We start from the raw sequence: 53,976 nt of genomic DNA, 5'->3' as shown, positions 1-53,976 counted from the left end.
ACAGACCGGCTTGCAGCGCCAGATAAGCCCAGGACGAACCGGCGTCGAACGAATGATAGGGGGCAGGGTGCGTGTTGGCACTGCCGGGCGGCGTGAAGGTGGTTTTCGACAGCACGATCACCAGCGCCGATGCGCCTTCGGCCCAGCTGCGGTTGAAATCGTTGAGCAAGCCCAGCAAATTGTTCCAGTGCGGCGTGCCGCGGCGAGCGAACACAAAACGCCACGGTTGCGAGTTGTAGGACGACGGCGCCCAGCGGGCGGCTTCCAGGATCGTCAGCAACTCCGCTTCGGAAATCTGGTCGCTGGCAAAAGCGCGCGGCGACCAGCGCTGGATGAATTGCGGGGCTATGGGGTGATCGGCGGTACGTGCTGCGAAATTGGTCATTGCTATTCCTGTGAACGGGGTAGAGCGGATATGAAAAATGATACAAACGGGCAAAACCGTTGCATCTTAGCAGCAGTTTTTGTCGCTTGCATTGCGTTACAAATGCGCTATTGCCCGCCGCCACGCAAGCTCAGATTGATGCGCCAAGTCGGTATAATCCAGACTGCTTAGATTTTCCGCATAACCCCGTACGGCTTCCGTACCACTGAAACCACTCTTATGCTTGCACAACAAAAACAACAGATCATCGACCTTTTCAACACCGCCTTGCAGCCGATCGTGGCCGGCACCGGGTTGCAACCAAGCGTGACGCTGGAGCGTCCGCGCGATCCGTCGCACGGCGACGTCGCCTGCAACATCGCGATGCAGCTGGCTAAACCGCTCAAGAAAAATCCGCGTGAACTGGCGCAAACGCTGGTGGCGGCGGTGCTGGCCAGCACCGAGCACGGTGATCTGATCGCGTCGGCCGAGATCGCCGGCCCCGGCTTTATCAATCTGCGCCTGACCGCAGCGGCCAAGCAGCAAGTGGTGCGGGCGGTATTGCAAGAGGCGGCAGCCTACGGCAAGAGCCAGCTCGGCGCCGGCAAAAAGGTCCTGGTGGAATTTGTTTCGGCCAATCCGACCGGACCTTTGCATGTCGGCCACGGCCGTCAGGGCGCGCTCGGCGACGCACTGTCGGCGCTGTTCCAGGCGCAGGGTTTCGATGTCACCCGCGAGTTCTATTACAACGATGCCGGGGTCCAGATCGCGACCCTCGCGACTTCGGTCCAGGCGCGCGCCAAGGGCTTCAAGCCGGGCGATGCAGAGTGGCCGGAGAGCGCCTATAACGGCGACTATATCGCCGAGATCGCCCAGGATTTCCTGGCCAAAAAGACGGTCGCCGCCAGCGATGGCGAACCGGCCACCGCCAGCGGCGATATCGAGGATATCGAATCGATCCGCAAGTTTGCCGTGACTTATCTGCGCCGCGAGCAGGATCTGGACTTGTTGGCGTTCGGCGTCAAATTCGACAACTATTACCTGGAGTCGTCTCTATATAAAGACGGCAAGGTGGCCGCCGCCGTGGACGCCCTGGTCGCCGCCGGCGTCACCTACGAGCAGGACGGCGCGCTGTGGTTGCGCACCACCGACTACGGCGACGACAAAGACCGCGTGATGAAAAAGACCGACGGCACCTACACCTACTTCGTGCCCGACGTTGCCTATCACATCACCAAATGGCAGCGCGGCTTCGGCCAGGTCATCAATATCCAGGGCAGCGACCACCACGGCACCATCGCCCGCGTCCGCGCCGGTTTGCAAGCCGTCAACATGGGGATTCCGCAAGGCTATCCGGATTACGTGTTGCACAAGATGGTGACGGTAATGAAGAACGGCGAGGAAGTGAAGATTTCCAAGCGCGCCGGTTCCTACGTCACCGTGCGCGACCTGATTGAATGGTCGACCGGCAATGACAGCGCAGCGCAGGCCGGCGACGAAGCCCCACGCGACCTGACCCGCGGCCGCGACGCGGTGCGCTTCTTCCTGATTTCGCGCAAGGCCGATACCGAGTTCGTGTTCGACGTCGATCTGGCGCTGGCCAAGTCAGATGAAAACCCGGTCTATTACGTGCAATACGCGCATGCCCGCATTTGCTCGGTACTGGCGCAATGGAACGGCGACGAGGCTGGCTTGAACGCGGTCGACCTGAGCCCGCTGACCGCGCCGCGCGAGGCCACTTTGCTGGCCAAGCTGGCCGAATATCCGGAAATGCTGCAACGCGCGCTGGAAGAGCTAGGCCCGCATCAAGTCGCCTTTTATCTGCGCGATTTGGCGGGCGAGTTGCACAGCTACTACAATGCAGAGCGCGTATTGGTCGACGATCAAGCCGTCAAAATGGCGCGTCTGGCCTTGTTGTGCGCCACCCGTCAAGTGTTGCAGAATGGTTTGGCGCTGATCGGCGTATCGGCGCCGACCCGGATGTGATTTGAATGTAACCAGGATAAGCATGAGCAAATTGAACAATAAGCAAGCTGGCGGTACTTTACTGGGATTTATTTTCGGCCTGATTATCGGCCTGGCGATAGCGGTGGTGGTGGCGATCATGATTACCAAAACGCCTACACCTTTTACCAACAAATCATCGAAGGCGGAACGGGCGTCTGAGCCGATCACCGCCGCGCCGGCAGCGACGCCGGCGCAGCTGCCCGATCCGAACAAGTCCTTGTACGGCAACAAGGAGCCGTCAAGGGAGGCCGCCAAAGCCTTTGCGCCTGCCGTGCCTGAGACCAACCACGGCGGCGAGAAAACCCCGCCCGCAGCGAAATCGCAGGACAAGTCGACCCCGGCGGCGGACAAGTCAAGCACCGACAAGGCCAAGCAAACCGCCGGCGAAATAGCCGAAGCCAAGAGCAAGCCGGAAGGCCCCAACGACGACTGGATTTACTACCTGCAGGTCGGGGCTTTCCGCGAGCAGACAGAAGCCGAGAGCGCCAGGGCCAGACTGGCATTAAACGGGTTTGAGGCGCGCATCAGTGAGCACCAGACCGACAATGGCACCTTGTTCCGGGTGCGGATCGGACCGTTTTCCCAGTTGGAAACAATGAACCGGATGCGTAGCAAGCTGTCAGATAACGGCGTCAATGCAGCCGTTGTCCGGACTGCGAAATAAGGGCAAGGTGTTGAAAAACTACTGCGCGTGCCGATTTTCGGTCTGTGGTGCTCGGCGTACTACTCGTACGGCTCCGCTCCTCGACCAAAACTCGACCCGCTCGCTACGTTTTTCAACACCCTGCTAGAAGGCTGATTTTGCTGCACCGTTAACCTGTGTAACTTCAACTCGATAGGAATTATTTTTATGCGTTTTATCCAAAAAACATTGGCCCTGGTCGGCCTTACCCTGAGTCTCGGCCTGGTCGCCGCCAGCGCCAGCGCATCGCCTGCCAACCCTGCTGCCGGTGCCGAATACACGGTGCTCGACAATCCGCAACCGACCGAGCCCGGCAAAAAGGTCGAAGTCATTGAATTCTTCGGGTATTTCTGCCCACATTGCAACGCGCTGGAACCGACGCTGGAAAGCTGGGTAGCCAAGCAAGGCGACAAGATCACTTTCAAGCGCGTACCGGTCGCTTTCGATCCGCGTTCCATACCGGAACAAAAGCTGTATTACACGCTGGAGGCAATGGGCCAGTTGGGCAAGATGCACCAGAAGGTATTCAACGCAATCCATATTCAACGGCAGCGCTTCGATAAAGACGACGCCATCATCGACTTCGCCGTCAAGCAAGGTCTGGATAAAGCCAAATTTGTCGATACCTATGGATCGTTCGGTGTGCAGACCAAGGTGACGCAAGTGGCGAAGCTGCAAGAGTATTACAAGATCGACGGCGTACCGACCATCGTGATCGACGGTCGCTTTGTGACATCGCCATCTATCGTTGGCAAGACCGCCGGTGCCGGCAAAACGGAACCTGAACTGTTCAAGTCGACCATGCAAGTGATGGACAGCCTGGTGACCAAGGTGGCGGCCGAGAAGGCTAAAACAGCAGTGGCGCCGGTCGCCAAGAAATAAGCGAACCGATCAGCATCGTCAGTCCTGAGTTTTGAAAAGTCCGTCACTCGCAAGAGGACGGACTTTTTTATTGATGCCGGCCGGTAAAGCTTTACCATGCCAACTTCGTTAACGATTGATCGATTCCATGAAACGCATATTCATCACCGGCGCCTCCAGCGGCATCGGCGCCGCGCTGGCGCAACAGTATGCCGAGCAGGGCGCGCAGCTCGGGCTGGTGGCGCGGCGCCAGCCGCAGCTGCAACAGCTGCTCGCCAGCCTGCCGCATCCCGAGCGGCATCGCCTGTACGCGCTGGATGTCACCGATCATGCCGCATTGACGGCTGCCGCCGAAGATTTCATCGCTGCCGGCGATGGCGTCGATGTGGTGATTGCCAATGCTGGGATCTCACACGGCACGCTGACCGAGCATGCCGAAGACCAGCAGGTATTCGAACAAGTGTTTGCCACCAATGTCATGGCGGCGGTCGCCACTTTCACCCCTTTTATCGCGAGCATGAAGCGGCAGGCGCAAGCCGGTCGAGATTGCCGGCTGGTCGGGATCGGCAGCGTGGCCGGCATCCGCGGCCTGCCTGGCGGCGGCGCTTACAGCGGCTCGAAAGCGGCGCTGATCAGCTATTGCGAATCGCTACGGGTTGAGTTGCGTGCCAGCGGCGTCAAGGTGGTCACCATCGTTCCCGGTTATATCGACACCCCGATGACGCAAGTGAATCGCTATAAAATGCCGTTCCTGATGCCGGTCCGGCAATTCGCGGGCAAAGCCGTCGCGGCGATCGACGCCGGCAGCAGCTATCGGGTGATACCGTGGCAAATGGGCGTGGTCGCCAAACTGTTGCGGCTGTTGCCGAACTGGCTGTACGACATGGTGTTTGCCAAGGCTCCGCATAAGGCACGCAAGCACCAAGGACACCCCTAAAAGCCTACTGCGCAGCCCAATCTCGGGGCTGCGATGCTCGCCGTACCTCCGTACGACTCCGCTTCTCGCCCCGACTTTGGGCCGCTCGCTACGGCTTTTAGAGGTGTCCTGAACTGAGTAGTTATTCCGCCGTCTTGCCGCCTTTGGCATTCGCCAGCACCGTGAAGATATCCATCGGCATCGGAAACACGATGGTGCTACTTTTGTCGCCGGCGATGTTGGTCAGCGTTTGCAGATAGCGCAACTGCATCGCTTGCGGCTGTTGCGACAGCATCTGCGCTGCTTCCAGCAGTTTGGCCGAGGCTTGCAACTCGCCCTCGGCATGAATGATTTTGGCGCGTCGTTCGCGTTCGGCCTCTGCTTGGCGGGCGATAGCGCGGATCATGGTCTCGTTGATGTCGACGTGTTTTATTTCAACGGTGGAGACCTTGATGCCCCAGGCATCGGTTTGGGTGTCGAGCACTTTCTGGATGTCGAGATTGAGCCGTTCGCGCTCGGACAGCAGTTCATCCAGCTCGTGCTTGCCGAGTACCGCTCGCAGCGTGGTCTGCGCCAGCTGGCTGGTGGCATCGAAGTACTTGACCACCTGGATCACCGATTTTTCCGGATCGACGATACGAAAATAAACCACCGCATTGACCTTGACCGAGACGTTGTCGCGCGTGATCACATCCTGCGGCGGCACATCGAACACCACCGTGCGCAAATCCACCTTCACCATTTGCTGCACCACCGGAATCAGGAAAATCAGTCCCGGTCCTTTCACTTTCCAGAAACGGCCCAGCATGAAGACCACGCCGCGTTCGTATTCGCGCAGAATGCGGAACGCCGAAATCGCCAGCAGCGCGATCACCAGCAATACCACGCCGCTGAAGCTGAATGTGAGTCCCATCGCTACTCTCCCGGTTCGACCTCATTGATCGGCGTCACGCTCAACGTCAGGCCGCTGCGCGCTGTCACTCGCACCCGCTGGCCCTTCCGCAGCGGCACCGTGCTTTGCACCCGCCATTGTTCGCTATGGACGCGGGCCCAGCCTTCGCCTGCCTGCAGGTCGTACAGCATGATGCCGGCACTGCCCAGCAAGGCTTCCTGGCCGCTGACCACCGGCCGCCGGCGGGCTTTCAGCACCAGGCTGGAAATGAAGAAAATGAACAGCGCGGTGAACGCCGCCAGAGTCACAATCAGCGACAGCGGGATGCCGAAGCCGGGCAAATCGGTATCGATCAATATCAGCGCACCGAGCGCGAAGGCGATGATGCCGCCGACGCCGATGATGCCGAAAGTGGGCAAAAACACTTCCGCCGTCAGCAATCCCATGCCCAGCAGAATCAGCGCCAGGCCGGCATAGTTGACCGGCAGCATTTGCAATGCAAACAAGCCGAGCAACAGGCAGATCGCGCCGACCACCCCCGGCAGTACGAAACCCGGGTTGGAGAATTCGAAAATCAAGCCGTAAATTCCGATCATCATCAGGATCAGGGCCATGCTCGGATTGGTGATGACCGCCAGGAACCGGTTTCTCCAATCCGGCTCTATCGTCACGATAGTCGCGCCGGCAGTCTGCAGCACGTGTTCGCCGTTGGCGGTGCTGACTTTGCGGCCGTTCAGCTTGAGCAGCAGCTCAGGCACATCGCGGGCCGAGAGGTCGATCACTTTCTGCGCCAGCGCTTCGTCCACCGACAGGCTGACCGCCTCCCGCACCGCGCGCTCGGCCCATTCGACGTTGCGTCCGCGCATCTGCGCCAGGCCGCGGATGTAGGCCGCCGCATCGTGCACCTGCTTTTTTGTCATCGCGTCTTGGGTATCGGGTTCCGCGGCCGGGGCGGATGCGGCTTTGTCGTTCTTGTCCGCGGGATTTTTGGGCGGTTCCGGCTTCATTGGATTGCCGATGCCGATCTGCACCGGGGTGGCCGCGCCCAGATTGGTGCCGGGCGCCATGGCCGCGATGTGGCTGGCGTACAGGATATAAGTGCCGGCGCTGGCGGCGCGGGCGCCGCCCGGTGCGACATAGCTGGCGACCGGCACCGGCGAGGCCAGGATGGCCTGGATAATCTGGCGCATCGAACTATCCAGCCCGCCCGGCGTATCCATCCGCAGCACCACCAGCTGCGCCCCTTCGGTTTTTGCCCGCAGGATGCCGCGCGTGACAAAATCGGCGCTGGCCGGGCCGATCGCGCCGACCAGCGGGATCACCACGACGGGCGCGGCATGGCCCGCGCTCAGGGTGAGCCAGAAGCACACCAATGCCAGGGTTTTCAGACACTTCAGCATGATTGCTCGAAGCAGCGAAATTGAAGGGGGGAACTCGTTTAATTATTGCAGAAATCCAAATAAACGAAAGTTTTGTTTAGTTGGCTGGTAAGGGAACGGGGCGGCGAGCGTCGCCCCGATGTGTTTGCGGAAAAGATAGCAGGACAGCTTTAAAAACTGCGTATCTGATCCTGGACGATCCTGATCCCGTTGTCGCCGGCAAGCCGCTCGACCAGTTGTCTTTGCGCTCTTTGCCACAGTTGATTGCTGTCTTCCAGATAGCCATCGGTCCTGGTCCGGTATCTGCCGCTGTCCGGGACGTTGCCGTAATAGCTGGTGGTGGTGCGGCGGCTTTCCGCGACTTCGTTGAGCTGGGTGTTCAGATTGGCATTTCTGGCGAAGCTCAGATCCAGCGTGGCCTGGCAGGCGGTTTCTTCGACCGTGACCCTGCGGTTGAATCGATAGGTCCGGACCGCCTTGCTGCCGTCCGGATTTTTGACTTCGACATTTTCGCTCACGGCCTCGACGTACTCCCTGAAACTCGGCGGATAGTAGCGGTACGTGCTGTTGATATACACCGCCAGATCGGCGTTTTCGCCCGGCCGGGACTGGAACCTGGTGAAGCCGAGATCCAGCAGGCCCATCACTGTTCTGGTGAGCTCGCCGTCCTGGTCGTTGCTGTTCATCTGCACCACGACGATGCCCAGCGCCTTGTATTTGTCGGCCAGCGGCTGCGCATCCTTGTAGCTGCCGTGCGCCCGATACACCTCGTAGGCTTGCTGGAACGCCAGCCCGGCGTCCCGGTAGCGGCTCTTGCTGCGCTGCGGATTATTGCCGGCAAGTTCCACACCTTGCTTGTAATACCGGTCCGCATCCAGATTGTCGGCCGCAAACAGGTATTTCTCGGACTGCTTTTTTGCGTCCTTGTAGTCGCCGTATTTTTGATAGGTATCGACCGCGGCGGCAAAGCTGATCGCCGCCAGCCTGTCGTTCTTGAAAGCGGCGGCGGTTTTGGCCTTGGCATAGTATTCGCCAGCCAGTTTTTCCCGCAGCGAGGCGTCGGAATACTTGCTCGCCAGATCGGTATACCTGGCTGCGTAGTTCCGGCTTGCCAGCAAAGTCCTGATCTCTAGCAGATCGCTATAGGCGTTTATTTTCTTGTCATATTCATGCTCGTTGGTGTTGCGGATGATGTTGTCGTAATTGGCCTCCATCAGGCGGAAGCGTTCGCTGACGCCTATCCTGTCTTGGGCGTCGTCGTAATCGCCTTTCTGGTATTTCTTGTCCAGATAGGCGACGGTCGATTTCACGCTGGCGACATAGTCGCCGCCTTCGAATTGCGAGATGGCGGTCGAGAGCGAGGCGCACGCCGACAAGATCAATGCCAGCACGCAGAGCAAGCAGGTGTTTATTGCTGTTTTCATATTTGGTTTCCTTCCACTTTTTGGGGATGGTAGCTGCATATCCGTATTTGATATAGAGCAACATGCTGCCGTCTCTGGATATTTGATCTAGCATTGCCATCATTGCTAGCAAATGGAGCTTATGTGGCTACTCTGACGATTCGAAATTTCGACGATGATCTGAAAGCCCGTTTGCGTATCGAGGCGGCCTTGCATCAGCGCTCGATGGAAGAGGAAGTGCGGGTGATTCTGCGGCGCGCATTGACCAAGCCGAACGAACAGGGCGGCATCGGCAGCCGCATCCATCAGCGCTTTGCAGTCTTGGGCGGGGCCGAACTCGACCTGCCTGAACGCCAGGAAAAGCCGTGCCCGGCGGACCTGCCCGAATGATGGTGCTCGATACCAACGTCTTGTCTGAACTGATGCGTCGACAGGTTGAATGGAGAACGCAATGGAGAACGCAACGCCGCCGCTATCCCGGTTTCTACCCAGGCGCAAGGCACTGCATACCGTGCTGCCGATATGCTGGCTAGCGCTAAGCTCAGTAGTCCATAGCGAAACGCTGCAGAATTGGTATCACGATCCATTTATCCAGGTGCGCAACGCGGTGGCCGATTGCCCGCTGCCGCTCGGTCCGTTTTCCACCGAGGCCGAAGCCAAAAAAGAATCGCACTCGCGGGTCGAGCGCGGCAACAGTTGCTGGCTCGCCGGCAAGTGCAGCAAGCCGAATTCATATCTTTACGATGCGGCGATTGCGCAATCGGTGCAGGCGCATTTTGCCCGCGATCCCGCCTTTGCCCGCAGCAGCTTGTGGCTGACGTTTCAGCGTCGCTTTGTGTGGGTCGAAGGCTGTAGCGCCGACCCGGCCATCGATGCTGCGGCGCTGGAAGCTTTCGTCCGCGCCGAGCCCGACATAGAACGGGTGATCGTCAATCTCAGGCCGGTGGGCAGCCGGCAGGTGCCGTATCCGGTGGCGCCGCAACGTTGAGGTGGCTTCAATTGCGCCGCGGCTGAGATAATATGCTTGTTTTTCAGCAAAATTGAAAAGTGGGCACTCGCCCGCGAACGCGGTACATCAACTCCCGAGGAAAATACATGCAGATCAAAGCCACTATGATGTCGTTGACGATAACCATCGCCTTTGCATGCGCCGGCGCGGCCCATGCGCAGGAACAAGTGGTCAAAATTGCCCATGTCGGCCCGATTACCGGCCCGGTCGCGCACGTCGGCAAGGACAATGAAAACGGCGCGCGGATGGCGGTCGAGGACTTGAACGCCAAGGGCGTCACGATCGGCGGCAAGCAGATCAAATTTGTATTGCAGGCGGAAGACGATGCCAGCGATCCCAAGCAAGCCGCCACGGTCGCGCAAAAACTGGTTGATGCCAATGTGGCGGCGGTGATCGGCCATCTGCAATCGGGCACGTCGATCCCGGCTTCGAAGATTTATTTCGATGCCGGCATTCCGCAGATTTCGCCCTCGGCCACCAGCGCCAAATACACACAACAGGGCTTCAACACCACCTTCCGCGTGGTCGCCAACGATATCCAGCTGGGCGCCACCTTGGGCCGCTATGCGGCGCAAACCCTGCACGCAAAAAATATCGCCGTGATCGATGACCGCACCGCTTACGGTCAGGGCCTGGCCGAAGAGTTCATCAAAAACGCCAAAACCAACGGCGTCAATATCGTTGCGACCCAATATACCAATGACCGGGCCACCGATTTCACCGCGATCCTGACCGCGATCAAGGCCAAGCAGCCGGACCTGGTTTTCTTCGGCGGCATCGACGCCAGCGCCGGCACCATGCTGCGCCAGATGCGACAGCTCGGGATCAGCGCCAAATTCATGGGCGGCGACGCGATCTGCACCTCGGCCTTGCCGCGTCTGGCTGGCGAAGGCTTGATCGACGGCCGGGTATTCTGCGCGATTGCCGGCGGCGTCGAAGCCTCCGGTCAGAAAAAGATGGACGCGTTCAAGAGCGCATACAAGAAGCGCTATAACGCCGACATCGTGCAATACGCGCCGTATTCGTACGATGCGGTGATGACCATCGCCGACGCCATGCAAAAAGCCGGTTCGACCGATCCGAAAACCTTCCTGCCGGCATTGAGCAAAATCAAGCACGAGGGTGTCACCGGCACCATCGCCTTCGATGACAAGGGCGATATCAAGAACGGTACGCTGTCGATCTACACCTATAAGAATCGCGAGCAAACATTACTGTCGGTGATCAAATAAGCGGCATTCCGAATTGAACGGCAAGTAAAAAAGGAGGCGCAAAATTTGCGCCTCTTTTTTTAACCATTCATAGTTGACCGCAGACTACTGACAGAAACTGTCAGTAGCGTGGCCTAAGATGGCGCTGTCAACATTCACAGGAGATAGTTAGCATGCGCCTTTACCACAGTCCGCTGTCATCCAACGCCCGCCGTGCCGTCATGACCGCGGTTCACCTGAACCAGCCGGTCGAGCTGGTCAGCATCGACTTGTCCAGCACGGAGCAGCGCAAGCAACTGCTCGCGGTCAATCCGAACGAGAAGATCCCGGTCCTGGTGGATGGCGATTTCATCCTCTGGGAATCATGCGCGATCATGCAATACCTGGCGGAAAAGACGCCGGGGCAAACGATTTATCCGACCGACCTGCATGCCAGGGCCGACGTCAACCGCTGGCTGTTTTGGACGGCACAACATTTTTCCCCGGCGATCGAGATTCTGAATTGGGAAAATTGGATTAAAGCGATGATCGGCGCCGGCGCTCCCGACGCGGCCGCAATCAGGCACGGCGAAGAACAGCTGGCGATATTTGCGAGCACGCTGGATGCCCACTTGGCCGGCCGCGAATGGGTTGTCGGCTCCGGTTTGACGCTCGCCGATTTTGCCATCGCGGCGCCATTGATGTCGACCGTTATGGCCAAGCTTCCGGTGCGCCAGTACCGCAACTTGCAAGCGTGGTTTGAACGGGTGCAGGCGCTTGACGCCTGGCAGAAGACGGCTCCGTAAAACAACGGTGCGCGCTCAACTCATACGTGAGTTGAGCGCGTCACGGGTTCGGCGGTGACAAATTTTTACTCGCCGTTTACAAGCTGCTGCCATTTTTTTAGGGAATCTTTATTTTTGAACTGCTAGCCTGTAACCATGTTCACAACCTAAGCAGGTTCACTATGCGTCGCGCCCTTTTAAGATTGGTGCAATCCGATATCCATCGCCAGCATGATGGGTCCCGACTCTCCGCAACAACCATCGCATCCCCCGGCCGCTACCCATCAGCGGCAAGCAATGCAGCGGCAATCCAGACCTCCGTGCCGCCAGCAATTTCCGCCAGCATTAGTTCCATTTCCTCCGCCCCGTCACGCAGCATGCAGCGCACCGTTGCGCCCGCCGGCGCAGCACATCGCGGCTTCATGATGGATATCACGGTGGAAGCAGATTGTGCCGGTCAGTTGCGGCATCTGTTGACCGGTACTTGCGGCGACCTGGTGTCGTTCATGCAAACCCAGACCATCGATCACGCCAGGAAGATCAAGCTGTGTTTCTGCGTCAGCGCCCCGGCGTGGAATTTGATCATGAGCGCCATCATGCAGGCGCTGCCCAGTGCCGAATTCGGCCGCATCACACGCCATTAAGCCGCTCCTTGATGCGCTTGCCGCACATGGTCTTACTCGACTATCGTGCCGAAAACATAAAGCGCGCCGGCAATTTTTCTCCATTCATTTTTTTCAAATCATCCAAAAAACATGCTCCCCTTCGATGGCATCTGGGTTCCGCTGGTCACCCCTTTTCACAACGGCCGCATAGATTTTCTTTCGACCCAACGCCTGGTCGAAAATCTGCTGCAAGCCGGGATTCACGGCCTGGTCGCATGCGGCACCACAGGCGAAGCGGCGACCCTGAGCGACGATGAACAAACAGCGCTGTTGGCCGCGGTGCTGGAGGCCGCCGATGGCCGCTGTCCGGTGCTGATGGGCCTCGGCGGCAGCGATACCAGGGCGGTGGCGGCAAGGGCGGCCGGCTTGCGCGATGCGGCGCTTGCCGGGTTCCTGATTTCTGCGCCGTCCTACGTCAAGCCATCGCAACAGGGGATACGTCTGCACTTCCAGACGATTGCTGCAGCCACCGATCGGCCCATCGTTCTTTACAATATTCCCGGCCGCACCGGCGTCAACATCGAGCCGGCAACGATGCGTGCGCTGGCAGCCGATCCGCATTTTGTCGCGGTCAAGGAATCCGGCGGCAGCGTGTCGCAACTGACGGCATTGATCAATCAGACGCCGCTGAAGGTACTGAGCGGCGACGATAGCCTGTTGTTGACCACACTTTGCCTCGGCGGTCACGGCGCGATTTCTGCCGCGGCACACATTCGCCCCGATCTGTATGTCCAAATGTTCGACCTGGTGCGTGCCGGGCAGCTGGCGCACGCGCGCGCGATTTTCAACGCGCTGCTGCCATTGATCGAGCTGCTGTTTTCCGAACCCAACCCGGGTCCGGTGAAGACGGCGCTGGCAATTCAGGGGAAAATCCATGAAGAATTGCGCTTGCCGATGACGCCGATGTCCAGCGCCGGCAAGGAAAAAATGGCCCGTGCCCTGGAGCAGTTGGCGGCAATCCCGAACGCGACTATGGCGGCCCGGCAGACGCGGATCGACGCCGATGGGGACCATGCTTTCAACGGCCTCTCTCAGACCGAGAGCGGCATTCACTAGTGAAGGACGCATGATCATCACAACGGTGAACGAAGGGAATGACGCGGAAAGCGCCGTTCTCGCAAATAACCTGGCGGTGCTCAGGGGGCTGGCCGGCCGCAATGTATTGTTGATTTCGGCTGACGCCCAGGAGCCGATGGACGCTGCGCTGACGGCAGTCGACATCAAACCGAGAGCCTCGGCACGCACCATATGCCAGCAGGATTTTCCGGCGGAACTTGAACGCCTGCTGCCGAGTTACAACGATGTCGTGATCGACACCGCCGACGGCGATTCTGCGGCAAGCAGATCGGCATTGACGACAGCCCGGGTCGCGCTGATCCCACTCCAAGCCGGCAGCATCAATTCGAATGCCCACCGAAAAATTATCGAGCGCATCGAAACCGGCCGCCTGTCCAATCCGAACTTGCGGGTACTCGCCGTGATCATCGGAGCGGTCAATGACTTTGCCGATGACACAGCCGATAAGATCCAGGCGTTGCTGGACAGGATTCCTGCCGCGAAGTCGGTTAACACAGCGATCCACGGCAGGCTGGATGTGTTCGAAACGCTGGAAGCCGGCCTGTCGACGGGCCGACAAAAACCTGCCGACGCCCGCACCATCGCGGATATGTCGGCGCTATACAGAGGAATATTCAGCGCCTGAGCGTGCTCGCTTGGTGCCTGCTGCGCGTCTATCCATCATTCCGATTTCGATTCGAAACGATCACAGCGTCAAGGCCTTGCCGACATCCTGGGCCTGACGGCGTGCCAGGGCCAGGTTGGATTTGGCGTGGTCCAGCGCATAGTAAAGAAACAAACCCGGCTTCTGCGGCAGCAAGCGGAGAATATGGTACTGCTTGCCCAGGGTAATCAGGATGTCCTCGATTTCGTCAATTACGCCGAGTGCCTTATTGGTTTTCATGATGGCGCGCACCACTTCGGTGTTGCCTGCCGCGGCGATTTCAAGATCGCCCCCGCTACCGGCCGAACCGAGCATCATGCCGCTGCTGGCGTCAACCACCGCGCAGCCTAATGCGCCGTCCAGATCGAGCAAGTTGTTCAAGGATTCTTTGATGTTTGACATTACGGCTTTCCTTTCTGAAGATAAATGCGTGGTCTGATTACCACGCACGATACAAATCCGGCCACCTCTAAAAATCTACTGCAAGGTTTGGCAAACTCGCCAATCTTGGTGCTGCAGAGGTGACATATTCGTCGCTGTACCTCCGTACAGCTGCGCTTCTCCCCCCGACCTTGGGCCGCTCGCTACGGTTTTTCGAGGCGCCCATCAGGTGCTGGCGGTTTTCTCGGAAAACCCCCGGGCAGTGACATTCAGTGCGCCGAGGGTCGCGGCAGCCTTGCCCAGTTGGACCAAAAGCAGCTCAATCCCGGCCAGCTTAAACAACGTGATCACGATTTTTCCGGACTGCGCATCGACCAGCAGCGCCTTGTAGCCATCCATTTGAGATTCCGCCTGCAACGCTGCGGCGATCCCGAACAGTGAACTGCTCATCGCGCAGATGTGATCGGGATTAATCGACGCCGGCAATCTCACGACGATCCCGAGCCCGTCGGTGGTGCATATTGCGGCGCCGTCCAGGTATTGCGATTGCTCGACAATCTGCTCCAGTTCCTGTTCGCACCATTGAATGTGTTGTGGCGTCAAATGCATGTTTTCAGGCTTCCACTGGCGAGACGGTTTGCAATAGCCGCAGCAGGGATGCAATGACTGCGCGACTGCCGGCGAGTTGGGTGGCGTTCAGGGCGATCACCTGATTCATTTCGAGCTCAAAATAGGCGGCCACATCTTCTGTTTGCCACGCGTCTTCCAGCTCCGACTTGGTGACGCCGATCACAAACGGCAGCGGCTTGCGGCTGGTAATGAATTCAAGAATGCGGCGCGCATGAGGAAAATCCTGCGGCCGGTTGGCGGCCACCATCAGCACCAGGCCAAGCGTGCCCTGGCACAGGATGTCCCACATGAAATCAAAACGCGCCTGCCCCGGCGTCCCGCATAAATGGATGGTTTGCCCGCCTATCTGGAGCACGCCGAAATCGAGGCCGACGGTGGTGTGCGTTTTACCGATTTGTTCGCTGCTCCTGGCTTCGGTACTGATGCAGTAGGCGTCGGTCAGGGTCGTTATCAAACTGGTTTTTCCTGCGCCGACGGGGCCGGAGATAACAATTTTCAGGGCTTGTTTGGTCATCATTCAAATAGCGATATCAGACGCTGCACGAGGGTAGGGCGTAAACGTGCGGCATCGTTGTGCCGATCTGCGCTGGTGGCGGCATTGCGAAAGGCCCGCATCGGGACAATCACGTCGGCTTCCCTCAGGCGATAAAGGTAAAAGCGGACCTTTTCAAGGTCTTCGCCCAACAAGCGCGCCAGTTCGGCGGCACTGGCGCCCAGCGTCAGCTCAAACGAACTTTGCTTCACGAAATGCTGCAGCACCTCATTGTTCAGCGGCAGATTCCTGCCGCTTAAAATAAATCGCGTATCGGCATGGGGCAGCAGCTTCTGGATGCTGGAATGATGGAACACTGAAGACTTTTCCTGTGCATAAGAGGCGCCATCGACCGCAGACGGGTTATTTGCCACGGCCGCCAGTTCTTGCAGATCAAGATGGAAATTCTTGCGCAGCGGCGAGGTATCTTCGGGCAGATACCGAAAGGTGCCGGTAGTCGCCGACAGCAGGCGGGCCAGCACGGTCCTGGCTTGATCCAGGCGGCCGTAATCGGTGCTGTTCATCTGTAGCGCGGTCAAGCCCTTGGCCGATACATGCACGTAATACTGGTTGCCATCGCAAATATCGACGTGGATCACGCCTGGCCGTCTACGTGCCAGACGGGTCAGGACCAAATGCAAGGAAAAATCCGAAAGCCGACCCCATATCGCCATTTCCACTCCAATCATGAAAAAGACCCAGGGCGCAGTACGCTCTGGAAAATATTTAATTAGGGCACCTCGAAAAACCTACTGCGCGGCCCAATCTCGGGGCTGCGATGCTCACCCACTCCGTACGGCTGCAGGTGTCGCAACATCGTCGCCCCGACCTTGGGCCGCTCGCTACGGTTTTTCGAGGTGCCCATTACTTCCACTTGAAGCCGTAGCCGGCCTGGACTCCTACTTCCTTGCCTGTGGTGCTGATACCGGCACCCCAGGAACTGCTGCCGCTTGCGCTGACCGCCTTGAATTGCAAGGCCAGCGCGGTGTAACCCCGGTAAGCACCGATGCCGGCGCCGAGGCCTTTTTCACCGCGATCCAGCGGCGGCATCACCGCGCCCGACATCGCCATGCCCATCGCCACGCCGGAGTAGGCGATCCGCGCAACGTTGCCCACTTGATCGGAAACTTCGCGCAACTGCGACAGGTTCACCGCATCGGTCGAATTGATGCCGGCGGCGACATTGGTCAAGCGGCGCTCAGTGCCGGCGGCGCCGACCGACACCGTGTTGGCTTGATCGGCGACCGAATACGCCCCCAGCGCCACCGAACGATTCCCGGTTGCCTGCGCCCCCGCGCCCAAGGCCACCGCATCGTTGCCCGACGCCAGCGAGCTGTCGCCCACCGCTACTGTCGGATCGCCGGTGGCTCGGGCGTTATGGCCGATCGCGACCGCGCCGGCGCTGGATGCAACCGAACGGAAGCCAATGGCGGTGGTATTGGTATCGGTCGCTTGCGCATTGGAGCCGATGGCGGTTGCGCCATCTTTGGTCGCCTGCGCGCACAAGCCGGAGCCGGTGGCATCGATGCCGTCGACTTTGGTGCAAGCGGACGGCAGGACGTTGGTCACCTCGTTGCCACTGGGACCCCGGGTCGGCACCGGGTCAGCGTTATTGCTGCCGGTGTGTATATCGCTCAAGCTTGACGACAATGAAGCGATATTGCTGTTGTTGGTGCTCAAGCCGGTCGACAGGGAAGTGACGTTGCTGCCGAGGCTGCTGACACTGGTCGACAAGGACCCGAGACCGGATGAAATCGAGCTCGACAGCGACGACAATTGGCTGACATTGACCGCATCGGTATTGGCCGTGCCGGGCGCCACATTGATGATCTGCCGCTCGCGGCCGATGCTGCCCACCGACACCACATTGCTGCGGCCGCCGTTGCTCGAACTGGCGCCGATAGCGGCAGAGTTGCTGCCCGTCGTCACCGACGCATCATCCGAGCCGTCTTTCTTGCCGTCGGCCTTGAAATAGTTCAGCGCGCCGCTGCCGTACACGCTGGACAGGCCGGTCGATAGCGAAGTCACATTGCTGTTGGTGCTGCTGAGGCCGGTCGATAGCGAGGTCACATTGCTGTTGGTGCTGCTGAGGCCGGTCGACAGCGAGGTCACGTTGCTGTTGGTGCTGCTGAGGCCGGTCGATAGCGAGGTCACGTTGCTGTTGGTGGTGCTGAGGCCGGTCGACAGCGAAGTCACGTTACTGTTGGTGCTGCTAAGGCCCGTCGAGGCGGAGGTCGACAACGATGTCAACTGACTGAAGTTGGTCGCATCGGTAGCTGCTGTGCCAGCTGCGATATTCGTGATTTTCTTGGCGCTCATGTCGATATCCGACTTGAATGTCGTCGCCCCGATGATCGTTATGCCGGTATCCCCCCTGAGCTGAAGCCCACCAGCGGTCAGGTTGATCTCCGACCTGAATACCTTTTTCGAATCGGCGCCTGTCACTGCTGACCCGATGATGTTTACGCCCACATCTCCTTTAAGCTCAAGGACGCCATTGGCGTAGCCGGTGATGCCTGCCGTCTCGACGGGGGCGGTTGTTGTCTCCGGAGCACGGCCAGTGGCATCGCCGTTGTTAGTGAGGTGAAAGGCCCAGTTAAAACCTTTCGAAGGAGGATCTGGACAAGTCTGTTTTGTGCCGGCGGCCACAGAGCCTGATCCCCATGAAACTCCATCCGAATAACCTGCCGAAGGACAGATTACTAGTCCACCGCCCGCATGCGCCTGTGCACTCAGCAACAACCCCGCGAGCGGTACTGCAGCACCGGTGCTCAAGCTCAACAGCGCCGCCGTGACCTGCGTCGACAAACCTTTCCGCACCGGCTTGGCGGCGCTGCAGTTGGACTTGCGCCCGCCTTCGCCCTGGCTGTTGGCCGGTTCGCCCGCCACGCACCACCGGCACCTGACTTTGTTCCGAATTGTGTGATAAATCTCATTCATCTTCGACCTCGGAGGGATTGTTCGAATCAACCATGCGGAATAGAGCAGGCGAGAGCGGCAGCAATCAGACAAGGGTTCAAGCACCCGGCATGCAGGCAATCGCGTGTCATGACGGCCCTGTAACGCCAACTGCAGCGGCCTGCTCAGCGCGGATGAGTTGTTAAAATTATCATCTCTGTCAGGCAAATAATGGCTACGCCATTTCCTATTTGCGATTCGGGAGAATCTTATTTTTCAGGAAGGGCAGCGCTGCCGGCTGCGCGCTATTGCGGTAGCATGTGGGCGATCCGATATCAGCCCACAACGCTCATCCTCCCAGATCACCTATGACCACCCCTATCCGCTGCGCCTGGGCCAATCCGGCCAATCCCCGTTACCTTGCCTATCACGATGAGGAGTGGGGCACCCCTTGCCACGATGAAGTGCGGCTGTTCGAGATGCTGAACCTGGAGGGCGCTCAGGCCGGCCTGAGCTGGGAAACCATCCTCAACAAGCGCGACAACTATCGGCTCGCCTTCGATGGCTGGGATGTCCAAAAAATCGCCCGCTACGATGAAGTCAAGGTGGCTTCCTTGCTAGCCGATGTGGGCATCGTCCGCAATCGACTGAAGATTGCCGCGACCATTACCAATGCGCAGGCGTATTTGCGCTTGCAGGCCGAAGTCGGCGGTCTGGCGCCGTTCTTGTGGGCCTACGTCGACGGCGTGCCGATTCATAACCAGTGGACGCTGCTGGGCGGCAATCCGGCCAAGACGCCGTTGTCGGACCGGATCTCGAAGGAGCTGTCCAGGCGCGGCTTCAAATTTGTCGGCTCGACCATTATTTACGCCTATATGCAGGCGATCGGGATGGTCAACGATCATTGCGTAGAGTGTTTCCGGCACGAGCAGCCAACAGGCTAGTTCCTTTCCGCTGCCAGCCCGGCCAAATATGCCGGCGGCGAATCGCGCTGCCGGCAGCCGCACAAGGTATCATCACGGCATTCTGCGATTCCGATAGATGTTGTTATTGCACTATCGCCTCTGCCATTCCGCTTTCCCTTACCTTTTCAGGACCCCCAGATGCCAACCGAAAGTTTTATCGCGGGCAAAGATGCCTCGCTCGAATCGTCGATCAGTTCCATGCAAGCCAAGCTGGAAAAACTCGGCTTTCATATCGAAGAACGTTCATGGCTGAACCCGATCGACGGCGCGTGGTCGGTGCACATCCGCGACCGCGATTGCCCGCTGCTGTTTACCAACGGCAAGGGAGCGTCGGAACAAGCTTCACGCGCCAGCGCGCTGGGCGAGTTTTTCGAGCGCCTGTCCTGCAATTATTTCTGGACCCATTACTATCTCGGCGAAAAAGTCGCGAACGGCGACTTCGTGCATTACCCTCGCGAACAATGGTTCAAGCTGAACGATGACGACGAGAGCTGGCCTCAAGGCTTGCTGACGCCGGAACTGCAGCAGTTCTATAACCCGGAAGGCACGGTCGACGCCACTACGCTGGTCGATTACAACTCGGGCAACGAAGAGCGCGGCATTTGCGCGATCCCGTATGTGCGCGAGCGCGACGGCGCGACGGTCTGGTTCCCGGTCAACATCATCGGCAACCTGTACGTCAGCAACGGCATGTCGGCCGGCAATACGCAAGCCGAAGCACGGACCCAGGCCTTGTCGGAAATCTTCGAGCGCGACGTCAAATTCCGCGTCATCAAGGAAGGCCTGTGCCTGCCGGACGTGCCGGAAGAAGTGATCGCCCGTTACCCGCGCATCGCCGCCGGCATTCGCGACTTGCGCGCCGCCGGTTTCGGCATCCTGGTCAAGGACGCCTCGCTCGGCGGCAAGTATCCGGTGATGAACGTGACCCTGCTCAACCCGCATGATCAAGGTTGCTTCTCCAGCTTCGGCGCCCATCCGCGTTTTGAAATCGCGCTGGAACGCGCTCTGACCGAATTGCTGCAAGGCCGGGCGCTGGATGCGCTGGGCGGGTTTCCGGAGCCGGGCTTCGACCTGGAAGAAATCGCCCACTCGCAAAACCTGGAAATCCACTTCGTCGATTCCAGCGGCATCATCAGCTGGAACTTCCTGCGCGGCACGCCGGACTTCGCGTTCAGCGACTGGAACTTCAGCAACACCACGGCCGAGGATTACGCCTGGTCGGTCGCCGCGATCCATGCCACCGGCCACGATATTTACATTGCCGATTTCAGCCATTTGGGCGTGTACGCCTGCCGCATCCTGGTGCCGGGCATGTCCGATATTTATCCGGTCGAAGACTTGGAATGGGACAACAGCAGTGTCGGCAACGACATCCGCGAGCCTATCCTGTTCCTGTCCGATCTGGACGATGAGGAATGCAGCGATTTGCTGGAAACCCTGAACGAACTGGGCCTGGCCGACCAGCGTCCGGTAGCGGCCTTGATCGGCCTCGCCGCCGATGCCGGCTCGCTCTGGAAAGAGCTGCGCGTGGGCGAGCTGAAAACCTTGCTGGCGCTGGCGATTGGCGATCTCGATGCGGTGCGCGAAGGATGCGACTGGATTCGTCATTTCAACCAGATCAGCGCCGAGCGCCAACTGGTGTACCGCTGCATCGAAAGCCTGATCGGTCTGGGCGACGCCGCGCCTTACGCGCCGGCGCTACAGCACTTGTACGGCGCGGCTACCGTGCAGCAGGCGCAAGCCTTGCTGAATCGCGAGCAGCGCTTTTTCGGCTTGAATGCGCCGGGCTTGAACCTGGACGGCTGCGAGATGCACCAGCGTTTGCTGACCGCTTACGGCAAGCTGCATGCGGCCAAGCTGTCCAACTGAATGGTGTTTTAGCTGCTTTGATTCAGACGCCGGTTTGCAGCACATGCGCGACGGCGTCGGTTAGCTGATCCACCAACTCCGGGTCCATGTACTGATATTCGTCAGGAATGTCTAATACATGAACCCGTTTGTTTTCAAGCAGGCGCGGGAATTCGGCCATGATGCGTTGCTTGTGTTTGCTCTCCATCACAAAAATGATGTCGGCCCAGCGGATGTCGGCTTCGCTGATTTTTCTGCGCGCATTCGGACTGGTGCCGGCCGATCGCGCCTGGATGCCTGGCTGGCGTCGCCATACCTGTTCGCCGGTGGGGCTGCGCCATTGATTGCGGCTGCAGACAAAGAGCAATTTGGTCATTGATAGGAATGCCGCTGACGGCAGGATAGTTGGATTGGCAGCATGGTACATGCGGACGCACGAGAAATAGCCATCGGCCGAATCCATATAATGCAACTCTTCCCGCCAATCGCCCATTCTGCTACATTGCCGCCATGCCTAAATTGACCCTAGACCGTATCCTGCAATCGCAGGGTTTCGGCACCCGCAAATACTGCCGCGAACTGATAGAGGACGGCGAAGTCGCGATCGCCGGCAATGTCGTTACCGATTACAAGGCGACTCCGGACACGGACGGCCTGACGTTCACCTTGTTCGACGAAGAGTGGATCTACCGCGAGCACGTCTACATCGTGTTGAACAAGCCGGCCAATATCGAATGCTCGCGCAAGCCTAGCCACCATCCGGGCGTGTTGAGCATTTTGCCGGAGCAATTCACCTGGCGCGATGTGCAGCCGGTGGGGCGGCTCGATCACGACACCACCGGCTTGCTGCTGATGTCGGACGACGGCAGCTTCATCCATGCCCAGTCGTCGCCGAAGCGGCATATTCCAAAACTGTATGTCGCCACCACCCACGATCCGGTGACGCCGGAGCTGGTCGCGCAATTGCTGGCCGGGGTCAAGCTGCATGACGAGCCGGGACCGCTGGCGGCGCTAAGCTGCCGCATGCTGGGCCAGCATGAAATCGAAATCGTGCTGGAGCAGGGCAAATATCACCAGGTCAAACGCATGCTGGCCGCCGCCGGCAATCATTGCTCGGCCTTGCGCCGGACCGCGATCGGCGGCTTGACGCTGGATGCGCTGGAACTGGAATTGGGAGAGTGGTGCTACCTGGAGCCGGAACATCTGGCTTTGCTGGCGCCTGCATAGCAAGCGAGTGTAGAAAGAAGCGTAGGGCGGAAAAGCGCTACGCTTTTCCGCCCTACGATTTTTTGCGCCTCTCTTAGTGCGAGCGGATCATGGTGCCGAACGCCTGCTCGGTCAGCACTTCCAGCAACAGCGAATGCTCGATCCGGCCGTCGATGATGTGAACCGTGTTGACGCCGGACTTGGCGGCGTCGAGCGCCGATGAAATTTTCGGCAGCATGCCGCCGGAGATGGTGCCGTCCTTGAACATTTCGTCGATTTCACGCGCCGACAGATCGGTAACCAGATTGCCTTGCTTGTCCTGCACGCCGGCGATGTTGGTCATCATGATCAATTTTTCGGCATGCAGGATTTCGGCGATTTTGCCGGCCACGACGTCGGCGTTGATGTTGTAAGCCTGGCCGTCGGCGCCGAAGCCGATCGGTGAAATGATCGGGATGAAGGCGTCATCCTGCAAGGCCTTGACCACCGCCGGATTGATGGCTTCGATTTCGCCGACGAAACCGATGTCCAGGAATTCGCCCGGCCGTTCCCGGTCCGGCATGCGGAACTTGCGGGCGCGGATCAGGCCGCCATCCTTGCCGGTCAAGCCGACCGCCTGGCCGCCGTAGTGGTTGATCAGCATCACGATATCCTGCTGCACTTCGCCGCCCAGCACCCATTCCACCACTTCCATGGTTTCTTCATCGGTGATCCGCATGCCTTGCACGAAAGTGCCTTGCTTGCCGATTTTCTTCAGCGCATTGTCGATTTGCGGACCGCCGCCGTGCACCACCACCGGGTTCATGCCGACCAGTTTCAGCAAAATCACGTCGCGCGCGAAACCGTGTTTCAGGCGCTCGTCGGTCATCGCATTGCCGCCGTATTTGACGACGATCGTTTTGCCGTGGAATTGACGGATATACGGCAACGCCTCGGCCAGAATTTCAGCTTTGATTTCCGGTGCGACGCTGGAAAGATCGTTAGTCAAATCGGGCATGAGCAGTCCTACAAGAGAGTTCTGGGAAAATTTGCAAAGACTGCAACTCGGGGGGAGTTATAAATCGGTGCGGGATGAATGTGCGCGATTTTACATGGAAAAACGGCGGACTTGTTGCGGCGATTTTGCCATTTGCCGCTTGTTGCCCCATAGGCATATGCTGCTGCAAACAACGCCGGTATCATGGCCTCGGTCATCGGGTTTTGCAGTCAAAGCCGACGGCTGTATCTTAATCGCAACGTGTGTGTGTCACGCCACCGTTGCTTCCTATGTAAAGGTTGAGCGCAATGGCGCAATGTCCCGGTTGTCAGCAGCAGTTCCAGTGCGGCGTCGAGCAGCATGCCGATACGCCGTGCTGGTGCAGCGCACTGCCGCCTTTGTTGAATCTGCCGCAAGCGGGCGGCGCAGCTGCTCCACAATGTTATTGCCCGGCATGTTTGCAGCGCCTGTGGGCTAGCCGCAACTACGCATCTCCTGTGCCGGGAAATCCGCTTTGATCTTGTCCAGCGCGGCTTTGGCCGGGGCGTCCAGGTTTTTCAGCTGGAAAGCTGTCTTGTGGGCGCTGGCCGAGCGGGTGCCGACGCGGGCGCCGTTGAGGCCCTTGCGCGCCAGGTTGGCCACCTGCTTCTGCGCCGCCTCTTCGGTTTTGAAAATGCCCAGCGAAATGCCGTAACGCAACGGCGTTGCATCCTGGATCACGAAAAATTCCGTAATCCCGAGCTGGCGTAAATCGTCGGCCTTTTTATCAGCCGCTTCCTTGCTGCCGAGCGGCGGCAGATACACCATGTGGCTGGCAACTTCCTGGATATCGCGGCGGGCCAGTTTGACGGCCGGCATCAGTTCCGCCCATTGGCTGGAGAATTTCCGCGCTTCGGCGGCATTGAAGTTGCCGATTTCGGTACAGGCGATCGGAGCCGTATCGGCGGCTACCGGCGTTGGTGCTGCTGGCGCGGCACTATCGGCGGCCGGGATGCGGTCGGCCGCCATCAATTTGATTTTGTCGGCTTGCAATTGTTTTGTTGCGCGCGCCGGTTCCCGGCCGTCGCTGTACAGACCGCCCAGATAACCTTGCTGTAGCGCAAACAAAGCTGCATTCACTGCCAGCAGCAGCCAGAAAATTAGTTTCAACATAGTGATTAGTGATTAATGCGTCCCGATTGCTGTTCCAAAGTGTGCCGCGGCAATTTGCAAGCCAAGCAGCACCAGATTATCGACTCTTTCATGCGCTATCGACAAATGCGGCGCAATCAAGGCCGCCGCGCCGCCGGCCACCACGCAGCGGATTTGCGCGCTGCGCTCCCGGCTGTGCAGCATGACCGCGCGTTCGATCGCGCCGGCCTGGGCGTTGATGCAACCGCTGATGATGGCGTCGTCGGTATTGTCGGCAAATGTTGCCGTCGGCGCCGCATGTTCCGTGCTCAGTTCCGTGATATGCGGCAATTGCGCGGTGCTGCGCGCCAGCGAGGCCGCCATCAGTCCGAGGCCCGGCAAGATCATGCCGCCGCTAAACCAGCCGTCGGCGCTGACCGCGTCGATCGTGGTGGCGGTGCCGCAAGTGGCGACGATCAATGCCTGTTGCGGGAACAGCTGTTGCGCCCCCAATGCCGCCGCAAAACGGTCGCAGCCCAGTTGCGCCGGAGCGCGATAACCGTTGCGCAAGCCGGCCAATTGCGGCAGCGAGGCAAACCACTCCGGCGTCAATTGCGCGCCGAAAGTGGCCGCCAGCAGCGCTTGCAAGCGAGCCCGCAGGGCATCGCCGGCGACATTTGAAATCAGCACCCGCGATACCGTCAGGCGCTGCCACGGCGCGGACAACTGGTCCAGGTCGGCATGCGCCGCCGAGCCTGATTGCAGCCAGTTGCCGGTCGCTGGTAGGGCAACTTCCGGTAACGCCGCCAGCGCCCATTTGAGACGGGTATTGCCGACATCGATCAGCAGCATGGCCATTATTCGGGGTCCTTCACGCGCAAGGAAATATCGCCGGCCATGATCGCGATCGGGGTGCTGTCCTTGTCCGTTTGCAGCAACAAGCGGCCAATCCGGTCTATTCCCAGCGCCGTGCCTTCGTGCAGCACCTTGCCGTGATCCAGGATCACCACGGTCTGACCGGCGTATGCATGCAGCCGGTTCCAGCGCTCGACAAAGACCGCCAGGCCGTCGCGTTCGAACTGCTGCATGTTGTGCGTCAGGCTGCTCAGCAGGACGCCCAGCAGCAAGTCCCGATCCTGGGCGGCCAGCGCTTGCAGGTTGGCGATGTCGCGCCCGATCTGTTGCCGTATTTCATCGGGAATCGCGATATTGATGCCGATCCCGATCACGGCCCAGACCTTGCCCTGCGCGGAGCTGGCGGTTTCGATCAGGACCCCGGCCAATTTGCTGCCGAAGCGCAATATATCGTTCGGCCATTTCAACTGTACGTCGACCCCGAACCCGGCCAAGGTCTCGGCAATCGCGACGCCGACCGCCAGCGGCAGTCCGACCAGCCCCTGCAATGGGCCTTCGAACGGCCAGGCCAGCGAAAACGTCAATGCCGCCGACGGCGCGGAAAGCCAGGCGCGACCGGCGCGGCCGCGGCCGGCGGTCTGGGTTTCCGCAACCAGCAAGGTCGGCCTGGTCAGCGCCGGGGGCATGCTGTCGGCGCCCACAGTGCCGATCCGAGCCAGCAGATCGGCATTGGTGGAGCCGGTTTCGGCCACCACTTCAATGTCGATTTGATCAGATTGGGGAGCGCCGAAGGTCGCGATGCGGGCGGCGGTCAAATGCGTTGCAGAGGGCTGCGAGGCAGGAAATTGGAAGCTCATGGCGCGCATTGTAGCGGGATGCGGGTTGCGACGAAATGGGGAGCCTCGAAACCCGCTATTGTTTGGCGGCGATGTTATTGCAATGGTAAAACAGCGCTAATGGCCTGCTGGCAATTCTCCCCAATTCTCCCTTACACTGCTGCGATGCCGAATCCAGCTTCTTCCACTCCCGTTCTCGAAATCACCGATGGCACCCTGATATCCGCGCGCGGACACTGGCAAGTGCAGGCGTTGACGCAGCCGGGCGCGCTGCGCGCAATCCAGGCCAGCCTGGAAAACCTGGGCCGCAACCAGGCGCTGCGCTGGGATCTGTCGCAAATCGCCGCGCTGGATCATATCGGCGCGCAATTGTTGTGGAATGCATGGGGCAAGGCGCGGCCGCCGCAATTGACGCTGGCGCCGCAACATCAGGATTTTTTCCAGCGCCTGGCCGCCGCCGGGGCGCTGGCCTTGCCGCCCAAACCGCCGCGCCGTCGCTTGTTCCAGGTGATTTACGCCATGTGGGGCGTGATGTTCGACCACCTGTCCGGCTTTATCGCGCTGCTGGGGCAGCTGGTGCTGGATTTCGGGCGCATGTTGCAAGTGCCGCAACGGGCGCCGTGGAAGGAAATTTCCGCCAATATTTACCATGTCGGCTATCAGGCGCTGGGCATCACCGCGCTGGTCGGCTTTTTGATCGGGGTGGTGCTGTCGTTCCTGTCGGCGCAACAATTGCACACCTTCGGCGGCGATATCTACCTGGTCAATATCCTGGGCATGAGCATCATCCGCGAGCTGGGCCCGTTGCTGGCGGCGATCCTGGTGGCCGGCCGGTCCGGCTCGGCGATCACGGCGCAGCTGGGGGTGATGCGGGTCACGGAAGAACTGGATGCAATGCTGGTGATGGGTTTGCCGCATGGCTTCCGGCTGATTTTGCCCAGAGTGCTGGCGCTACTGATCGCGATGCCCTTGCTGGTGATCTGGACCGATGCGATCGCGTTGCTGGGCGGGATGGTCGCGGCGCAATTGCAATTGGGTTTGTCGCCGACCTATTTCCTGCAGCAGCTGCCGGGCGCGGTGCCGCTGCCGAATTACTTGATCGGCCTCGGCAAAGGCGCGGTGTTCGGCGGCCTGATCGGGATGGTGGCCTGTCATTTCGGCCTGCGCATCGAACCGAATACCGAAAGCCTGGGCCACGGCACCACCACCTCGGTGGTCAGCGCAATCACCATCGTGATCCTGGCCGATGCGGTGTTTGCGATCATTTTCAGCGGCGTGGGGTTTTGATGAGCATTGCGACGCCGGTCATCGAAATCCGCAAGCTGTGGACCCAGTTCGGCGACAGCGTGATTCACCGGGATCTGGACCTGAGCATCGCGGCCGGTGAAATCGTCGGCCTGGTCGGCGGTTCCGGTTCCGGCAAGACCACGCTGGTGCGGCAGATATTGGGACTCAACCGGCCCACCCGCGGTCAGGTGCTGGTGTTCGGCACCGATATCAGCAGCGCCAATGTGGATCAAATGGCCAGGCTGCAAAATCGCTGGGGCATGCTGTTTCAGCAGGGCGCGCTGTTTTCGGCGTTGACGGTGCTGGATAATGTGGCGCTGCCGATGCGCGAGTTGCGGGCGCTGCCGCGCCGCCTGATCCGGGATGCCGCGTTGCTGAAGCTGCAAATGGCCGGCATCGGCCCCGAGCATGCGCTGAAAATGCCGTCCGAGCTGTCGGGCGGCATGATCAAGCGGGTCGCGTTGGCGCGCGCCCTGGCGCTGGAGCCGGAATTGCTGTTCCTGGATGAGCCGACCGCCGGTCTCGATCCGGCCTCGTCGGCCGCTTTTGTCGACCTGATTCGCTCGCTGCATCGGGATCTGCGCTTGACGGTGGTGATGATCACGCATGATCTGGAATCCCTGCTGGCGCTCTCGACCAAGATCGCGGTGCTGGCCGACAAGCATGTGCTGGCCTACGACACGCCGCAACAGGTGATGAAAATCAAGCAGCCATTTATCGAAAATTTTTTCCTTTCAGCCCATCATGAGCAGCAAGTCGGATAGAAGACATTATGGAAAATAAAGCACATGCATTGATGGCCGGCTTGTTCACAGTGGCCTTGCTGGCGGCGGCAATCTTCGGCGTCATGTGGTTCAACAGCGATCGCATCGAAAGAGTGCCGTACGAAATCGCCACCACCTTGTCGGTGCCGGGGCTGAACCCGCAAGCCGATGTCCGCTATCGGGGGCTGGACGCGGGCAAGGTCGATGCCATCACCTTCGATCCCAAAGTGCCGGGCCAGATCCTGATCCAACTGAAAATCAACCCCGACACGCCGGTCACGCAATCGACCTACGGCACGCTGAGCTATCAAGGAGTGACCGGGATCGCCTATATCCAGCTGGATGACGACGGCAGCAAGCCGGTCAAGCTCGTCAGCAGCAAAAAGCATCTGGCGCGGATCGAGTTGCGCCCCAGCCTGTTCGACAATATCCAGAGCAAGGGCGCGGCGATTCTGCTGCAAGCCACCGAAACCGTCGGCCGCCTGAATGCGCTGCTGGCCGCCGACAACCAGAAAACCATGCTGGCGGCGTTTAGCGACGTCAGCAAAACGGCCAACGAGTACCGGGCCATGCCGCGCCAGCTGGAGCCGACGCTGAGCAAGCTGCCGGCGATGACCGAGCAACTCAGCCAAGCGCTGAACTCGATCACCGTGCTGTCCAAAAACATGTCGGTGCTCAGCAATAACCTCAATACCCTGACCGCCAGCCTGCAGGGGCCGGACAGCGCGGTCACGCAATTGTCCGGCACGGTGCAGAATATCGGCGGCGTGGCCAACGGCGTCGAGCACGACACGCTGCCGCGGATCAATACGCTGACCAAGGAAGCGCGGGCCTCGATTCGGACCTTGAATCAGGCGCTGGATAATTTCAACCAGCAACCGCAAAGCATTCTGTTCGGCAGCAAAGGCCTGCAGCCCGGGCCGGGAGAAGCCGGCTTTACGGCTCCTCCAGTCAAATAAGGCATCTCATGAATAAAACACTCGCAAGCTTTATTGCCGTCGGCGCGCTCCTGATCGGTGGCTGCGCGACCAAAATCGATCCGCCTGTGCAGTACGATTTCGGCAGCTTGCCGCCCGCTGCCGCGGCAGCCGCACTGCCGCCGATCAGCCTGGCCGATGTCAATGCGCCAGCCTGGCTGGACAACAACATGATGTTTTTCCGGCTGGCCTACGCCAACCAGCAACAGCCGCGGCCGTATGCCGGCAGCCGCTGGACCATGCCGCCGGCGCAGCTGTTCCAGCAACGCTTGAAGTCGCGCCTGGCGCAGGCCGGCGGCACCGTGCTGGCGTTGTCCGATGCCGCGCTCAACATGCCGGTGCTGCGGATCGACCTGGACGATTTCACGCAAACCTTCGATACGCCGTCGCACAGCGTGTCGCAGCTGACGGTGCGGGCCTCGTTATTCAACGGCCGGCTGCTGCTGGCGCAAAAGACGTTCAGCCGTCAGGCCGACACCCCCAGCGCCGACGCCCCCGGCGCCGCGCGCGCCTTCGCCACGGTCAACGATGCGGTGATCGACGACATGATGAACTGGCTGGCGAGCGTGCCGGTGAAGAAATGATGACGCCATCATGAAAGTCGAACAGCCGCTGTCGACCACCCGCAGCACGCCGTCGTTCGCGCGGGTCAGTTTATTGATTTACCTGTTGCTGATCGTGTATGCCAGCTGGTATCCGTTTGCCGGCTGGCGCGATCTCGGTCTGTCGGCGTTTGCCTTCCTGTCGGCGCCGCTGCCGCATTACTGGACCGTGTTCGATGTCTGGACCAATGTCGCCGGCTATCTGCCGCTGGGTTGCCTGATGGTGCTGTCGCTGCCCGGGCCGCCCCGGCTTTCCGCGTACTGGGCGGTGTTGCTGGCGGCTGTGGCCGGCATCCTGATCTCCGGCACGATGGAAGCGGTCCAGACTTTTTTGCCGACCCGGGTCGCCTCCAACCTGGATCTGATGACCAATAGCGCCGGGGCCTTGATCGGCGCCGTGCTCGGGGCCATCCTGCGCCGCCGTTTCGGGCCGGACAGCCGCGTGCGGCAATTGCGCGAGCGCTGGTTCAATCGCGAAGCCAGCCACGGCATGGTGGTGGTCGCGCTGTGGCCGCTGGCGCAGATTTACCCCTTGAGTCATCTGTTCGGTTTCGGGCAATTTACGACCATGTTGTCCAACTGGTTGTCCGATTTGCTGGGCGAGCCGGTCGATCTGGTGGCATGGATGAGCAACGACATGCAATTGAGCGCCGCCCAATATTGGCTCGCGGAAACGGTGATCACCGCTTGCGGCCTGGTGGGGGCGGCGCTGACCTTTTTGATCATGCTGCGCAAGCATGCGCCGAAGGTGCGCCTGACCATCCTGCTGGTATTTGCCGCGCTGACCGTCAAGGCGCTGGCGACCGCTTTGTTGTTTGCGCCGGACAATGCCTTTGTCTGGCTGACGCCGGGCTCGTTCGGCGGCTTGCTGATCGGCGCCATCATGTTGAGCGGCCTGGCTTTTGCGCCGTCGCTGGCGCAACGCCGGATTGCGGCGCTGACCTTGAGCCTGACGCTGTTGCTGGTGAACGTGATGCCGAACAATCCGTATTACACCGAGACCTTGCAAACCTGGTCGCAAGGAAAGTTTCTTAATTTCAATGGCGTCGCACAATTCCTGGCCTTGCTGTGGCCGTTTTGCACGCTCTGGTTCCTGTTTCATCCGATGCACCGAGCTAGTGTCCTGTCCCGCAAATAAGTTCGATCGAAACGCTCCATTTGACCGCCATGCCGCGTTGCTCGTCGTTGCCATAGCTTGCTATGACGCCTCCTCACGCCTTGCCTGACAGCCAAATGGAACATTTCATTTCATCAAACTATTTACGGGACAGGACACTAGCCTGAAGCGATCATGATGGCGGTGTATGATGCCCGTGTTTCCGTCAACGCCAAACCATCCCGCACCCTGCCATGAGCGACAAACCCTACTATCAGCACCACGTATTTTTCTGTTTGAACCAACGCGCTCCCGGCGAGCGCACCTGCTGCGCCAACAGCGGCGCGCAAGCGGCGCAGGAACATGCCAAGCGTCGCGTCAAGGAACTGGGCCTGGCCGGCGAAGGCAAAGTCCGCATCAACAAGGCCGGTTGCCTTGAACGCTGCGAAGAAGGCCCGGCCCTGGTGATTTATCCGGAAGGCACCTGGTACACCTACGTCGACAACGAAGACATCGATGAAATCATCGATGTCCATCTGGTTGGCGGCAAGATTGTGGAACGCCTAAAAATCTAACAACGATCGCAAGAAGTAGGTCGGAAAAGCGCAGCGCCTTCCGACATTGCGCATCGCATGCAAAAGTTATCATCGCCGACATAGCGCATCGCCTACAGAAGTTATCATCGCGAGCATCACGGCTACGCCATCCAAGTAATTCACCCCATGAACGCCCAAACCCAACATTTCTCAATCCCCGGCGCCGTCGCCCAACTCGAATGCGCGCTAGACCTGCCCGACCCCGCAGAATTCGCGACGCCGCGCGGCTTGGCGCTGGTCGCCCATCCCCACCCGTTGTACGGCGGCACGATGGACAACAAGGTGGCGCAAACTCTGGCGCGAGGCTTCGTGGCCCTAGGCTACGTCGCGGTACGCATGAATTTCCGCGGCGTCGGCCAGTCTGGCGGCGTGTACGACGAGGGGCGCGGCGAGACCGATGACATGGCGCTGCTGCTGGTGCATATGCGTCAGCAATATCCCGATTTGCCGCTGGCGCTGGGCGGGTTCTCGTTCGGCACCTTCGTGCAGTCGCAGTTGCAACAGCGCTTGACCGCTGCGGGTACGCCGGCCGAGCGGCTGGTGCTGGTCGGCACCGCAGCCGGAAAATGGCCGATGCCGACTGTGCCGGCCGACAGCATCCTGATCCATGGCGAGCTGGACGACACGATTCCGTTGAGCGCGGTGTTCGATTGGGCACGCCCGCAAGACATCCCGGTGATCGTAATTCCCGGCGCAGATCATTTTTTTCATCGCCGGCTGCAACATATTAAGAATCTCATGGTCGGACTGTGGCATCGCTGAGGGCCAGCCCGGTTCTGTTCAAACGGTAACTCGATGCCGATCATGCAAGCGGTAACGTTATAATCCCGCCTGACTGTTCCGCTTACCTGTTTTATCCACCTGTTTTACGCTCATTTAGTTGCTCGATAGCGACATTTGCCATCGCACTGATTTTATTTGTCCTGACTTCCTCACTCGATACCCCATGAAAAAAATACTCGCGGCGCTCGCTGCAACCGTCTTTTCCTTATCCGCTGCGGTGGCCCAGACTTTGCCGCCGCCGACCGTGGCCGCCAAATCCTGGTTCTTGCTGGATGCCACCAGCAACCAGGTGATCGCCGCGCAAGATCCCGAGATGCGCATCGAGCCGGCATCGCTGGCTAAAATCATGACCGCGTATGTGGTTTTCGATGCGCTCAAGGACAAGAAAATCAGCCTCAACCAGATGATCAACGTCTCGGTAAAGGCTTGGAAAGTCGATCCAAGCAGTTCCAAGATGTTTATCGAGCCGAACAAGCCGGTCTCGATCAACGATTTGCTGTACGGCCTGATGGTGGTGTCGGGCAACGACGCTGCGGTGGCGCTGGCGGAAGCGGTGGCCGGCACCGAAGATTCCTTCGTCGCACTGATGAACCAGGAAGCGGCACGGATGGGCATGAAGGCGACCCATTTCGGCAATCCGCACGGCTTGCCGAGCGCCGATACCTACTCGACCGCACAGGATCTGGCGACGTTGTCGGCGCACGTGATTGCGGATTTCCCGGATTTTTACAAGATCGACTCGACCAAGAGCTTCACCTACAACAAGATCACCCAGCCTAACCGTAACCGTTTGCTGTGGCTCGATCCGACTGTGGACGGCATGAAGACCGGCCACACCAGCAGCGCCGGCTATTCGATCATCGCCAGCGCCAAGCGGCCCAATGCGGGCGGCGACCGCCGTCTGCTGGCGGTAGTGATCGGTACCGGCTCCGACCAGACCCGTACCCAGGAAGCGCAAAAATTGTTGAACTGGGGCTTCCAGAACTTCGACGCCGTGAAGCTGTACGCCAAAGGCCAGGCGGTGGATACGCCGCGGGTCTGGAAGGGCGCCAAGAACCAGGTCAAGATCGGCTTCACCCGCGACGTCTACGTGACGGTGCCGAAGGGCGTTGCCGAGAAAATCAAGCCGGTCATTGAACGCACCGATCCGCTGATCGCACCGATCCAGCAAAACGCCAAGGTCGGCACCCTGAAAATCACCGCCGACGGCAAGACCATTGCCGCCTTGCCGGTGCTGGCGCTGGAAGACGTGAATCAGGCCAGCATTTTCGGCCGCGCCTGGGATTCGATCCGCTTGCTGTTCAAATAAAGCAGCGGCAATTTCTGGCAAAAAGGATGACAGCTTCGGCTGTCATTTTTTTTGTCCTGAACGTTTGTTGGCGGCTAGGGCCCTGGCTTTGCGACCGTAGCCTGCATACTTTTTTTGCATACCCCGGAGCCGGTCGCCGTGCCAGAATTGTGCTTCACATTTTTTCAGGAATCCGATCATGCAAGACCCGCTCGTCTATCTCAACGGCAGCATGACGCCGCTATCCGAAGCTCGCATCCCGGTGCTCGATCGCGGCTTTATCTTTGGCGACGGCGTGTACGAGGTGGTGCCGATTTATGCGCGAAAATTATTCCGCGCCGAGCAGCATATGGCGCGGCTGTTTCGCAGCCTGGCGGCGATCGGTATTCCAAATCCGCATGACAAGCAACAATGGATGGCCCTGATTGACGCCGTGATCAAGGCCCATCCGGCCGACGATCAGATGGTCTACATCCACGTGACGCGCGGCGTCGCCAAGCGCGGCCATGCGTTTCCCAAGGAGCCGCTGACGCCGACCGTTTTCATCATGACCAATCCGCTGGTATTGCCAAGCGCCGAGTTGCGCGCCACCGGCGTGCCGTGCGTGGCAATCGAAGACTTGCGCTGGCTGCATTGCGAAATCAAATCCATCTCGCTGCTCGGCAACGTGCTGGCGGCGCAGACCGCGGCGCAACACGGGGTGGTCGAAGCGATCCAGTTTCGCGACGGCTTCCTGACCGAAGCCTCGTCCTCCAATGTCTGGATCGTCCGCGACGGCAAGCTGATGGCGCCGCCCAAGGACAATCTGATCCTGGAAGGAATTCGCTACGGCTTGATCGAAGAATTGTGCGCGGCCGGCGGTATCCGGTTCGAAGCGCGCCGCATTGCGCGCGAAGAAGTATTCAGCGCCGATGAAGTATTGCTGTCGTCGGCCACCAAGGAAGTGCTGCCGGTGACCTCGATTGACGGCAAGGCTATTGGAAACGGCCGTCCCGGCCCCATTTATGCACAGTTATACGAGGCTTATCAGGCGGTCAAAGCCGGCATGCGGTGATGGCGGCTTGTCAGCCTTTCCAGGGTGGACCGGTTTCAGGAGTAAACTAGCCACCTGCCTCACAACCGTAGAGTAATTATCATGACCCACGCCACCGACAGCCTGATCGAATATCCCAGCGACTTTCCCATCAAAATCATGGGGCCGACGCACGATGCATTTGCAGAAACCATAGTCGGCGTCGTGGTGCAGCACGATCCTACTTTTCACATCGACAAGCTCGAAATACGGCCGTCGTCGAAAGGCAATTACACCGGCCTGACCGCCACCGTGCGCGCCATCAACCGTGAGCAACTCGACAATCTGTACCGGGCGCTGTCGTCGCATCCGATGGTCAAGATGGTGCTGTAGCTAGTGTCATTTCAGGGGGCATCAATTGCCGGCCGGCTGCGGCCAATTGCTTAGCACCTTGAAATGCTTCACTTCTTGCCGCAGCCAGTGATGAAACGCCTGCACTTGCGGTTTGGCCATCGCCTCCGGGGTGCAGGCAAAATAATATGACATCGGGCTGCGTGCCACCACATCGAACAGCCGCACCAGCTCGCCCGAGGCAATTTCCTGCAGCGCGATAGTGTGCCGGGTCAGCGCGATGCCAAGGCCATCCGAGGCCGAGCGCAGCAGCATCGAGGCATCCTCGATCAGCAATCCGCCGCTGGGCTCCGCCAGCGCGATTCCGGCGGCCTCAAACCAGGGCTGCCAAGAAGCTTCCGAATCCATCCGTAACAGGCTGCACTGCTCCAGATCTTGCGGCGATTGCGGCAAATTGCCGTCGCGATAATGCGGACTGGCGACCGGGTAGTAAAAATCATCCATCAGCTTTTCGACCACCAGCCCCGGATAGTTGCCTTTGCCAAAGCGCAGGCCGACATCGATCGATTCACGCGTCAGGTCATGCAAATGGCTACTCGATTGCAGGATCACTTCGGTATCGGGATACAGGTCGATAAATTTCCACAGACGCGGCGCCAGCCAGCGCGACGCAAACGACGGCAATGCTGAAATGGTCAGGCGCTTCTGTTTGGCGTCGATTTTCAAGGCTTCCGCCGCCACCGCGATCTCATTCAAGGACCTGCGGATCGTGTCGGCAAAGCGCTGGCCCTGCTCGGTGATCGTAATGCGCTTGCCGTGACGCGTGAACAACACCACTCCCAGATCGTCTTCCAGCGCCCGGATTTGATGGCTGACGGCGCCCGGCGTCACATGAATCTCATCGGCTGCGCGCGAAAAGCTCCCATGGCGGGCCGCCGCTTCAAAGGCGCGCAAAGCGGAAAGATTCGGAAGTTTTCGGAGATCGGCCACTGTATGTGAAAAAAATTAGCAAGGCGAAGGAAAATTACTCGTTTTGTTTGCGCTCGGGCATTGACTAGAATGTCCTAGCAGCAACAGAGATCGTCCTATATCAGCTGGTTTGAAATGTGCCTTAAAAGGAGATGCGACGGTCAATATACCAGCAGTTTCGAGGAGTTACATTATGAGAACATTATTCACGAATGGATCCTTAACCATCGGCGCCGGTCAGGTCATGTCGGTGTCCTCGCCGGTAGCGCAGTCCTTGCAAATCGTCAGCGGCCGGGTGTGGGTCACGGTTGCCGGTCAATCGGACGATTACTGGTTATCCGCCGGTCAATTCCTGAACGTCGCGGCCGACAGCCATATCGTCATCGAGGCCGACAAGGCTGCCAGTGTGCTGCAAATTCAGCAATTGGCGCCGCGCCTGGCATCGGGTGCGCGGGCTGGGTCCAGGCGCCATCTGCCGGCCAATGCTGCGGCATGTTGAGGTGACATTGCGTCTTTTTCCAAGGAAGTTTGGTGCAAGATAATTTTATTCTGTATGGCAATGTCAATTCGGGCCATGCATACAAAGTCAGATTGATGCTGGCGGTCGGTGGCGTGGAGCACGACTACCAGCATATCGATATCGATCAGCCGCGCAGCGCACGGCCGGAACCGTTTCGCAGCCTTGCCAAATTCGGCCAAGTGCCGTTGTTGCTTCATAACGGCAGGCCCTACGTCCAGTCGGATGCGATTTTGTGTCATTTGGCCGAACATACCGGCCGTTTTGGGGCCGAAACGCCGGAACGAATGGCGTGCGTCCGCGAGTGGCTGTTCTGGGAAGCCAACCGCCTGGGCATGTGCTTGCCCCAATTGCGTTGGGCGCGGCGTTTTGAACCGGATGCCTATAACGCCGGCGCAGTGGCATGGCTGCAAGGCCGCTTCGATGTCGATATCGCGATACTGGACGCGGAGCTTGCGGATGGCCGGGCTTTTATCGTTGATGACAGTCCGACCGTTGCCGATTTTTCATTGTGCGGCTATTTGTTCTGGGCCGACGCCGCTGAAGTGAAGCTGCCGCAGAACGTTGCTGCATGGTTAGAGCGGATAAGCCGGCTGCCGGCTTGGCGTGCGCCGGATGTCTTATTGGCAGCTTGAATCCTGCTCCCGGGCCTGACGTGCGGCCCGCATTTTCGGTACACTGCCAGCTATGTCCAGCATTTCTCAGCACATTTCTCGGCCAGTTCCTCACATTATCCAGCGCGGCATCGAGTCTTATGACGTCAGTTTCAACGCGATGCGCGCTTTTACCGATGCCCGTACTGCCGATAGCGCCGACCAGTTGTGGATAGTCGAACATCCGCCGGTTTTCACGCTCGGGCTGGGCGCTGATCCGAGTCATGTATTGGCGCCGCATGCGATTCCCGTGGTCCAGACCGATCGCGGCGGCGAAGTGACCTATCACGGACCGGGCCAGGTGGTTATTTACCTATTGATGGATTTGCGCCGCCAGCGTCCCTCCGCCCGCTTATTCGTGCGCGAATTTGTGCAGAGCATAGAGCAAGCGGTGATCGACACGCTGGCGGCGTATAATCTGGCCGGTGAACGCAAGCCCGGCGCGCCCGGGATCTACGTTGCCGGCGGTCATTGGCAGGGTGCAAAAATCGCAGCGCTTGGCTTGAAAGTCCGTGCCAGCGGCTGCACGTACCATGGAGTGTCGCTCAATGTTGCAATGGATTTGAGTCCGTTTTCATGGATCAATCCGTGCGGCTACGAAGGCCTGCCGACCATCGACATGAAAACACTTGGCGTTGATGTGGCGCTCTCAGAGGTGCAGTTGGCGCTTGCTCACAAATTGATAGACCGCTTCAGCTGAAACGTCAGCAAAGAAAACCGTTTAAAACATGACAACAGAAATCACTCCGCCGCTGCCAGCCGAATCTGCCGCTGCCTACAATCCTTCCGAGAAGCAAAAAGGCGCCAGCAAGACAGCGCGGATTCCGATCAAGATCGTTCCGATCGAACGCCTGAAAAAGCCTGACTGGATCCGGGTCAAGGCGGCTTCGCCATCGTCCCGTTTTTACGAAATCAAAGATATTCTGCGCGCCAACAACCTGGTCACCGTCTGCGAGGAAGCCAGCTGCCCGAATATCGGTGAATGCTTCGGCAAGGGCACCGCGACTTTCATGATCATGGGCGACAAATGCACCCGTCGCTGCCCGTTTTGCGACGTCGGTCATGGCCGGCCGGACCCACTGGATGTCAACGAACCCGAAAACCTGGCGAAAACCATCGCCGCGCTGAAATTGAACTATGTGGTCATCACCAGCGTCGATCGCGATGATTTGCGCGACGGCGGCGCCGCCCACTTCGCCGAATGCATCCGCCGGGTACGCGAACTGTCGCCAGCCACCCGCATCGAGATCCTGACCCCGGACTTCCGCGGCCGCATGGATAGGGCGCTGGAAATTCTCAATCTGGCGCCGCCGGATGTGATGAATCACAACCTGGAAACCGCACCGCGGCTGTACAAGGAAGCGCGCCCGGGTTCCGATTACGAATATTCGCTGAATCTGCTGAAGCGCTTCAAGGCGCTGCATCCAAACACCCCGACCAAATCCGGCATCATGGTCGGCCTGGGCGAAACAGATGAAGAAGTGCTGCAGGTCATGCGCGATCTGCGGGCGCACGACGTCGACATGCTGACCATAGGCCAATACCTGATGCCAAGCGGCAATCACCTGCCGGTCCGTCGCTACGTCCATCCCGACACCTTCAAGATGTATGAAGAAGAAGCCTACAAGATGGGCTTTGTGCACGCGGCAGTGGGGGCGATGGTGCGCAGCTCATACCATGCGGATCAGCAGGCGCATGACGCTGGGCTGGTGTGAACAATCAATAGTTAATGCGACAAATTAGAAGTTGGCGGCCGACTCATGCCGCCCGATTTCATAAATGTACTCATCGCTGACGGCGCCTTTGAACTCGTCAGCATTTTCGATCACGCCGGTTCGGTGGAATCCAAGCGATTCGAGCAACTTCCATGACGCCTCATTGCGCGTGTCCAGCAGGGCCGACACCGTGTTGACGGGATAGCTGGCGAAGATGTGGGCGAGCAGGGCCGTGCAGGCATCCCGGGCATATCCTTGGCGCCAATGGCGCGGAAACACTTCGTAGGCGATATAGGTCTCGCCGGAACAGTGCAGCGTAGCCTGCACTGTCCCCACATAGTCTGAGTGGGTAGGACGATAAATGGCGTAGTTCAGCCAGATTTCGCTGCCATCCGCCGATTGGCGCTTGGCCCAGCGAGCGTATCTTTGTTCCAGCGCCTCCCGGGATTCTGGCGCCGAGTGCGGGATGAATGTGTACAGTTCCGGCGCCTGAAGATCGGCAAACAATGCGGCGGCGTGAGACGGCAGGATGGGTTGCAGAATCAGGTCTTGGGCCAGCAGTTCACGCCCAGCATCAACTGCTTGCATTCGAGCCGATCTCGTTGTCCATCCTGGGCTGGAAACTCAGCAACAGCGAGTGCACCGTCTCTCCCGCAGAAATCGGGGAGCGGCCGTGCAGTACGCATACGCCGAAGAAGATCGCCAGCTCACCCGGTTCCAGACGATATTCCATTGGCGGGCTGTCCGGCCAGTAGACGATGCTGGTCGATGACGGTGCAGCAGGGTCGAGCTGGTCGTTGCGCAGTCCTATCATGACGGTGACCGACGTAAACGCATTGTCCACATGCGGCTTGCTGCATTGTCCGGCGACTTCGTAGTAGATATAGCTGCTGATGTAGCTGTGCTGGCAGGGACCGGCGTGCTGCGTGACCAGACGGTAGAGATCGTCGGAGGCGGCCAGTTTTTCGCACACCGTGCTGTCGTCCGGCGTATCGACCGTGACGATGAACTGTTCGTAGTTTTCCTTGGCTTGGGGACGAAAACTCAGTGCCTCGGCACGCAGCTGTTGCACCAGGTCGTCGGTCATGAAGTCCGGACGCCCGCGGTACACGATGCCATATTTAGGCACGCGCTCCCGGAAAGGTTGAATCGCAAGCGTACAGCGCAAAAACTCGGAGAAGCGGCTGCGCTTCTCCGGGCTGTGGCTTATTTCAAAATCGTTTTCCAGTTCGTTGGCGCTGGCGACCGATAGCTGGAATTTCAGCGCATCCCGCTCGTTCGGACTCAATTGTTCTGCAAAGCCTAGTAGCTTCTCGGACAGACCGACAGTCGTCTCCAGATCCATATGCCTAATTCCCAGGGAAAATCCGGTTGAAGCCGATGGTGAGCAGGTGAATGTCTTCGCCTTGCTGCACCAATGAACGGCCGTGAATGACACTGCTGCCGTGCATGATCATGACTTCGCCAATCTGCAGCCGATACGCTTCGGGTTCGCTGCGGGCTGGAAATACAACCGTCGCCGATGGCTCGCTGCCGGCCTCGTATTCATGGCGCAACATCAGTATCAGGTTCACCGAAAAAACCTCGGTGTCGACATGAGGACGAATGCCCAGTCCGGCTTGATCGTAGTAAAGATAGCTGGCAATGCCGGTGGGCGACACCGGCCCCACATGCTCGGCCACGAACTCTACAAGTTCCGGCGACACCGACAGCGCATCGGCGACTTGTCCGCCGCAGCCAAGAAAATGATCCATGCGGTCCAGCGGCTGATCGCGGCGGCTATGGGCTTCCTCCTGGAGCTTGAGCAACAAATCTGCCGTCACCCACGCCGGAGATCCGCGGTACGCAATCCCATTGGCGGGAATAGTGTCGGAGTGCGGCGTCAAATTCCTCAACGTTTCTGCCAGCAAATCAAATTGCTCCACGCTCGATTCCTGGTCGCGCCGCAGACGGTTATTACTGTCAAAGAAGCTGGAAACCTGATCGCCCAGCATGGCCTTCATTGCATCCCGTTCATTGAGCGACAGCTGCTGAATGAAATCCAGCATCCGCCCGGAACCGGCCCCGAGCGTCATTGCGGGATGCGATACAGCATCCTCGGAATCCGTTGTATCTATGGATGTACTCATAGCGGGGCCTTATATCTCTTAAAAAAGGATAGTTGCGAGGCAGCTGAGCGCCTCGTTTTATTTGACGGCGCGCTGCATCGGCTTCAGAAACACGACGTCGTCCTGGCTGACCGCGGCGCGTTGCATTGGCTTGAGGAACACGATCTCGTCCTGGACGGGCTCGGCGCGCTGCATCGGTTTGAGGAAAACCGACACCGCTTCCGTGCCATCGTTTTGAATCGGCTGGAAGGCCGCGTCTTGCGCCTCTGCCGGCTTGGGAGTCGAAGCGGCACACAGCACCAGCAACAAGCCCAACACGCTAGCGCTATGTTCGTTATTGGCGAGTGAAGCTTTGAAGCTGTCCAATTTAGCCGCCAGCGAAGAGTTCGCCTTGGCCTTGCTGGCTTCGAAGGCCTTTAATTCTTCAACGGTCTTGCGTTTCGCTTCGAGCGCCGCAGCGGAAAGTTCGGTCGACTCTTGCTTGCCCTCGGAACCACCATCACCAGCAGATAACTTTGAATTCATCATCATTCTCCTGTTAATAAAATCACTCTGGAATACCAATGGCGCTTCGGGCAGCAGCGTCGAACACTAAGCACCATGCGCGCCATGGCATTGTGCTTACTACCGTTCAACGCTCTCAGAGACCGAATCCTGATTGTAAGTCGCCGTTTCCATGCGACAACCTGTAACAATCGACAGGCTGGACTGGCGAAGTCGTGGCATGTGCACGAAGAAAAAACACCCTGGCGCAAACCAAGGTGTTTTTTACTGGGTGATGCTGTCCGATCCGTTTGGACAGTAAAGATCGCAACTATTTGCCGCGGCGCAGTTTTGCCAGCGTTGCCAGTTGCGCAGCGGCTTCGGCCAGTTCGGCTTGCGCTGCCGCGTAGTCGATATTCGTTTTCATATTTTGCAGTCGCTCTTCGGCTTGCTGCCTGGCCAGCATGGCCTTTGCTTCGTCGAGATCTTTGCCGCGAATCGCCGTGTCGGCCAGTATCGTCACCGTGAATGGCTGGATTTCGGCATAGCCGCCGGCGACATAAATGAAATCGTCTTCGCCCGAGGTGCGCCTGATATGCACCGCCCCCGGCTTCAGGCGCGTCAGCAGCGGAGTATGGCCGGGCAGGATGCCCAACTCGCCGGCGATGCCCGGCAAGGATACGAATCCGGCTTTGCCAGCGTACAGCTCGCCTTCCGGACTAACGACGACAACTTGGGTTTCCGACATACGGCTTCCTATAACAAAACTGCGCGGTTCGGCTGCCGCACTCAGTGCAGCTGGCCGCCGCTTTCCAGAATATCCTGCTGCGAATTCAAGGCCGTTTCCAGCGCCACCCGCAAACCGGCGATCACGGTTTCCAGCGCCAGGCTGGGTTGCCCCGGATGGCGTGCCGCCTGCGACGGCAGGTAGGGGATGTGGATGAAGCCGCCGCGGGTTGCCGGCATTTGCGTGGCAAGCAGGTGCATCAGGCCGTAGAACACATGATTGCAGACGAAAGTGCCGGCGCTGTGCGAGACCTCGGCAGGCACGCCGGCATCGCGCATGGCGCGCACGATGGCTTTGATCGGCAGAGTCGAGAAATAGGCGGCGGGTCCATCCGTTATCACCGGTGTATCAATCGGCTGGCGGCCCTCGTTGTCGGCGATGCGGGCATCGTTGAGGTTGATCGCGACGCGCTCCAGGGAGATCTGGCTGCGGCCGCCGGCCTGGCCAACGCAAATCACCAGCGCCGGCTTGACTTCAATGATCGCCTGCTCCAGCATCTGCAGCGCCGCGCCGAATACGCAGGGGAGCTGACGAGACACCACGCGGCTGCCGGCGCCGCATTGCCAGCCGTCCAGCGCCTGCACGGCATCCCACGACGGGTTGACGGGCTCCTGTTCGAACGGTTCGAAACCGGTGAGCAAAATATTGTGTGACATCGCTCGTTATCTTTTAAAAATGCATCAGGAAATAAAGCAGCAAGACATTCGCCAGCAGCAATGCCAGCGCGGTCGGAATCTGCGCCTTGATGATCGCGTTCTTGTCCGGCAAGTTCAGCAATGCGGCAGGCACGATATTGAAGTTGGCAGCCATCGGCGTCATCAATGTGCCGCAATACCCGGAGAACATGCCGATCGACGCCATCACGGCGGGATTGGCGTGATACACGCCGACCAGGACCGGAACCCCGACGCCGCCGGTCATCACCGGGAAAGCGGCAAAGCCATTGCCCATCACCATCGTGAAAATCGCCATGCCGAACACATACACCATCACCGCCACCAGCCGATAGTCCATATTGATGTTGCTGGCGGTGATGCTCGCGACCGCTTTGCCGACACCGGCGTCGGAAAACACCAGCCCCAGCATCGCCAACATTTGCGGCAGGACCAGCGCCCAGCCGAGCGCATCGGTCAGCCGGCGCGATTCGCGCATAGCCTGGCCGGGGCTGTCGCGCGTGAGCCAGCAGGCCAGTCCCAGCGCGATGATGCAGCCGAAGCTGAGGCTGACCAGGGTGGCGTTTTTGGGATCCAGCAGCAGTGCGCCGCCGATCCGGACATCTTTCAGCAGAACGGCGCAGAGCACCGTCACCAGCGGGATGGTCAGCGCCGGCACGAACAACTTGTTGCCGAGCCGGCGGGCCGTCGCCTGGCGTTGTTCGACGGACAGCTCCTGGTGTTTGGCGCCGACCACGCCGCCGCAACCGGCGATCACGGCCATTACAATCACGCCGACGCCGAGCAGGGCGGGCGGCAATTGCTCTCCTATCAGAAATACCGCCGCATACAGCGCCCAGAAGCCGCCGCTAGTCCAACGCCGCGGATGGTCGCGATCACGCAAAATCATCACAGCCGTGATCGCCAGTATCAGGCCGACCAGGTAATACAGATAGTTGATCGAGAGGATCATGCGGTCTCCTCCCCGGCGTCCACCGCAGCCGCGGCTTGGTAGCGCAGTTCGCGATCCAGTTGCGCATCCAGGCGCGACAGGCGCCAGCCGTGAATCGCGAATGCGCAAACCGCGGTCGGGATGCCCCACAACGCAATGTGCAAGGGCTCGACATCGATCCCGGCTTCATGCAGGAAGGTGGACATCAGGACGATGGCGCCGAACGCGACAAAAATATCTTCGCCGAAGAACAGGCCGACATTGTCGGTCGCCGCCGCAAATGCCCGCAGCTTGTAGCGCACCGCATCGGTCAATTGGCCGTAGCGGGTTTCGGCCGCGCCCTCGGCCATCGGCGCCAGCAGCGGCCGCACCATTTGCGGATGGCCGCCCAGGCTGGTGAGTCCGCAGGCCGCGGTCAACTCCCGCGCCGCCAGGTAGACCAGCAGCAGGCGGCCGGCTGTGGCCGATCGAATGCGCGCGATCCAGGCCTGCGCATGTTCGCGCAAACCGTGCCGTTCCAGCAGCCCGATCACCGCCAGCGGCAGCAGGATAATCAGGGCCAGGTTGCGGGTCTTGAGGAAGCCGGTGCCGATTTCGACCAGGATTTTTTCGACCGGGAATTGCGCCGCGAAGCCGGTGGCGATAGCGGCGGCGGCCACCACCAGCATAGGATTGAAGCGCAACACAAAGCCGGCGATGATGACGACGATGCCGATTAACGGCCATAGGTTGACGGATGCATCCATGGAGTCTCCTGTGTAATTCTTATTTTTATATGGTTAAAAAAACAAAGAAGTAGGTCGGAAAAGCGCAGCGCCTTCCGACGGCGTGAATCACATCAGCCGGTCAAGCCCTTGGCGTTTTCCGGCGGCGCGCAAAATGTCGGAAGGCGCTGCGCTTTTCCGACCTACGGACCAGGTGTCGATACGCGATCGCTACAACAGCGGAAACAGCGAAAAGCGATCTTTGTCCGCCGCGTTCACATGGCTGGCGGCGACCGCAATGCCTTCTTGCTCAAGATGCGCGCGAATCCGCTGGGCGAACGCCAGTGCGTGCGCGCCGTCGCCGTGCAGGCAGACCGTGTGCGCGGTGAGCGGCACCCAGCTGCCGTCGATCGCCTGAACTTTGCTGTCGCGGATCATGTGCATGGTTTGCGCCAGCATCTGTTCTTCATCTTCGATCAAGGCGCCGGGCGTGCCGCGCTGGACCAGGCTGCCGTCCGGGTTGTAGCCGCGATCGGCAAATACTTCTTCCACCGCGGTCAAGCCGGCGCGGTTGGCGGCCGCGATCAGTTCGCTGCCGGCCAGGCCGAACAGCGCCAGCGTCGGGTCGAAGTCGCGGACGGCGGCGGCAATCACATCGGCCAATTTGGCATCGCGCGCAGCCATGTTGTACAACGCGCCGTGCGGTTTGACGTGGGCCAGGCGGGCGCCGTGGGCGACCGCGATGGCGGCCAGGGCGCCGATTTGATACAGCACGCCGCTGTAGATTTCCTGCGGCGGCAACTGCATTTCGCCGCGGCCGAAATTGTCGCGGTCGGGAAAGCTAGGATGGGCTCCGATCGCCACCCCGCGCTCCAGTGCCCAGCTCACGCAATGCTGCATCGTCAGCGCGCTGCCGGCGTGCCAGCCGCAGGCGATATTGGCCGAACTGACCAGCGCCAGCAAGGCTTCATCATTGCCGTTGCTGCCTTCGCCGAGGTCGGCGTTGAGGTCGATGCTTAGTTGCGAATTGGCTGGCGCATCTTTTTTCCGTGAAATGTTTTTTGGCATCGTTCACTCCTGTAGGGCCGGTTCGTTATCTTACTGCAGGGCCAGGATTTTTCGCCGGATGCAGCCATTGCATCGCCATCTCGATTTGTTCCAGGTACAGGGCTTCCAGGTTCAACGCCTCGCGCGCTTGCACAATGTCGCATTCGACAAACTGCAGCGTGCGGTTGAAGCGCAATTGCGCCAGTTTGGCCAGATCGGCATTGATGACCACGCCGATTTTCGGGTAGCCGCCGGTGGTTTGGGCATCCGCCATCAGCACGATCGGCTGCCCGGCCGGCGGCACCTGGATCACGCCCGGCAGCACGCCGTGCGACAGCAGGTCTTGATTCTTCTTAAGGTTGAGTTCGGGACCCGCCAGCCGGAAGCCCATGCGGTTGCTCTGCGGGGTCAAGGTCCAGCTGTGACGCCAGAACGCGCGTTGCGCAGCCGCCGTGAACAAATCGTATTCGGGGCCGGGAATGACGCGGATCGACATCGGTTCGGCGTCGCCGGCGTCATACCAGTCCGGCGCCCGCACCCCGAAGGATGGGGCGCTATGCACCACAGCGGCCGGATCCGGCAATGCGCCGACCGCAAGCCGATCGCCTTCCAGCAGTGCGCGCCCGGCGTAGCCGCCGAAGCCGGCCTGCAGATCGGTCGCCCGCGATCCCAACTGGAGCGGCGTGTCGATGCCGCCGGCGACCGCCAAATAGCTGCGCATGCCGTTGCCTGCGGCGCGCAGCTTCAATAGCTGACCGGCGCGCACCGGCACGCTCCACCACGGCGTCAGCGGGCGCTCGTCCAATGTCGCGCCGAAATCGGCGCCGCCCAATGCAATCCGGGTCGGCTCCGAAAAAAGCAGCATGCAAGGACCGAGCGTGAATTCGATCACGGCGGCATCGAGCGGGTTGCCGACCAGCCGATTGGCGATGCTGAGTGCGGTGTGGTCAAGCACGCCGGCCTGGCAGATCCCCAAATGCCGAAAGCCGTGCCGTCCCAGATCCTGGACCGTGTTCATGCGGCCGGCGCGGATGATGTCGATCATTGGATCACCTCGGCGGCGATGAAGCGCACCCGATCGCCCGGTTGCAGCAGGGTGGGCGGATTGGCTGCGGGGTCGAACAGGCGCAGTGCGCTGTGGCCGATCAGCTGCCAGCCGCCGGGAGAGGCGGCTGGATAGATCGCGGTTTGACTGCCGCCGATGCCGACCGAACCGGCCGGCACCGACAACCTGGGTTCGCTGCGGCGCGGGGTGGCCAGTTGCGGATCGAGCCCGCCCAGATACGCAAAGCCGGGCTGAAAGCCGAGGAAGTAAACAATATATTCCGGCGCGGTATGGCGTTTCACCACGTCCGCCGGCGATAGCCCGGCGTGCTGCGCCACTTCTGCCAGATCGGGGCCACCGTCGCCGCCGTAGATCACCGGGATCTCGATTTTGCGGCCGGCTTTTTGCGTGTTCTCGGCGCTATCCCATGCGGCCTGGAGCTTGTCGGCCAGCGCCTCGGAGTCGGCCGCCAGCGGGTCGAACAGGATGGTCAAATTATTCATGCCGGGCACGATGTCGCGGATATGCGGCCAGCGCGATGCCTTGGCCGCAATCGACCACAGGCGCTGCTGGCATTCCAGCGTCGCGCGCGATCCGGCATGCAATATCAGGGCGCTCTCACCAAGAGCCTGGATGACGGGCTTGATCATGGAGACTAAGTTCTTTCTGCGCCTGGGGCGCCTTGGAAAATGGTCCGATGCGGAAGCGGCGACCGATAATAAAAAAGGCGCATGAAGCGCCTTTCCGATTATGCCGCCAGCGCTTTGTCGAGCAAGGCGTGCAATTCGGCGAACTGCGGTTCGCCAACATAACGTTTGATGATATTGCCTTGTTTGTCGATGACAAAGGTGGTCGGTGTCAGCTTGACGTCGCCGAATGCATTGGCCAGCGCGCTGTGGGTGTCGAGTGCGACCTGGAACGGCAGGCTGCGGGTTTGCACAAAATTCATCACGTAATTCGGCGGATCGTAGCTCATCGCTATTGCCACGTAATCGAGGCCCTGACCTTTGTATTTATTGTAGGTTTCGACCATTTTCGGCATCTCGGCAACGCAGGTGGTGCAGCTGGTGGCCCAGAAATTGACCATCACCACCTTGCCATGCAGGCTCTTTAGCGAGACCTGTTCACCCTTGAGGTTGGTGAAGGAAACGTCGGGCGCGGCGGTCTGTTTCGAGGCCGAGGTATAAGCGCCAAAGGCCAGCGCGGCCAGCACTAATGCGATGGATACCTTGACCCAGTGGCGCTTGCCGGACTTGCTTTCGATTTGAGATTGCATGACAGGAATTCCGATATGGACCAAGCCAGAAAGTGTTCATTATAGTCACCTGCAGGTGACTTTGCCGGTATCGTTAAATGCCCGGCGATCAGTTGTCGAATTGCCACGGGTAGTCGCTATAAGCGGCGGCTACCAGCGGCGGTAGCGGTGCCTCCAGCCCGGCGCACAGCGCTCGCAGCAGATCGGCGCTGGCAATGCTCAGTGCCGATGTATTGCAGGCGCCATCGGTCACCGCCAGCAGGGCTTTGACCAGTTGCGGTTTGGCTAACGGCGCCAATTGATTGGCATTTTCCAGCGCTTGCCGCAAGCGCGGGAAGCCGAGTTCAGCGCCGCTACGGAAGTGGGTGGCGGACAGGCCGAGCCCCGGGCAGGCTGCGGTGCCGCGTTGGAACGCCGCGGCGCGCGCCTCGTAGGCATTCGGAGTGGCAGCGGGCACCGCCACATGCACTACCAGCGATAGCAGCACCGCGACGTCATCACTGAGGTCCGACAATTGATCGAACGTGATCGGGGTCGGGCGTCCGCCCTGCGGCGCGAGTCGATGCAGCAGTATGGTTTGCAGCACAAATTCGGCCAGCGTGATGCGGCCGCCGGCAGCAATCAGGCGCTCGACCCTGGCCAGCAGCTGCTCACGACCGGCTGGAGTCAGCTGGCGCAACGCCGGCGTTGCCAGATCCACCAGCGGCAGCCGGGCGCTGCGCGGCAATTGGGCAATCGACTCGGCCAGCAAGACGGTCAGGGCGCTCTGCTGCGGCACCTCTGCGTTGAGCAGCGCCAGTTGCGGATCGCGCTTGGCGCCATCGGCTAGCAGCAATGCATACACCACCGCACAGGCGGCAACCGGATCACGCGCCGCGCCATCGAGTTGCGACGGCAGTTTGGCCGCGGTCCCATGACTGTTGCCGAATTCCAGCGACGGCGTGCCTGCTCCGACAGCGGCGACGGGGGTAGGTGCGGAAAATGCGGCCGCGCCGCCGGCACCGGCAAAGCCGGCTGCAGTAAACGGCAGATCCGCCTGACGTTCGCCGGGCTCGGCAGCTGGCTGCTCCAGTTCGGGGGCGTCGAGCGGCGGCATGTTTCTGCCGTAGATCCGCTTCAATCGTTCTTCCAGCGGCGGGTGGGTGGCAAACCAGCCGCTCAGGAAACTGGGGCGGGCAGTGCCGAGGAACAGATGCGACAGTTGTTCCGCGTTCGGATGATTGATTTGCGAACCGAGTTTTTTACCGCGGCTGAGGCCGCCGATTTTGCGCAGCGCGCCGCCGATGCCGTCCGGATTGCGGGTGAACTGGTGCGAGCTGGCGTCGGCCAGGAATTCGCGTTGGCGCGATACCGCCGCTTTGATCAGGCGGCCGAAAAAGATGCCGATATAACCGATTGCGAACAAGCCCACGCCCACCGCGAACCACAGCAGAGAGTCGGAGTTTCCCTTGCTGTCGCGGTCGCGACGGGAAGTCCGGGTATCAGAATCCATCAAGTATTGACCGCAGCTGGCAATCATCTGGATCCCGAACAAGACCCCGATCAGCTGGATATTCAGGCGCATGTCGCCGTTCAGGATATGGCTGAATTCATGGCCGACCACGCCCTGCAGTTCATCGCGCGTGAGCCGCGTCAGCGTGCCGCGGGTGACTGCCACCACGGCTTGATCGGGGCGGTAGCCGGCGGCGAAGGCGTTGATTGCGTCCTCGTCATCCAGCAGATAGACCTTGGGGCAGGCGACGCCGGATGCTAGCGCCATTTCGTCGACCACATTCAGCAGCCGCCGCTCCAGCAAATCGGTGCTGTCGCGCTCCACCAGGCGACCGCCCGCCATCTCGGCCACGGCATCGCCGCCCTCGCGCAACTGGAACATCTGGTACAGCGTTCCGCCGCCGATCACCATCAAGGTGATGAGGGTATTGATGGCGAAAAAACCTTTGGGGTAATGGTGCGCAACGCCGTGATGCGTACCGGAATTGACGGTCCACGCCAGCGCTACCACCAGATTGACGGCGGCGACGATGGCAATCACCGCCAGTGCGAACAGGAATACCAATTTCTTGGTGTGCTGTCGCGCCCGGTCCTGTTGTTCAAAAAAAGTCATGCGAGCGGCTCGGTCAGGGTTGGCAGCACAAAATTAATAGAGGTGAAATTACGCGCTGCCGCAGTAGATATGGCGACTTGTTAAGCCGCCATCGGATATAGATAGGGATGGTTGTTGCGGATTTTAAAAAGTGACCTTGACCGCCTTGCGTTCTTCCGGTGCTTCAGTCGCTTGCAGCAATTCGGCCGGCTTGAAGGAAAACATGCCGGCGAGGATGGAGCCTGGGAATTGTTCGATCGAGGTGTTGTATTCCATCACGCTGTCGTTGTAGCCCTGACGCGAAAAACTGATTTTGTTTTCGGTTGCGGTCAGCTCTTCGGTCAGCTGCATCATGTTTTGATTCGCCTTCAGGTCCGGATACGCTTCGGACAGCGCAAACAGTTTGCCCAGGTTTGAGTTGAGCGCGCCTTCGCTGGCCGCCATCTGCTGCACCGCTGCCGTGTCGGTCGTATCGCCGCCGACTTTGGCGTTGGCGGAGACCGCTTGATTGCGCGCCGCGATCACTGCTTCGAGCGTCTCGCGTTCGTGTTTGATGTAGCCCTTGGCGACTTCAACCAGATTCGGAATCAGGTCGTAGCGGCGTTTCAGCTGGACGTCGATTTGCGCGAAGGCGTTTTTGAAACGGTTGCGCAGGCTGACCAATTGGTTGTATTGGCCAATGACCCAGAACACGATGGCAACGACGATTGCCAGAAAAATGAGTACTTTCATTGCTTACCTTAACTTACGTTAAAAAAAATGCCGCTGGACAGATTGTCCCGCGGCAACGGTATATGAGAAAAAAAGGAAAAGCAAGTGTGTTCTATCTGTCCTCTGGACTGGCGCTAGTCTTAGGCGGCAGCTCTCTTGGCGCCGAAGACAGTTGCGTCAGTTCGTCTTCCGTCAGGTATTCAAACACCTTGACCACCTTTTGAACGCCGTTGACGCCGGCGGCGATTTCCGCTGCGCGCTTGCCTTCACGGTCGGTCACGCGACCCATCAGGTAGACGTTGCCGCGTTCGGTGATGACTTTGACGGCGTTGCCGGAGACGTCCTTGGCATCCAGCAATGAAGCCTTGACCTTGCTGGTGATGAAGGTGTCGTTGGAACGGGCCGAGAAGGCCGATGGCGCACCGATCGCCAGTTCGTTGGTGATCGAATGGACTCCTTCGATGTTTTGCACTTCTCGTTCGACCGCCGCCTTGGCCGCGTCGTCGCGCACTTCGCCGGTCAGCAATACACGGCGGTTGAAGCTGGCGATATTGACGTGGGCGCCTTCGCCGGCCACCGCCGGGACTCTGGCTTCGGCCTTGATGGCAATGGTCTTGTCATCGGTCTGTGCGCCCAAGGTACGGCGGTCGGTCGCTGCCAGTCCGCCGACCACCGCGCCGCCGACCATCAAGCCGACGCAGCCCTGCAAGGCGATTGCCACGGTGCCGCACAATGCCACTGCGGCCAACGGCCGGCGCAAGGTATTCCAGCCGACTTGGCGCCGGTTTTTCCCGTCAATCATTTGCATCTCCTCCAAATAAAGCGACATCGATGCCGTCGCATAAGCAGTGAATCGTGAGCAGATGGACTTCCTGGATGCGCGCGGTACGATCGTGCGGCACACAGATATGGACATCCGCTTCGGTCAGTTTCTTGCCCATGGCGCCGCCGCCTTTGCCGGTCAGCGCGACAACGCGCATATCGCGTTCCAGCGCCACATCGATCGCCGCCAGCACGTTGGCCGAATTGCCCGAAGTCGAAAACGCCAGCAAGACGTCGCCGGCCTGTCCAAACGCCTGCACTTGTTTGGAAAAAATTTCGTTGTAACTGTAATCGTTGCCGACCGCAGTGATGATCGAGGTATCGGTGGTCAGCGCCAAGGCCGGCAGCGGCAGGCGTTCCCGTTCGAAACGTCCGACCAGTTCCGCTGCAAAATGCTGACAGTCGGCAGCCGAGCCGCCGTTGCCGCAGGCAAGAATCTTGTTGCCGTTGGACAGTGCGGAGAACATAAGTTCCACCGCGGCGGCAATCGGTTCGGCCAGATCGGCGGCGGCGCGGGCTTTGAGTTCGGCACTTTCATGGAAGTGCGCCAGGATGCGTTGATTAATCATGATGTCGATAGATGAATGTGAATAGAGTGAAATGGTTGGTTCGTGGCGGCAATAGCAGATCACCGCGGCTTGACGCTGTGACTGGATTATAGCGGGCGTTGTTATCCGACTTCAGATTAGACATGTTCGACCTCACGCCTCGAACGCGTTCTTGATCCACTCGATTGCCTCGCCGTCGATCGCGACCACGTCAAAGCGGCAGGCCGGCGGCTGCCGGTATCGTTGCAAGAAAACCTGGGCGGCGATGATCAGCCGCATCTGCTTCTTGCGCGTCACGCTGGCGGCGGCGCCACCGTAGTGCGGGTTGGAACGTTGTCTGACTTCGATAAAAACCAGCGTGGTCGGGGTGGCTTCCGGTTCGACCATGATCAGATCGATTTCACCGCCCTTGCACAGAAAATTTCTTTCGAGCAGTTTCAGGCCGCGTTGCTGCAAATACGCGAGTGCGCTGTCTTCGGCCAGTTGGCCGCTGAGGTGGCGGGCGTTGCCCGGCTTGGGGCCCAGCAACGCGGCGAGGAATTTTTTAACGCTCATCCAGCGGCACAACCACGCCGTCGCGGTAAACCGCAGCGGGTTCGACCCGCTCAAAACCGGGGTTGTCGACGCCAATGCCGAAATGAACATCGAGCTTGCCGGTGACGCCATCGACCTGGAACGCGGTGTTGCGGGCCGCCACTTCGCGCGCAATGCGGAAGGCGTCGATGCCGAGCGCATACAAGCGCTCAAGATCGGCATTGCGCTGCTGATCGGGGTCGCTTATGGTGCGCGGATAGATCATGACGGCCGGGTGGTCGGGCTGCACCAGCCACGGAATATCCAGCAGCCGCACGCCATCCAGCTCGGGCAGGCGATGTTCCTGGTTATTGTCGTTCGGCAGCAGCGGATTGAGCTGCGAAATGCCGTAGATCGGGATTTCCGCATCAATCGCGCTGCGCACTTGCCGGGCCTGGTCGGCGTTGAGGGCGGCGAACAGCAATTGCGGCTTTTCGCTTTGGATACGCTGTTGCAATTGCGCCAGGCCGGCTGCATTCAGCATCGCGCCGTCGGTTCTTAACGTCATTTGCGCCGAGTGCAGTCCGTGGCTTAGCGCCTGTTGCACAAAAGCGCTGGCGGCGCGCCTTTGCCATGCGGTGCTGGTGCTCAGTACAAAAGCCTTGCCAGGGGCGAAGTCGGCGCTGACCCAGTTCGCCACTTGCCGTGCTTCGGCTTCTAGCGACAAGCCTATCGGCAGCAATTGCGGCGGTAGTGCGGTTTCTTTATCGCCGGCAAAATCCGGCTGGGTCAGTGCCAGCGTCGGTTTGACGATCTTGCCGCTGCGGACGATGGCGGTGATGCCGGTGCGGGACAAGGGGCCGACCAGGATATCGTGATTTTCGCTGGCGGCAAGATAGGTCGACAGCATGTCGGCCGGCGTATCGGCCGCTTCGATGACGGTCAGCGCCAGGCCGCTCTTGTCGCGCTCGTAAGCCGCGACAAAGCCGGCTCGCAGCGCCTCGGCAGCCGCGCCCAGCGGGCCGGAGCGCGACGGCAGCAGCAAGGCGATGCTGGCGATTGGAATAGTGGGGTTGGCGACATCGCCGGCGGCCGCCGCGGCGATGGTTGTGTTTGCCTGCGCAGGCGGGCACAATCCGTTCAACAATACAGCCAGCGATAACAGCTTGGCCCATTTATATAACATTCATAGCTCCCAATGACTCATCAATCCGCCAGCGCCCTGATTGCCTCACCGATTCTGGATGAGGTCGCGCAGCAAGCTTATCCGGCGGGCACATTATATGTGCTGGCCACACCGATCGGAAATCTCTGCGACATCAGCCTGCGCGCATTGCATGTGTTGTCGCTGGTCGATGCGGTGGCCTGCGAAGACACCCGCAATACCGCCCACCTGCTGACGCGCTACGGCTTGTCCAAACCGCTGCTGGCCGCGCATGAACATAACGAAAGGGAAGTGGCGCAAAAGATCGTGGCCCGCTTGCAGGCCGGCGAGCGCATCGCACTGGTGTCCGATGCCGGCACCCCGGCGGTGTCCGATCCGGG

The 53,976-nt window shown here is 59.8% G+C and carries 63 protein-coding genes and 1 pseudogene (2 of these 64 running past the window's edge); 30 read left to right on the top strand and 34 right to left on the bottom strand.

Annotation, left to right across the window (positions count from 1 at the left end; genetic code table 11):
- Positions 1–385 carry the 5' portion of a nitroreductase family protein gene (locus tag ACFPM8_RS04275; RefSeq protein WP_378995301.1) on the bottom strand. The gene continues 212 nt to the left of window position 1, outside the view, so 385 of the gene's 597 nt are visible here — the first part of the coding sequence; the start codon lies at positions 383–385; the stop codon falls past the left edge of the window.
- Between the two features lie 219 nt (positions 386–604).
- On the opposite strand from ACFPM8_RS04275, the gene argS reads away from it, so the two are divergent.
- The 4 genes from argS to ACFPM8_RS04255 all read left to right on the top strand — a co-directional run bounded on the left by argS (position 605) and on the right by ACFPM8_RS04255 (position 4,851).
- Positions 605–2,350: an arginine--tRNA ligase gene (argS, locus tag ACFPM8_RS04270; RefSeq protein WP_378995299.1), complete on the top strand. Its 1,746-nt coding sequence runs from the start codon at positions 605–607 to the stop codon at positions 2,348–2,350.
- Positions 2,351–2,372: 22 nt separating this feature from the next.
- Positions 2,373–3,035: an SPOR domain-containing protein gene (locus ACFPM8_RS04265; protein WP_378995297.1), complete on the top strand. Its 663-nt coding sequence runs from the start codon at positions 2,373–2,375 to the stop codon at positions 3,033–3,035.
- Positions 3,036–3,221: 186 nt separating this feature from the next.
- Positions 3,222–3,935, top strand: coding sequence for a thiol:disulfide interchange protein DsbA/DsbL (locus ACFPM8_RS04260; protein ID WP_378995294.1), 714 nt, complete (start codon positions 3,222–3,224; stop codon positions 3,933–3,935).
- A 127-nt stretch (positions 3,936–4,062) separates the two neighbouring features.
- Positions 4,063–4,851 carry an SDR family oxidoreductase gene (locus ACFPM8_RS04255; RefSeq protein WP_378995292.1) on the top strand — a complete coding sequence of 263 codons (789 nt, stop codon included), beginning with the start codon at positions 4,063–4,065 and terminating at the stop codon, positions 4,849–4,851.
- A gap of 121 nt (positions 4,852–4,972) precedes the next feature.
- On the opposite strand, the gene ACFPM8_RS04250 is transcribed toward ACFPM8_RS04255, so the two are convergent.
- From ACFPM8_RS04250 to ACFPM8_RS04240, 3 genes are all read right to left on the bottom strand, one after another.
- Positions 4,973–5,743, bottom strand: a complete 771-nt coding sequence (locus tag ACFPM8_RS04250) for a slipin family protein (RefSeq protein ID WP_378995290.1) — start codon at positions 5,741–5,743, stop codon at positions 4,973–4,975.
- Between the two features lie 2 nt (positions 5,744–5,745).
- The gene (locus ACFPM8_RS04245) at positions 5,746–7,122 is read right to left on the bottom strand and encodes an NfeD family protein (protein WP_378995288.1); all 1,377 of its coding nucleotides are present in this window, start codon (positions 7,120–7,122) and stop codon (positions 5,746–5,748) included.
- 149 nt (positions 7,123–7,271) lie between these two features.
- The gene (locus tag ACFPM8_RS04240) at positions 7,272–8,525 is read right to left on the bottom strand and encodes a hypothetical protein (RefSeq protein WP_378995287.1); all 1,254 of its coding nucleotides are present in this window, start codon (positions 8,523–8,525) and stop codon (positions 7,272–7,274) included.
- A 123-nt stretch (positions 8,526–8,648) separates the two neighbouring features.
- On the opposite strand from ACFPM8_RS04240, the gene ACFPM8_RS04235 reads away from it, so the two are divergent.
- The 7 genes from ACFPM8_RS04235 (at position 8,649) to ACFPM8_RS04205 (ending at position 13,855) form a co-directional block, all read left to right on the top strand.
- Positions 8,649–8,894, top strand: a complete 246-nt coding sequence (locus tag ACFPM8_RS04235) for a FitA-like ribbon-helix-helix domain-containing protein (protein ID WP_378995285.1) — start codon at positions 8,649–8,651, stop codon at positions 8,892–8,894.
- Positions 8,895–8,955: 61 nt separating this feature from the next.
- Positions 8,956–9,492 (top strand): BON domain-containing protein, encoded by a 537-nt coding sequence (locus ACFPM8_RS04230; RefSeq protein WP_378995283.1) that lies wholly within the window; start codon positions 8,956–8,958, stop codon positions 9,490–9,492.
- Between the two features lie 107 nt (positions 9,493–9,599).
- On the top strand, positions 9,600–10,745 hold the full coding sequence (locus ACFPM8_RS04225) for a branched-chain amino acid ABC transporter substrate-binding protein (RefSeq protein ID WP_378995281.1): 1,146 nt from the start codon (positions 9,600–9,602) through the stop codon (positions 10,743–10,745).
- A 152-nt stretch (positions 10,746–10,897) separates the two neighbouring features.
- Entirely contained in the window at positions 10,898–11,509 is a 612-nt protein-coding gene (locus tag ACFPM8_RS04220) for a glutathione S-transferase family protein (protein WP_378995279.1), read from the top strand.
- Between the two features lie 356 nt (positions 11,510–11,865).
- Positions 11,866–12,132 (top strand): hypothetical protein, encoded by a 267-nt coding sequence (locus tag ACFPM8_RS04215; RefSeq protein ID WP_378995278.1) that lies wholly within the window; start codon positions 11,866–11,868, stop codon positions 12,130–12,132.
- Positions 12,133–12,243: 111 nt separating this feature from the next.
- On the top strand, positions 12,244–13,209 hold the full coding sequence (gene dapA, locus ACFPM8_RS04210; protein ID WP_378995276.1) for a 4-hydroxy-tetrahydrodipicolinate synthase: 966 nt from the start codon (positions 12,244–12,246) through the stop codon (positions 13,207–13,209).
- Between the two features lie 10 nt (positions 13,210–13,219).
- A complete protein-coding gene (locus tag ACFPM8_RS04205) occupies positions 13,220–13,855 on the top strand; it encodes a hypothetical protein (RefSeq protein WP_378995274.1) in 636 nt (211 codons plus the stop codon).
- A gap of 60 nt (positions 13,856–13,915) precedes the next feature.
- Here ACFPM8_RS04205 and ACFPM8_RS04200 read toward each other — a convergent pair whose 3' ends face one another.
- The 6 genes and pseudogenes from ACFPM8_RS04200 to ACFPM8_RS04175 form a co-directional block, all read right to left on the bottom strand.
- Positions 13,916–14,275, bottom strand: coding sequence for a hypothetical protein (locus tag ACFPM8_RS04200; protein WP_378995272.1), 360 nt, complete (start codon positions 14,273–14,275; stop codon positions 13,916–13,918).
- A gap of 204 nt (positions 14,276–14,479) precedes the next feature.
- Entirely contained in the window at positions 14,480–14,863 is a 384-nt protein-coding gene (locus ACFPM8_RS04195; RefSeq protein WP_378995270.1) for a roadblock/LC7 domain-containing protein, read from the bottom strand.
- Positions 14,864–14,867: 4 nt separating this feature from the next.
- On the bottom strand, positions 14,868–15,401 hold the full coding sequence (locus ACFPM8_RS04190) for a GTP-binding protein (RefSeq protein WP_378995268.1): 534 nt from the start codon (positions 15,399–15,401) through the stop codon (positions 14,868–14,870).
- Positions 15,398–16,090 carry a hypothetical protein gene (locus tag ACFPM8_RS04185; protein WP_378995266.1) on the bottom strand — a complete coding sequence of 231 codons (693 nt, stop codon included), beginning with the start codon at positions 16,088–16,090 and terminating at the stop codon, positions 15,398–15,400. The genes ACFPM8_RS04190 and ACFPM8_RS04185 overlap by 4 nt, the downstream gene beginning before the upstream one ends.
- A gap of 190 nt (positions 16,091–16,280) precedes the next feature.
- Positions 16,281–17,735 (bottom strand): YadA family autotransporter adhesin, encoded by a 1,455-nt coding sequence (locus ACFPM8_RS04180; RefSeq protein WP_378995733.1) that lies wholly within the window; start codon positions 17,733–17,735, stop codon positions 16,281–16,283.
- Positions 17,736–18,227: 492 nt separating this feature from the next.
- Positions 18,228–18,356: pseudogene (locus ACFPM8_RS04175) on the bottom strand (ESPR-type extended signal peptide-containing protein); the annotation flags it as partial.
- A gap of 326 nt (positions 18,357–18,682) precedes the next feature.
- Between ACFPM8_RS04175 and ACFPM8_RS04170 the strand changes: the two are divergent.
- On the top strand, positions 18,683–19,258 hold the full coding sequence (locus ACFPM8_RS04170) for a DNA-3-methyladenine glycosylase I (RefSeq protein ID WP_378995264.1): 576 nt from the start codon (positions 18,683–18,685) through the stop codon (positions 19,256–19,258).
- 159 nt (positions 19,259–19,417) lie between these two features.
- Positions 19,418–21,148, top strand: coding sequence for a 30S ribosomal protein S12 methylthiotransferase accessory factor YcaO (gene ycaO, locus ACFPM8_RS04165; protein WP_378995262.1), 1,731 nt, complete (start codon positions 19,418–19,420; stop codon positions 21,146–21,148).
- 22 nt (positions 21,149–21,170) lie between these two features.
- Here ycaO and ACFPM8_RS04160 read toward each other — a convergent pair whose 3' ends face one another.
- Positions 21,171–21,503: a low molecular weight protein tyrosine phosphatase family protein gene (locus tag ACFPM8_RS04160; RefSeq protein ID WP_378995260.1), complete on the bottom strand. Its 333-nt coding sequence runs from the start codon at positions 21,501–21,503 to the stop codon at positions 21,171–21,173.
- A 134-nt stretch (positions 21,504–21,637) separates the two neighbouring features.
- Here ACFPM8_RS04160 and ACFPM8_RS04155 point away from each other — a divergent pair, with 134 nt between their 5' ends.
- Positions 21,638–22,354, top strand: a complete 717-nt coding sequence (locus ACFPM8_RS04155) for a pseudouridine synthase (RefSeq protein ID WP_378995258.1) — start codon at positions 21,638–21,640, stop codon at positions 22,352–22,354.
- 73 nt (positions 22,355–22,427) lie between these two features.
- Here the strand turns inward: ACFPM8_RS04155 and argB are convergent, their stop codons facing one another.
- Complete coding sequence (argB, locus tag ACFPM8_RS04150) at positions 22,428–23,330, bottom strand: acetylglutamate kinase (protein ID WP_378995256.1); 903 nt, start codon at positions 23,328–23,330, stop codon at positions 22,428–22,430.
- A 287-nt stretch (positions 23,331–23,617) separates the two neighbouring features.
- On the opposite strand from argB, the gene ACFPM8_RS04145 reads away from it, so the two are divergent.
- Complete coding sequence (locus ACFPM8_RS04145; protein ID WP_378995254.1) at positions 23,618–23,827, top strand: cysteine-rich CWC family protein; 210 nt, start codon at positions 23,618–23,620, stop codon at positions 23,825–23,827.
- On the opposite strand, the gene ACFPM8_RS04140 is transcribed toward ACFPM8_RS04145, so the two are convergent.
- The 3 genes from ACFPM8_RS04140 to ACFPM8_RS04130 are packed head-to-tail and all read right to left on the bottom strand — an operon-like array spanning position 23,784 to position 26,131.
- Complete coding sequence (locus ACFPM8_RS04140; protein ID WP_378995252.1) at positions 23,784–24,461, bottom strand: SPOR domain-containing protein; 678 nt, start codon at positions 24,459–24,461, stop codon at positions 23,784–23,786. The genes ACFPM8_RS04145 and ACFPM8_RS04140 overlap by 44 nt on opposite strands.
- A gap of 12 nt (positions 24,462–24,473) precedes the next feature.
- Positions 24,474–25,277 carry a type III pantothenate kinase gene (locus ACFPM8_RS04135; RefSeq protein ID WP_378995250.1) on the bottom strand — a complete coding sequence of 268 codons (804 nt, stop codon included), beginning with the start codon at positions 25,275–25,277 and terminating at the stop codon, positions 24,474–24,476.
- On the bottom strand, positions 25,277–26,131 hold the full coding sequence (locus ACFPM8_RS04130) for a biotin--[acetyl-CoA-carboxylase] ligase (protein WP_378995248.1): 855 nt from the start codon (positions 26,129–26,131) through the stop codon (positions 25,277–25,279). The genes ACFPM8_RS04135 and ACFPM8_RS04130 overlap by 1 nt, the downstream gene beginning before the upstream one ends.
- 144 nt (positions 26,132–26,275) lie before the next feature.
- On the opposite strand from ACFPM8_RS04130, the gene ACFPM8_RS04125 reads away from it, so the two are divergent.
- From ACFPM8_RS04125 to ACFPM8_RS04080, 10 genes are all read left to right on the top strand, one after another.
- Positions 26,276–27,397, top strand: a complete 1,122-nt coding sequence (locus ACFPM8_RS04125) for an MlaE family ABC transporter permease (protein WP_378995731.1) — start codon at positions 26,276–26,278, stop codon at positions 27,395–27,397.
- The gene (locus ACFPM8_RS04120; RefSeq protein WP_378995245.1) at positions 27,397–28,161 is read left to right on the top strand and encodes an ABC transporter ATP-binding protein; all 765 of its coding nucleotides are present in this window, start codon (positions 27,397–27,399) and stop codon (positions 28,159–28,161) included. Before ACFPM8_RS04125 ends, ACFPM8_RS04120 begins: the two co-directional genes overlap by 1 nt.
- Before the next feature lie 8 nt (positions 28,162–28,169).
- The gene (locus ACFPM8_RS04115; protein WP_378995243.1) at positions 28,170–29,120 is read left to right on the top strand and encodes an MlaD family protein; all 951 of its coding nucleotides are present in this window, start codon (positions 28,170–28,172) and stop codon (positions 29,118–29,120) included.
- Positions 29,121–29,128: 8 nt separating this feature from the next.
- Complete coding sequence (locus tag ACFPM8_RS04110) at positions 29,129–29,722, top strand: ABC-type transport auxiliary lipoprotein family protein (RefSeq protein WP_378995241.1); 594 nt, start codon at positions 29,129–29,131, stop codon at positions 29,720–29,722.
- 10 nt (positions 29,723–29,732) lie between these two features.
- Positions 29,733–30,878, top strand: coding sequence for a VanZ family protein (locus ACFPM8_RS04105; RefSeq protein WP_378995239.1), 1,146 nt, complete (start codon positions 29,733–29,735; stop codon positions 30,876–30,878).
- A 212-nt stretch (positions 30,879–31,090) separates the two neighbouring features.
- The gene (locus ACFPM8_RS04100) at positions 31,091–31,411 is read left to right on the top strand and encodes a (2Fe-2S) ferredoxin domain-containing protein (RefSeq protein WP_378995237.1); all 321 of its coding nucleotides are present in this window, start codon (positions 31,091–31,093) and stop codon (positions 31,409–31,411) included.
- A gap of 147 nt (positions 31,412–31,558) precedes the next feature.
- Positions 31,559–32,194, top strand: coding sequence for an alpha/beta hydrolase (locus tag ACFPM8_RS04095; protein WP_378995235.1), 636 nt, complete (start codon positions 31,559–31,561; stop codon positions 32,192–32,194).
- Positions 32,195–32,378: 184 nt separating this feature from the next.
- Positions 32,379–33,524 carry a D-alanyl-D-alanine carboxypeptidase family protein gene (locus tag ACFPM8_RS04090; protein WP_378995233.1) on the top strand — a complete coding sequence of 382 codons (1,146 nt, stop codon included), beginning with the start codon at positions 32,379–32,381 and terminating at the stop codon, positions 33,522–33,524.
- A 178-nt stretch (positions 33,525–33,702) separates the two neighbouring features.
- Complete coding sequence (locus tag ACFPM8_RS04085) at positions 33,703–34,557, top strand: D-amino acid aminotransferase (RefSeq protein ID WP_378995231.1); 855 nt, start codon at positions 33,703–33,705, stop codon at positions 34,555–34,557.
- Between the two features lie 81 nt (positions 34,558–34,638).
- Positions 34,639–34,908, top strand: coding sequence for a DUF493 family protein (locus ACFPM8_RS04080; protein WP_378995228.1), 270 nt, complete (start codon positions 34,639–34,641; stop codon positions 34,906–34,908).
- A 21-nt stretch (positions 34,909–34,929) separates the two neighbouring features.
- On the opposite strand, the gene gcvA is transcribed toward ACFPM8_RS04080, so the two are convergent.
- A complete protein-coding gene (gcvA, locus tag ACFPM8_RS04075) occupies positions 34,930–35,856 on the bottom strand; it encodes a transcriptional regulator GcvA (protein ID WP_378995226.1) in 927 nt (308 codons plus the stop codon).
- 172 nt (positions 35,857–36,028) lie between these two features.
- Between gcvA and ACFPM8_RS04070 the strand changes: the two genes are divergently transcribed.
- The 4 genes from ACFPM8_RS04070 to lipA are packed head-to-tail and all read left to right on the top strand — an operon-like array spanning position 36,029 to position 38,720.
- Positions 36,029–36,334, top strand: coding sequence for a DUF2917 domain-containing protein (locus ACFPM8_RS04070; RefSeq protein ID WP_378995224.1), 306 nt, complete (start codon positions 36,029–36,031; stop codon positions 36,332–36,334).
- Positions 36,335–36,366: 32 nt separating this feature from the next.
- Entirely contained in the window at positions 36,367–36,987 is a 621-nt protein-coding gene (locus ACFPM8_RS04065) for a glutathione S-transferase family protein (RefSeq protein ID WP_378995222.1), read from the top strand.
- Between the two features lie 52 nt (positions 36,988–37,039).
- Positions 37,040–37,705 (top strand): lipoyl(octanoyl) transferase LipB, encoded by a 666-nt coding sequence (lipB, locus tag ACFPM8_RS04060; protein WP_378995219.1) that lies wholly within the window; start codon positions 37,040–37,042, stop codon positions 37,703–37,705.
- A 28-nt stretch (positions 37,706–37,733) separates the two neighbouring features.
- On the top strand, positions 37,734–38,720 hold the full coding sequence (lipA, locus tag ACFPM8_RS04055; protein WP_378995217.1) for a lipoyl synthase: 987 nt from the start codon (positions 37,734–37,736) through the stop codon (positions 38,718–38,720).
- A 24-nt stretch (positions 38,721–38,744) separates the two neighbouring features.
- Here lipA and ACFPM8_RS04050 read toward each other — a convergent pair whose 3' ends face one another.
- From ACFPM8_RS04050 to ACFPM8_RS03965, 18 genes are all read right to left on the bottom strand, one after another.
- On the bottom strand, positions 38,745–39,308 hold the full coding sequence (locus tag ACFPM8_RS04050; RefSeq protein ID WP_378995214.1) for a GNAT family N-acetyltransferase: 564 nt from the start codon (positions 39,306–39,308) through the stop codon (positions 38,745–38,747).
- The gene (locus ACFPM8_RS04045; RefSeq protein ID WP_378995212.1) at positions 39,295–40,065 is read right to left on the bottom strand and encodes a hypothetical protein; all 771 of its coding nucleotides are present in this window, start codon (positions 40,063–40,065) and stop codon (positions 39,295–39,297) included. Before ACFPM8_RS04045 ends, ACFPM8_RS04050 begins: the two co-directional genes overlap by 14 nt.
- 4 nt (positions 40,066–40,069) lie before the next feature.
- Positions 40,070–40,849 (bottom strand): hypothetical protein, encoded by a 780-nt coding sequence (locus tag ACFPM8_RS04040; protein ID WP_378995210.1) that lies wholly within the window; start codon positions 40,847–40,849, stop codon positions 40,070–40,072.
- 57 nt (positions 40,850–40,906) lie between these two features.
- Positions 40,907–41,353 (bottom strand): hypothetical protein, encoded by a 447-nt coding sequence (locus ACFPM8_RS04035; protein ID WP_378995208.1) that lies wholly within the window; start codon positions 41,351–41,353, stop codon positions 40,907–40,909.
- A 289-nt stretch (positions 41,354–41,642) separates the two neighbouring features.
- On the bottom strand, positions 41,643–42,059 hold the full coding sequence (locus ACFPM8_RS04030; RefSeq protein WP_378995205.1) for a F0F1 ATP synthase subunit epsilon: 417 nt from the start codon (positions 42,057–42,059) through the stop codon (positions 41,643–41,645).
- A 41-nt stretch (positions 42,060–42,100) separates the two neighbouring features.
- Positions 42,101–42,754, bottom strand: coding sequence for a pyroglutamyl-peptidase I (pcp, locus tag ACFPM8_RS04025; protein ID WP_378995203.1), 654 nt, complete (start codon positions 42,752–42,754; stop codon positions 42,101–42,103).
- Positions 42,755–42,767: 13 nt separating this feature from the next.
- On the bottom strand, positions 42,768–43,724 hold the full coding sequence (locus tag ACFPM8_RS04020; protein ID WP_378995201.1) for a DUF979 domain-containing protein: 957 nt from the start codon (positions 43,722–43,724) through the stop codon (positions 42,768–42,770).
- The gene (locus tag ACFPM8_RS04015; RefSeq protein WP_378995199.1) at positions 43,721–44,449 is read right to left on the bottom strand and encodes a DUF969 domain-containing protein; all 729 of its coding nucleotides are present in this window, start codon (positions 44,447–44,449) and stop codon (positions 43,721–43,723) included. The genes ACFPM8_RS04020 and ACFPM8_RS04015 overlap by 4 nt, the downstream gene beginning before the upstream one ends.
- A gap of 189 nt (positions 44,450–44,638) precedes the next feature.
- Entirely contained in the window at positions 44,639–45,475 is an 837-nt protein-coding gene (gene pxpA, locus ACFPM8_RS04010; RefSeq protein WP_378995197.1) for a 5-oxoprolinase subunit PxpA, read from the bottom strand.
- Positions 45,476–45,500: 25 nt separating this feature from the next.
- A complete protein-coding gene (locus ACFPM8_RS04005; protein ID WP_378995195.1) occupies positions 45,501–46,499 on the bottom strand; it encodes a 5-oxoprolinase subunit C family protein in 999 nt (332 codons plus the stop codon).
- Complete coding sequence (gene pxpB, locus ACFPM8_RS04000; protein ID WP_378995193.1) at positions 46,496–47,149, bottom strand: 5-oxoprolinase subunit PxpB; 654 nt, start codon at positions 47,147–47,149, stop codon at positions 46,496–46,498. The genes ACFPM8_RS04005 and pxpB overlap by 4 nt, the downstream gene beginning before the upstream one ends.
- Before the next feature lie 98 nt (positions 47,150–47,247).
- Entirely contained in the window at positions 47,248–47,775 is a 528-nt protein-coding gene (locus tag ACFPM8_RS03995; protein WP_378995191.1) for a TlpA disulfide reductase family protein, read from the bottom strand.
- An 88-nt stretch (positions 47,776–47,863) separates the two neighbouring features.
- Positions 47,864–49,858 (bottom strand): M48 family metallopeptidase, encoded by a 1,995-nt coding sequence (locus tag ACFPM8_RS03990; protein ID WP_378995189.1) that lies wholly within the window; start codon positions 49,856–49,858, stop codon positions 47,864–47,866.
- A gap of 123 nt (positions 49,859–49,981) precedes the next feature.
- Entirely contained in the window at positions 49,982–50,569 is a 588-nt protein-coding gene (locus tag ACFPM8_RS03985; protein WP_378995188.1) for a LemA family protein, read from the bottom strand.
- Positions 50,570–50,660: 91 nt separating this feature from the next.
- Positions 50,661–51,350 (bottom strand): BON domain-containing protein, encoded by a 690-nt coding sequence (locus ACFPM8_RS03980; protein ID WP_378995187.1) that lies wholly within the window; start codon positions 51,348–51,350, stop codon positions 50,661–50,663.
- Positions 51,343–51,939 (bottom strand): phosphoheptose isomerase, encoded by a 597-nt coding sequence (locus ACFPM8_RS03975; RefSeq protein WP_378995185.1) that lies wholly within the window; start codon positions 51,937–51,939, stop codon positions 51,343–51,345. The genes ACFPM8_RS03980 and ACFPM8_RS03975 overlap by 8 nt, the downstream gene beginning before the upstream one ends.
- A gap of 132 nt (positions 51,940–52,071) precedes the next feature.
- Positions 52,072–52,473: a YraN family protein gene (locus ACFPM8_RS03970; RefSeq protein ID WP_378995184.1), complete on the bottom strand. Its 402-nt coding sequence runs from the start codon at positions 52,471–52,473 to the stop codon at positions 52,072–52,074.
- Positions 52,463–53,617: a penicillin-binding protein activator gene (locus tag ACFPM8_RS03965; RefSeq protein ID WP_378995182.1), complete on the bottom strand. Its 1,155-nt coding sequence runs from the start codon at positions 53,615–53,617 to the stop codon at positions 52,463–52,465. Before ACFPM8_RS03965 ends, ACFPM8_RS03970 begins: the two co-directional genes overlap by 11 nt.
- 12 nt (positions 53,618–53,629) lie before the next feature.
- Here ACFPM8_RS03965 and rsmI point away from each other — a divergent pair, with 12 nt between their 5' ends.
- Positions 53,630–53,976, top strand: the beginning of a protein-coding gene (rsmI, locus tag ACFPM8_RS03960; RefSeq protein WP_378995180.1) for a 16S rRNA (cytidine(1402)-2'-O)-methyltransferase. 556 nt of this gene lie beyond the right edge of the window; 347 of the gene's 903 nt are visible here — the first part of the coding sequence; it begins with the start codon at positions 53,630–53,632; its stop codon lies beyond the right edge, outside the window.

The sequence above is a fragment of the Paraherbaspirillum soli genome, from assembly GCF_042654985.1.
Taxonomy (GTDB): Bacteria; Pseudomonadota; Gammaproteobacteria; order Burkholderiales; family Burkholderiaceae_D; genus Paraherbaspirillum; species Paraherbaspirillum soli.
The sequence above is the reverse complement of the archived record's forward strand: the minus strand, read 5'-3'. Positions and strand labels throughout refer to the sequence as shown.

Excerpts from the sequence above, each read along its gene's own strand:
- argS (WP_378995299.1), top strand. The coding sequence starts at position 605 with ATGCTTGCACAACAAAAACAACAGATCATCGACCTTTTCAACACCGCC.
- ACFPM8_RS04265 (WP_378995297.1), top strand. The coding sequence starts at position 2,373 with ATGAGCAAATTGAACAATAAGCAAGCTGGCGGTACTTTACTGGGATTT.
- ACFPM8_RS04260 (WP_378995294.1), top strand. The coding sequence starts at position 3,222 with ATGCGTTTTATCCAAAAAACATTGGCCCTGGTCGGCCTTACCCTGAGT.
- ACFPM8_RS04255 (WP_378995292.1), top strand. The coding sequence starts at position 4,063 with ATGAAACGCATATTCATCACCGGCGCCTCCAGCGGCATCGGCGCCGCG.
- ACFPM8_RS04250 (WP_378995290.1), bottom strand. The coding sequence starts at position 5,743 with ATGGGACTCACATTCAGCTTCAGCGGCGTGGTATTGCTGGTGATCGCG.
- ACFPM8_RS04245 (WP_378995288.1), bottom strand. The coding sequence starts at position 7,122 with ATGCTGAAGTGTCTGAAAACCCTGGCATTGGTGTGCTTCTGGCTCACC.
- ACFPM8_RS04240 (WP_378995287.1), bottom strand. The coding sequence starts at position 8,525 with ATGAAAACAGCAATAAACACCTGCTTGCTCTGCGTGCTGGCATTGATC.
- ACFPM8_RS04230 (WP_378995283.1), top strand. The coding sequence starts at position 8,956 with ATGGAGAACGCAACGCCGCCGCTATCCCGGTTTCTACCCAGGCGCAAG.
- ACFPM8_RS04225 (WP_378995281.1), top strand. The coding sequence starts at position 9,600 with ATGCAGATCAAAGCCACTATGATGTCGTTGACGATAACCATCGCCTTT.
- ACFPM8_RS04220 (WP_378995279.1), top strand. The coding sequence starts at position 10,898 with ATGCGCCTTTACCACAGTCCGCTGTCATCCAACGCCCGCCGTGCCGTC.
- ACFPM8_RS04215 (WP_378995278.1), top strand. The coding sequence starts at position 11,866 with ATGCAGCGCACCGTTGCGCCCGCCGGCGCAGCACATCGCGGCTTCATG.
- dapA (WP_378995276.1), top strand. The coding sequence starts at position 12,244 with ATGCTCCCCTTCGATGGCATCTGGGTTCCGCTGGTCACCCCTTTTCAC.
- ACFPM8_RS04205 (WP_378995274.1), top strand. The coding sequence starts at position 13,220 with ATGATCATCACAACGGTGAACGAAGGGAATGACGCGGAAAGCGCCGTT.
- ACFPM8_RS04200 (WP_378995272.1), bottom strand. The coding sequence starts at position 14,275 with ATGTCAAACATCAAAGAATCCTTGAACAACTTGCTCGATCTGGACGGC.
- ACFPM8_RS04195 (WP_378995270.1), bottom strand. The coding sequence starts at position 14,863 with ATGCATTTGACGCCACAACACATTCAATGGTGCGAACAGGAACTGGAG.
- ACFPM8_RS04190 (WP_378995268.1), bottom strand. The coding sequence starts at position 15,401 with ATGATGACCAAACAAGCCCTGAAAATTGTTATCTCCGGCCCCGTCGGC.
- ACFPM8_RS04185 (WP_378995266.1), bottom strand. The coding sequence starts at position 16,090 with ATGGCGATATGGGGTCGGCTTTCGGATTTTTCCTTGCATTTGGTCCTG.
- ACFPM8_RS04180 (WP_378995733.1), bottom strand. The coding sequence starts at position 17,735 with ATGAGCGCCAAGAAAATCACGAATATCGCAGCTGGCACAGCAGCTACC.
- ACFPM8_RS04170 (WP_378995264.1), top strand. The coding sequence starts at position 18,683 with ATGACCACCCCTATCCGCTGCGCCTGGGCCAATCCGGCCAATCCCCGT.
- ycaO (WP_378995262.1), top strand. The coding sequence starts at position 19,418 with ATGCCAACCGAAAGTTTTATCGCGGGCAAAGATGCCTCGCTCGAATCG.
- ACFPM8_RS04160 (WP_378995260.1), bottom strand. The coding sequence starts at position 21,503 with ATGACCAAATTGCTCTTTGTCTGCAGCCGCAATCAATGGCGCAGCCCC.
- ACFPM8_RS04155 (WP_378995258.1), top strand. The coding sequence starts at position 21,638 with ATGCCTAAATTGACCCTAGACCGTATCCTGCAATCGCAGGGTTTCGGC.
- argB (WP_378995256.1), bottom strand. The coding sequence starts at position 23,330 with ATGCCCGATTTGACTAACGATCTTTCCAGCGTCGCACCGGAAATCAAA.
- ACFPM8_RS04145 (WP_378995254.1), top strand. The coding sequence starts at position 23,618 with ATGGCGCAATGTCCCGGTTGTCAGCAGCAGTTCCAGTGCGGCGTCGAG.
- ACFPM8_RS04140 (WP_378995252.1), bottom strand. The coding sequence starts at position 24,461 with ATGTTGAAACTAATTTTCTGGCTGCTGCTGGCAGTGAATGCAGCTTTG.
- ACFPM8_RS04135 (WP_378995250.1), bottom strand. The coding sequence starts at position 25,277 with ATGGCCATGCTGCTGATCGATGTCGGCAATACCCGTCTCAAATGGGCG.
- ACFPM8_RS04130 (WP_378995248.1), bottom strand. The coding sequence starts at position 26,131 with ATGAGCTTCCAATTTCCTGCCTCGCAGCCCTCTGCAACGCATTTGACC.
- ACFPM8_RS04125 (WP_378995731.1), top strand. The coding sequence starts at position 26,276 with ATGCCGAATCCAGCTTCTTCCACTCCCGTTCTCGAAATCACCGATGGC.
- ACFPM8_RS04120 (WP_378995245.1), top strand. The coding sequence starts at position 27,397 with ATGAGCATTGCGACGCCGGTCATCGAAATCCGCAAGCTGTGGACCCAG.
- ACFPM8_RS04115 (WP_378995243.1), top strand. The coding sequence starts at position 28,170 with ATGGAAAATAAAGCACATGCATTGATGGCCGGCTTGTTCACAGTGGCC.
- ACFPM8_RS04110 (WP_378995241.1), top strand. The coding sequence starts at position 29,129 with ATGAATAAAACACTCGCAAGCTTTATTGCCGTCGGCGCGCTCCTGATC.
- ACFPM8_RS04105 (WP_378995239.1), top strand. The coding sequence starts at position 29,733 with ATGAAAGTCGAACAGCCGCTGTCGACCACCCGCAGCACGCCGTCGTTC.
- ACFPM8_RS04100 (WP_378995237.1), top strand. The coding sequence starts at position 31,091 with ATGAGCGACAAACCCTACTATCAGCACCACGTATTTTTCTGTTTGAAC.
- ACFPM8_RS04095 (WP_378995235.1), top strand. The coding sequence starts at position 31,559 with ATGAACGCCCAAACCCAACATTTCTCAATCCCCGGCGCCGTCGCCCAA.
- ACFPM8_RS04090 (WP_378995233.1), top strand. The coding sequence starts at position 32,379 with ATGAAAAAAATACTCGCGGCGCTCGCTGCAACCGTCTTTTCCTTATCC.
- ACFPM8_RS04085 (WP_378995231.1), top strand. The coding sequence starts at position 33,703 with ATGCAAGACCCGCTCGTCTATCTCAACGGCAGCATGACGCCGCTATCC.
- ACFPM8_RS04080 (WP_378995228.1), top strand. The coding sequence starts at position 34,639 with ATGACCCACGCCACCGACAGCCTGATCGAATATCCCAGCGACTTTCCC.
- ACFPM8_RS04070 (WP_378995224.1), top strand. The coding sequence starts at position 36,029 with ATGAGAACATTATTCACGAATGGATCCTTAACCATCGGCGCCGGTCAG.
- lipB (WP_378995219.1), top strand. The coding sequence starts at position 37,040 with ATGTCCAGCATTTCTCAGCACATTTCTCGGCCAGTTCCTCACATTATC.
- lipA (WP_378995217.1), top strand. The coding sequence starts at position 37,734 with ATGACAACAGAAATCACTCCGCCGCTGCCAGCCGAATCTGCCGCTGCC.
- ACFPM8_RS04050 (WP_378995214.1), bottom strand. The coding sequence starts at position 39,308 with ATGCAAGCAGTTGATGCTGGGCGTGAACTGCTGGCCCAAGACCTGATT.
- ACFPM8_RS04045 (WP_378995212.1), bottom strand. The coding sequence starts at position 40,065 with ATGGATCTGGAGACGACTGTCGGTCTGTCCGAGAAGCTACTAGGCTTT.
- ACFPM8_RS04040 (WP_378995210.1), bottom strand. The coding sequence starts at position 40,849 with ATGAGTACATCCATAGATACAACGGATTCCGAGGATGCTGTATCGCAT.
- ACFPM8_RS04035 (WP_378995208.1), bottom strand. The coding sequence starts at position 41,353 with ATGAATTCAAAGTTATCTGCTGGTGATGGTGGTTCCGAGGGCAAGCAA.
- ACFPM8_RS04030 (WP_378995205.1), bottom strand. The coding sequence starts at position 42,059 with ATGTCGGAAACCCAAGTTGTCGTCGTTAGTCCGGAAGGCGAGCTGTAC.
- pcp (WP_378995203.1), bottom strand. The coding sequence starts at position 42,754 with ATGTCACACAATATTTTGCTCACCGGTTTCGAACCGTTCGAACAGGAG.
- ACFPM8_RS04020 (WP_378995201.1), bottom strand. The coding sequence starts at position 43,724 with ATGATCCTCTCGATCAACTATCTGTATTACCTGGTCGGCCTGATACTG.
- ACFPM8_RS04015 (WP_378995199.1), bottom strand. The coding sequence starts at position 44,449 with ATGGATGCATCCGTCAACCTATGGCCGTTAATCGGCATCGTCGTCATC.
- pxpA (WP_378995197.1), bottom strand. The coding sequence starts at position 45,475 with ATGCCAAAAAACATTTCACGGAAAAAAGATGCGCCAGCCAATTCGCAA.
- ACFPM8_RS04005 (WP_378995195.1), bottom strand. The coding sequence starts at position 46,499 with ATGATCGACATCATCCGCGCCGGCCGCATGAACACGGTCCAGGATCTG.
- pxpB (WP_378995193.1), bottom strand. The coding sequence starts at position 47,149 with ATGATCAAGCCCGTCATCCAGGCTCTTGGTGAGAGCGCCCTGATATTG.
- ACFPM8_RS03995 (WP_378995191.1), bottom strand. The coding sequence starts at position 47,775 with ATGCAATCTCAAATCGAAAGCAAGTCCGGCAAGCGCCACTGGGTCAAG.
- ACFPM8_RS03990 (WP_378995189.1), bottom strand. The coding sequence starts at position 49,858 with ATGACTTTTTTTGAACAACAGGACCGGGCGCGACAGCACACCAAGAAA.
- ACFPM8_RS03985 (WP_378995188.1), bottom strand. The coding sequence starts at position 50,569 with ATGAAAGTACTCATTTTTCTGGCAATCGTCGTTGCCATCGTGTTCTGG.
- ACFPM8_RS03980 (WP_378995187.1), bottom strand. The coding sequence starts at position 51,350 with ATGATTGACGGGAAAAACCGGCGCCAAGTCGGCTGGAATACCTTGCGC.
- ACFPM8_RS03975 (WP_378995185.1), bottom strand. The coding sequence starts at position 51,939 with ATGATTAATCAACGCATCCTGGCGCACTTCCATGAAAGTGCCGAACTC.
- ACFPM8_RS03970 (WP_378995184.1), bottom strand. The coding sequence starts at position 52,473 with ATGAGCGTTAAAAAATTCCTCGCCGCGTTGCTGGGCCCCAAGCCGGGC.
- ACFPM8_RS03965 (WP_378995182.1), bottom strand. The coding sequence starts at position 53,617 with ATGTTATATAAATGGGCCAAGCTGTTATCGCTGGCTGTATTGTTGAAC.